49 protein-coding genes, 2 pseudogenes and 1 riboswitch are annotated in these 57333 nt (G+C 69.4%); of the genes and pseudogenes, 35 read left to right on the top strand and 16 right to left on the bottom strand.

The features are described from left to right. Positions 1–43: 43 nt before the first annotated feature. A complete protein-coding gene (locus Q0D75_RS11335; protein ID WP_291053332.1) occupies positions 44–1234 on the bottom strand; it encodes a class I SAM-dependent methyltransferase in 1191 nt (396 codons plus the stop codon). Between the two features lie 145 nt (positions 1235–1379). Between Q0D75_RS11335 and groES the strand changes: the two genes are divergently transcribed. From groES to Q0D75_RS11315, 4 genes are all read left to right on the top strand, one after another. Further along, positions 1380–1676: a co-chaperone GroES gene (gene groES, locus Q0D75_RS11330; RefSeq protein WP_066041091.1), complete on the top strand. Its 297-nt coding sequence runs from the start codon at positions 1380–1382 to the stop codon at positions 1674–1676. An 87-nt stretch (positions 1677–1763) separates the two neighbouring features. Next, positions 1764–2744 (top strand): EamA family transporter RarD, encoded by a 981-nt coding sequence (gene rarD, locus Q0D75_RS11325; protein ID WP_291053328.1) that lies wholly within the window; start codon positions 1764–1766, stop codon positions 2742–2744. Positions 2745–2764: 20 nt separating this feature from the next. After that, positions 2765–3577 carry an ABC transporter substrate-binding protein gene (locus Q0D75_RS11320; protein WP_291053325.1) on the top strand — a complete coding sequence of 271 codons (813 nt, stop codon included), beginning with the start codon at positions 2765–2767 and terminating at the stop codon, positions 3575–3577. A 127-nt stretch (positions 3578–3704) separates the two neighbouring features. Further along, positions 3705–5063 carry an ABC transporter substrate-binding protein gene (locus Q0D75_RS11315; protein ID WP_291053323.1) on the top strand — a complete coding sequence of 453 codons (1359 nt, stop codon included), beginning with the start codon at positions 3705–3707 and terminating at the stop codon, positions 5061–5063. 66 nt (positions 5064–5129) lie between these two features. On the opposite strand, the gene Q0D75_RS11310 is transcribed toward Q0D75_RS11315, so the two are convergent. The 5 genes from Q0D75_RS11310 to Q0D75_RS11290 all read right to left on the bottom strand — a co-directional run bounded on the left by Q0D75_RS11310 (position 5130) and on the right by Q0D75_RS11290 (position 9780). Beyond that, entirely contained in the window at positions 5130–5606 is a 477-nt protein-coding gene (locus Q0D75_RS11310; RefSeq protein ID WP_291053321.1) for a hypothetical protein, read from the bottom strand. A 68-nt stretch (positions 5607–5674) separates the two neighbouring features. Continuing rightward, a complete protein-coding gene (locus tag Q0D75_RS11305; protein ID WP_291053320.1) occupies positions 5675–6499 on the bottom strand; it encodes an ABC transporter ATP-binding protein in 825 nt (274 codons plus the stop codon). Next, positions 6496–7497, bottom strand: a complete 1002-nt coding sequence (locus Q0D75_RS11300) for an ABC transporter ATP-binding protein (protein WP_291053317.1) — start codon at positions 7495–7497, stop codon at positions 6496–6498. The genes Q0D75_RS11305 and Q0D75_RS11300 overlap by 4 nt, the downstream gene beginning before the upstream one ends. After that, the gene (locus Q0D75_RS11295) at positions 7490–8467 is read right to left on the bottom strand and encodes a branched-chain amino acid ABC transporter permease (RefSeq protein WP_291053314.1); all 978 of its coding nucleotides are present in this window, start codon (positions 8465–8467) and stop codon (positions 7490–7492) included. The genes Q0D75_RS11300 and Q0D75_RS11295 overlap by 8 nt, the downstream gene beginning before the upstream one ends. A gap of 14 nt (positions 8468–8481) precedes the next feature. Then, the gene (locus Q0D75_RS11290; protein WP_291053311.1) at positions 8482–9780 is read right to left on the bottom strand and encodes a branched-chain amino acid ABC transporter permease; all 1299 of its coding nucleotides are present in this window, start codon (positions 9778–9780) and stop codon (positions 8482–8484) included. Positions 9781–10028: 248 nt separating this feature from the next. Here Q0D75_RS11290 and guaB point away from each other — a divergent pair, with 248 nt between their 5' ends. Further along, entirely contained in the window at positions 10029–11531 is a 1503-nt protein-coding gene (gene guaB, locus Q0D75_RS11285) for an IMP dehydrogenase (RefSeq protein ID WP_291053308.1), read from the top strand. Here the strand turns inward: guaB and Q0D75_RS11280 are convergent. Together Q0D75_RS11280 and Q0D75_RS11275 are read right to left on the bottom strand one after the other, a co-directional pair. Next, a complete protein-coding gene (locus Q0D75_RS11280) occupies positions 11528–12133 on the bottom strand; it encodes a helix-turn-helix domain-containing protein (protein ID WP_291053305.1) in 606 nt (201 codons plus the stop codon). The two genes, guaB and Q0D75_RS11280, sit on opposite strands and share 4 nt — an antisense overlap. Before the next feature lie 171 nt (positions 12134–12304). Continuing rightward, positions 12305–12649: a hypothetical protein gene (locus tag Q0D75_RS11275; RefSeq protein ID WP_291053302.1), complete on the bottom strand. Its 345-nt coding sequence runs from the start codon at positions 12647–12649 to the stop codon at positions 12305–12307. Between the two features lie 66 nt (positions 12650–12715). Here Q0D75_RS11275 and Q0D75_RS11270 point away from each other — a divergent pair, with 66 nt between their 5' ends. From Q0D75_RS11270 to guaA, 7 genes are all read left to right on the top strand, one after another. After that, positions 12716–13834, top strand: coding sequence for a GuaB3 family IMP dehydrogenase-related protein (locus tag Q0D75_RS11270; RefSeq protein WP_291053299.1), 1119 nt, complete (start codon positions 12716–12718; stop codon positions 13832–13834). A gap of 55 nt (positions 13835–13889) precedes the next feature. Beyond that, positions 13890–15623: a glycerol-3-phosphate dehydrogenase/oxidase gene (locus Q0D75_RS11265; RefSeq protein ID WP_291053296.1), complete on the top strand. Its 1734-nt coding sequence runs from the start codon at positions 13890–13892 to the stop codon at positions 15621–15623. Positions 15624–15752: 129 nt separating this feature from the next. Then, positions 15753–16286: a TrkA C-terminal domain-containing protein gene (locus tag Q0D75_RS11260; protein ID WP_291053293.1), complete on the top strand. Its 534-nt coding sequence runs from the start codon at positions 15753–15755 to the stop codon at positions 16284–16286. A gap of 9 nt (positions 16287–16295) precedes the next feature. Continuing rightward, the gene (locus tag Q0D75_RS11255; protein ID WP_291053290.1) at positions 16296–17783 is read left to right on the top strand and encodes a cation:proton antiporter; all 1488 of its coding nucleotides are present in this window, start codon (positions 16296–16298) and stop codon (positions 17781–17783) included. Next, positions 17780–18655 carry an SURF1 family cytochrome oxidase biogenesis protein gene (locus tag Q0D75_RS11250; RefSeq protein WP_291053288.1) on the top strand — a complete coding sequence of 292 codons (876 nt, stop codon included), beginning with the start codon at positions 17780–17782 and terminating at the stop codon, positions 18653–18655. The genes Q0D75_RS11255 and Q0D75_RS11250 overlap by 4 nt, the downstream gene beginning before the upstream one ends. Positions 18656–18659: 4 nt before the next feature. Beyond that, complete coding sequence (locus Q0D75_RS11245) at positions 18660–19109, top strand: DUF3817 domain-containing protein (RefSeq protein WP_291053285.1); 450 nt, start codon at positions 18660–18662, stop codon at positions 19107–19109. A 58-nt stretch (positions 19110–19167) separates the two neighbouring features. After that, positions 19168–20739, top strand: a complete 1572-nt coding sequence (guaA, locus tag Q0D75_RS11240; protein ID WP_291053338.1) for a glutamine-hydrolyzing GMP synthase — start codon at positions 19168–19170, stop codon at positions 20737–20739. Between the two features lie 93 nt (positions 20740–20832). Here guaA and Q0D75_RS11235 read toward each other — a convergent pair whose 3' ends face one another. After that, a complete protein-coding gene (locus tag Q0D75_RS11235) occupies positions 20833–21651 on the bottom strand; it encodes a Bax inhibitor-1/YccA family protein (protein ID WP_291053282.1) in 819 nt (272 codons plus the stop codon). Positions 21652–21738: 87 nt separating this feature from the next. Between Q0D75_RS11235 and Q0D75_RS11230 the strand changes: the two genes are divergently transcribed. Both Q0D75_RS11230 and Q0D75_RS11225 read left to right on the top strand, forming a co-directional pair. Next, entirely contained in the window at positions 21739–22791 is a 1053-nt protein-coding gene (locus Q0D75_RS11230) for a glycerophosphodiester phosphodiesterase family protein (RefSeq protein ID WP_291053279.1), read from the top strand. A gap of 12 nt (positions 22792–22803) precedes the next feature. Continuing rightward, positions 22804–25242: a UvrD-helicase domain-containing protein gene (locus Q0D75_RS11225; protein WP_291053276.1), complete on the top strand. Its 2439-nt coding sequence runs from the start codon at positions 22804–22806 to the stop codon at positions 25240–25242. An 80-nt stretch (positions 25243–25322) separates the two neighbouring features. Here Q0D75_RS11225 and Q0D75_RS11220 read toward each other — a convergent pair whose 3' ends face one another. Continuing rightward, a complete protein-coding gene (locus Q0D75_RS11220) occupies positions 25323–27326 on the bottom strand; it encodes a hypothetical protein (protein WP_291053273.1) in 2004 nt (667 codons plus the stop codon). Positions 27327–27553: 227 nt separating this feature from the next. Between Q0D75_RS11220 and sucC the strand changes: the two genes are divergently transcribed. The 9 genes from sucC to Q0D75_RS11175 all read left to right on the top strand — a co-directional run bounded on the left by sucC (position 27554) and on the right by Q0D75_RS11175 (position 39144). After that, positions 27554–28723, top strand: coding sequence for an ADP-forming succinate--CoA ligase subunit beta (sucC, locus tag Q0D75_RS11215; RefSeq protein WP_291053270.1), 1170 nt, complete (start codon positions 27554–27556; stop codon positions 28721–28723). A 16-nt stretch (positions 28724–28739) separates the two neighbouring features. Then, positions 28740–29627, top strand: coding sequence for a succinate--CoA ligase subunit alpha (sucD, locus tag Q0D75_RS11210; RefSeq protein WP_291053267.1), 888 nt, complete (start codon positions 28740–28742; stop codon positions 29625–29627). A 253-nt stretch (positions 29628–29880) separates the two neighbouring features. Continuing rightward, a complete protein-coding gene (locus Q0D75_RS11205) occupies positions 29881–30402 on the top strand; it encodes a hypothetical protein (RefSeq protein ID WP_291053265.1) in 522 nt (173 codons plus the stop codon). A gap of 95 nt (positions 30403–30497) precedes the next feature. After that, positions 30498–31787 carry a DUF6350 family protein gene (locus Q0D75_RS11200; protein WP_291053262.1) on the top strand — a complete coding sequence of 430 codons (1290 nt, stop codon included), beginning with the start codon at positions 30498–30500 and terminating at the stop codon, positions 31785–31787. 2 nt (positions 31788–31789) lie between these two features. Continuing rightward, complete coding sequence (gene purN / locus Q0D75_RS11195; protein ID WP_291053261.1) at positions 31790–32383, top strand: phosphoribosylglycinamide formyltransferase; 594 nt, start codon at positions 31790–31792, stop codon at positions 32381–32383. After that, on the top strand, positions 32380–34047 hold the full coding sequence (gene purH, locus Q0D75_RS11190) for a bifunctional phosphoribosylaminoimidazolecarboxamide formyltransferase/IMP cyclohydrolase (RefSeq protein WP_291053258.1): 1668 nt from the start codon (positions 32380–32382) through the stop codon (positions 34045–34047). The genes purN and purH overlap by 4 nt, the downstream gene beginning before the upstream one ends. A gap of 69 nt (positions 34048–34116) precedes the next feature. Next, positions 34117–35298, top strand: coding sequence for a dimethylargininase (gene ddaH / locus Q0D75_RS11185; protein WP_291053255.1), 1182 nt, complete (start codon positions 34117–34119; stop codon positions 35296–35298). A 184-nt stretch (positions 35299–35482) separates the two neighbouring features. Continuing rightward, positions 35483–37309, top strand: coding sequence for an ABC transporter ATP-binding protein (locus tag Q0D75_RS11180; RefSeq protein WP_291053252.1), 1827 nt, complete (start codon positions 35483–35485; stop codon positions 37307–37309). Further along, the gene (locus tag Q0D75_RS11175; protein WP_291053250.1) at positions 37306–39144 is read left to right on the top strand and encodes an ABC transporter ATP-binding protein; all 1839 of its coding nucleotides are present in this window, start codon (positions 37306–37308) and stop codon (positions 39142–39144) included. The genes Q0D75_RS11180 and Q0D75_RS11175 overlap by 4 nt, the downstream gene beginning before the upstream one ends. Before the next feature lie 30 nt (positions 39145–39174). Here the strand turns inward: Q0D75_RS11175 and Q0D75_RS11170 are convergent, their stop codons facing one another. The 3 genes from Q0D75_RS11170 to Q0D75_RS11160 are packed head-to-tail and all read right to left on the bottom strand — an operon-like array spanning position 39175 to position 40408. Then, positions 39175–39588: a hypothetical protein gene (locus Q0D75_RS11170; RefSeq protein WP_291053247.1), complete on the bottom strand. Its 414-nt coding sequence runs from the start codon at positions 39586–39588 to the stop codon at positions 39175–39177. Further along, a complete protein-coding gene (locus Q0D75_RS11165) occupies positions 39585–39959 on the bottom strand; it encodes an MGMT family protein (protein ID WP_291053244.1) in 375 nt (124 codons plus the stop codon). Before Q0D75_RS11165 ends, Q0D75_RS11170 begins: the two co-directional genes overlap by 4 nt. Then, the gene (locus Q0D75_RS11160) at positions 39956–40408 is read right to left on the bottom strand and encodes a GNAT family N-acetyltransferase (protein WP_291053242.1); all 453 of its coding nucleotides are present in this window, start codon (positions 40406–40408) and stop codon (positions 39956–39958) included. Before Q0D75_RS11160 ends, Q0D75_RS11165 begins: the two co-directional genes overlap by 4 nt. 148 nt (positions 40409–40556) lie before the next feature. Here Q0D75_RS11160 and Q0D75_RS11155 point away from each other — a divergent pair, with 148 nt between their 5' ends. Beyond that, positions 40557–41774 (top strand): NADP-dependent isocitrate dehydrogenase, encoded by a 1218-nt coding sequence (locus Q0D75_RS11155; RefSeq protein WP_291053239.1) that lies wholly within the window; start codon positions 40557–40559, stop codon positions 41772–41774. A 99-nt stretch (positions 41775–41873) separates the two neighbouring features. Here the strand turns inward: Q0D75_RS11155 and nagA are convergent, their stop codons facing one another. Then, positions 41874–43070, bottom strand: a complete 1197-nt coding sequence (gene nagA / locus Q0D75_RS11150) for an N-acetylglucosamine-6-phosphate deacetylase (protein ID WP_291053236.1) — start codon at positions 43068–43070, stop codon at positions 41874–41876. Between the two features lie 36 nt (positions 43071–43106). Then, the gene (locus tag Q0D75_RS11145) at positions 43107–43460 is read right to left on the bottom strand and encodes a YrdB family protein (RefSeq protein ID WP_291053233.1); all 354 of its coding nucleotides are present in this window, start codon (positions 43458–43460) and stop codon (positions 43107–43109) included. Positions 43461–43587: 127 nt separating this feature from the next. Between Q0D75_RS11145 and Q0D75_RS11140 the strand changes: the two genes are divergently transcribed. From Q0D75_RS11140 to Q0D75_RS11100, 9 genes and pseudogenes are all read left to right on the top strand, one after another. Further along, positions 43588–44718, top strand: coding sequence for an ROK family transcriptional regulator (locus Q0D75_RS11140; protein ID WP_291053231.1), 1131 nt, complete (start codon positions 43588–43590; stop codon positions 44716–44718). Positions 44719–44810: 92 nt separating this feature from the next. Then, positions 44811–46094: an extracellular solute-binding protein gene (locus Q0D75_RS11135; protein ID WP_291053229.1), complete on the top strand. Its 1284-nt coding sequence runs from the start codon at positions 44811–44813 to the stop codon at positions 46092–46094. 114 nt (positions 46095–46208) lie between these two features. Continuing rightward, a complete protein-coding gene (locus tag Q0D75_RS11130) occupies positions 46209–47198 on the top strand; it encodes a sugar ABC transporter permease (RefSeq protein WP_291053226.1) in 990 nt (329 codons plus the stop codon). Further along, positions 47195–48070: a carbohydrate ABC transporter permease gene (locus Q0D75_RS11125; RefSeq protein ID WP_366513438.1), complete on the top strand. Its 876-nt coding sequence runs from the start codon at positions 47195–47197 to the stop codon at positions 48068–48070. Before Q0D75_RS11130 ends, Q0D75_RS11125 begins: the two co-directional genes overlap by 4 nt. Next, positions 48067–49545 (top strand): beta-N-acetylhexosaminidase, encoded by a 1479-nt coding sequence (gene nagZ, locus Q0D75_RS11120; protein ID WP_291053224.1) that lies wholly within the window; start codon positions 48067–48069, stop codon positions 49543–49545. The genes Q0D75_RS11125 and nagZ overlap by 4 nt, the downstream gene beginning before the upstream one ends. Continuing rightward, positions 49542–50534 carry an ROK family protein gene (locus Q0D75_RS11115; protein ID WP_291053221.1) on the top strand — a complete coding sequence of 331 codons (993 nt, stop codon included), beginning with the start codon at positions 49542–49544 and terminating at the stop codon, positions 50532–50534. Before nagZ ends, Q0D75_RS11115 begins: the two co-directional genes overlap by 4 nt. Beyond that, positions 50527–51315, top strand: coding sequence for a glucosamine-6-phosphate deaminase (locus Q0D75_RS11110; RefSeq protein WP_291053218.1), 789 nt, complete (start codon positions 50527–50529; stop codon positions 51313–51315). Before Q0D75_RS11115 ends, Q0D75_RS11110 begins: the two co-directional genes overlap by 8 nt. Before the next feature lie 146 nt (positions 51316–51461). Beyond that, entirely contained in the window at positions 51462–54035 is a 2574-nt protein-coding gene (locus Q0D75_RS11105) for a helix-turn-helix transcriptional regulator (RefSeq protein ID WP_291053215.1), read from the top strand. Positions 54036–54071: 36 nt separating this feature from the next. Then, a pseudogene (locus tag Q0D75_RS11100) lies at positions 54072–54272 on the top strand (glucosamine-6-phosphate deaminase); the annotation flags it as partial. A 68-nt stretch (positions 54273–54340) separates the two neighbouring features. Here Q0D75_RS11100 and purU read toward each other — a convergent pair. Next, complete coding sequence (purU, locus tag Q0D75_RS11095; RefSeq protein WP_291053212.1) at positions 54341–55198, bottom strand: formyltetrahydrofolate deformylase; 858 nt, start codon at positions 55196–55198, stop codon at positions 54341–54343. Positions 55199–55489: 291 nt separating this feature from the next. On the opposite strand from purU, the gene Q0D75_RS11090 reads away from it, so the two are divergent. Both Q0D75_RS11090 and Q0D75_RS11085 read left to right on the top strand, forming a co-directional pair. Continuing rightward, positions 55490–56689: an MFS transporter gene (locus Q0D75_RS11090; RefSeq protein WP_291053210.1), complete on the top strand. Its 1200-nt coding sequence runs from the start codon at positions 55490–55492 to the stop codon at positions 56687–56689. A 53-nt stretch (positions 56690–56742) separates the two neighbouring features. Next, positions 56743–56826: riboswitch (ZMP/ZTP riboswitch) on the top strand. A 43-nt stretch (positions 56827–56869) separates the two neighbouring features. Beyond that, positions 56870–57333, top strand: a pseudogene (locus Q0D75_RS11085) (serine hydroxymethyltransferase); the annotation flags it as partial.

Here is a 57333-nt window from a genome sequence, read left to right as displayed (position 1 = left end):
ACCGAGAGCGCGGCGCTCCCTCCTCGGAGGGGCGCCGCGTTCGTCATTCCCGCACGCGGTCGACCAGGAGGGCCTCGTGCGCGCCGGCGACGCGGGTGAGGATGAGCGTCGCCGACTCGGGGCCCTTGAGGCCGAGCCGGGTGCGCAGCGCGGCCGGATCCACGTCGATGCCGCGCTTCTTGATCTCGAGCGTGCCGATCCGGCGCTCGCGCAGGGCCTTCTTGAGGGCCGCCTCGCCGGCGGGCAGGCGCTCGCGAACCCGGAACGCGGCGGCGAAGGGCGAGTCGACGCGCTCGTCGCCGGTGAGGTACGCGATGCCGGCCGACAGCATCCCAGCGTTCAGCCGCCCGGCCAGGTCGCCGATCAGGCGAGAACGGATGACGGCGCCGTCGGGCTCGTAGACGTACGCGCCGAGCTCGCGCACCTCGGCATCGGCACTGTCGGCGCCGGCCGTCAGCTCATCGGTGCCGCTCGCGTGCAGCACCAAGGCCGAACGACGGATGCCGGGCCGGGCGAGTGACCCCGACCACAGGCCCATCTCGACCAGCTGGCCGTCGACCGAGACCCACTGGGCCTCCATCGAGGCCGGGATCAGCGAGCGATCGAAGCCCGGGCCCAGTTTGATGCCCGTGGGCAGGCGTTCGGCGAGACCGAACGCGAACCCGATCGAGGGCGAGTAGTCGGCGGCATCCGTGAGCCGGCTGGTCTCGCCGGTTCCGGAGGTGCGGCGGGCCGGATCGAGGTAGACGCCGTCGAACCCGTCGAGGTCGAACGACTCGGCATCCGCCAGGCGCACGTCGGCGCCCTCGAAGCCGGCCAGGTTGTAGGCGGCGACGGCGGCGGTCACCTCGTCGCGCTCGACGCCGACCACGGGGATGCCCAGGGCGGCCAGCGAGAGGGCGTCGGCACCGATGCCGCAGCCCAGGTCGGCCACCTTGGTGACGCCGGCGTCGCGGAAGCGGCCGGCGTGCAGCGCCGAGACGCGCAGACGGGTGGCCTGCTCGAGGCCGGCCTGGGTGTAGAGCAGACGGTCGGCGAAGCCGCCGAACTTGGCCTTCGCCTTCTCGCGCAGGCGCGACTGGGTGAGAACGGCGGCGACCAGCTCGGGGGAGTGGCCGGCCTTTCTGAGGGCGCTGACCTGGCCCACCGCATCCTTCGCCGAATAGGGCGGGAGCGAGTCGAGCAGGCGTAGGCCCTCGGCGGTGAACAGGAGCGTGAGCTCGGCGGAGTCCATCCGGCAACCGTAGCAAGCACGGGGTGCGTCATTGTCTGGCACTCACGTTGCGCGAGTGCCAGCGCTGCCTCTAAACTCGACTTAGCACTCTCGGAGTGAGGGTGCTAACCAGACGTTTTTGTAACTGAGAAAGAAGAGGTCAACCGTGTCGGTCTCCATCAAGCCGCTCGAGGATCGCATCGTCATCAAGCAGGTCGAAGCCGAGCAGACCACGGCTTCCGGTCTGGTCATCCCTGACACCGCGAAAGAGAAGCCTCAGGAAGGCGAAGTCGTCGCCGTCGGCCCCGGCCGCATCGACGACAACGGCAACCGCGTTCCGCTCGACGTCGCCGTCGGCGACAAGGTCATCTACTCCAAGTACGGCGGAACCGAGGTCAAGTACGCCGGTGAGGACTTCCTGGTCCTCTCCGCGCGCGACGTGCTCGCCGTCGTCGTCCGCTGAGTCCAGCGTTCGATTCAGAACCCGGGTGGCTTCGGCCATCCGGGTTCTGTGCGTTTCCGGGGCGCCGCCCGCGAGTAGAGTGACGCGGTGCCCCCGCGATCCCCGAACCGACTCGACATCGGGGGATCCGAAGCCGAGCGCCGCCGATCGGGGCTGATCCGGGCTCTCGGCGCCTACGTGCTCTGGGGCCTGTTCCCGCTCTACTTCTTGCTGATGCGGCCGGCCGGAGCCTTCGAGGTGATCGGCTGGCGCATCCTGTTCTCGCTGGTGTTCTGCGCCGTACTGCTCACGGTGACCCGCGGGTGGAAGCCCTTTCTGGCCATCGCCCGTCAGCCTCGGCTGCTGCTGGTCATGGGCCTCGCCGGGGCGCTGATCTACGTCAACTGGTCGGTGTACATCATCGCCACCCTCTCCGACCATGTGGTGGAGAGTTCGCTCGGGTACTTCATCAACCCGCTGGTGACGGTGCTGCTCGGTGTGGTGGTGCTGCGCGAGCGCCTGCGCTGGATGCAGTGGCTGGCCATCGCGGTGAGTGCCGTCGCCGTGCTCGTGCTGGCCGTCGGCTACGGAGCGGTGCCGTGGATCGCGCTGATCCTGGCCGGCACGTTCGGCGCCTACGGGCTGGTGAAGAAGAAGGTCGGGCCGCGGGTGGACGCGGTCAGCGGACTGACGCTGGAGACCGCCTGGCTCGCACCGGTCGCGACCGTGCAGCTGATCGTCGTGGCGCTGGGGCCGGGGCTCGTGTTCGGCACCCTCGGCGCCGGGCACGCCCTCATCCTGGCCTCGTCGGGCATCGCCACCGTGGTGCCCTTGCTGCTGTTCGCGTCGGCGGCCCGGCGCCTTCCGCTGGTGTACCTCGGGCTCGTGCAGTACATCGCGCCGCTGCTGATGTTCCTGGCCGGAGTGCTGGTGCTGCACGAGCCGATGCCGCCGGAGCGGCTCGCCGGGTTCGTGATCGTATGGGCCGCGCTGGTCATCCTGGTGATCGACGGCGTGCGGGCCTCGCGTCGCACGCGGGACGCGGGTGCGGCGGAGGCGTCGAGCGGCCCGGAGATCGACCCGGTCTAGGGCGATACAGTGATCGGAGTATGACTACCCCGTTCGCCCCGGGCCCGCCCCGCCCGGCATCCGCTGCAGCCGACCGGTTCGCCGTGCCGCGCGGTGTGATCGCCGGTGCACTCGGAATCGCATCGCTGCTGGTGCTGAGCGGATGCTTCGCCGGCGGCTCCGACGCCGCGAACGACTCTGCTGCGCCCGCGCCGATCGCGACCATGGCGCAGCCCATGCCGAGCGGCGACGGCACCCTCGTGATCGGGGCCGTGGTGCCGCTGACGGGCGCGGAGGGCTCGTTCGGCGCGGCCGAGCTCGCCGGAGTGCAGCTCGCCGCGCGCGACATCGGCGAGGCGGGTGGTTTCGGCGGCGGGAGCGTGCTCGTGCTGCACGCGGATGCCGGCGACACGAGCACGACGCAGACGGCCGACGGGGTCGCGGCACTGATCGGGCGGGGCGCCGATGCTCTGGTGGGGCCGAGCCGACCCGGCCTGCAGGCGCCGTTCGCGGACGCCGCGGTCGCCGCCGGGCTGCCGGGCCTGAGCGCGGTCGGGGAGCCGGTCGCTGTCGACGAGTCGTTCGCCGCCCGGCTGCGCTCGGCCGATCCCACCCTCTCCGACACCCGGTTCGGGGCGGAGAGCTACGACGCCGCTGTGATGATCGCCTTGGCGGCGACGATGGCGGGCGACGACGGCCCGGCCTCCATCGCCCAGTTCCTCCCCGCCGTGACCTCGGGCAGCGTGGCCTGCTCGAGCTACGGCGCCTGCCTGGATGCGCTCGGCGCACAGACCGGCATCCGCTACTCCGGCGTCTCCGGAACCCTCGGGATCGCGCAGGTCACCGGGAGGTAACGATTCGGCCGTGTTACACGGCTGTAACACCGATGTATTGTCTGGGCACCCAATGCCGCATAACGTGAATCCACGGTCGATTCCACGAATCCGCCGAGAATCTGCACACAATCACATAAGGAGCACCATGAGCGTATTTGCGAAGGCCAAGGTCTCGCGCTCGAAGCCCCTCTCCATCGTTGCGGGCGTTGCCGCGTTCAGTGCCGGCGCTCTGCTGCTGGCATCGTGCGCATCGTCGCCGAGCACCGACGGCGGAGAGACCACGGCGGCAGCAGCCATCTGTGGCCCGGATGCGGCCACCGCAGCGGCCGACATCACCGCTGAGGCACCGGCCGCGAAGATCGACCGTGCCACCAGCCTCAAGCTCGGCTCGATCCTGCCGACCACCGGCAGCCTGGCCTTCCTCGGCCCGCCCGAGATCGCGGGTGTCGACCTCGCCGTCGACGAGATCAACGCGTCGACCGCCGGCGTGCTCGGCGGCAACGTCGAGGTCATCCACCGCGACTCCGGTGACACCACGACCGACATCGCGACCCAGTCGGCGACCGACCTGCTCAGCCAGGGCGTCTCCGGCATCGTCGGTGCCGCCTCGTCGGGTGTCTCGTTCACCTTCATCGACCAGGTGACCGGTGCCCAGGTCGTCCAGATCTCGCCGGCGAACACCTCGCCCGACTTCTCGACCTACGCCGACGGCGGGTACTACTTCCGTACCGCTCCCTCCGACGTGCTGCAGGGCCGCGTGCTCGGCAACCTGATGGTCAACGACGGCAACACCAACATCGGCATCATCTACCTCAACGACGCTTACGGATCCGGTCTCGAAGAGAACGTCTCCAAGGCCGTCGAGGCCGCCGGTGGAACCGTCGTCGCCGCTGAGGCCTTCAACGAGGGCGACAGCCAGTTCTCGTCGCAGATCGACGCGGTCGTGGCCGAAGACCCCGACGCCATCGCGGTGATCGCCTTCGACCAGACCAAGGTCATCATCCCCGAGCTCGTCGGAACCAAGGGCTTCGACGGCAGCAAGGTCTACTTCGTGGACGGCAACCTGTCGAACTACGACGAGGACTTCGACGCCGGAACCCTGAACTGCGCCAAGGGCACGCTCCCCGGCGTTCTCGCCGACGACGCGTTCAAGGCCAAGCTGCTCGGTGTGAACCCCGACCTGAACGACTTCAGCTACGCCGCTGAGTCGTACGACGCGGTCAACCTGATGGCCCTCGCGGCCATCGCGGGTGGCTCGGCGACCGGTCCGGTCATCCAGGCCAACATGCAGGCCGTCTCGGAGGGGGGCACCAAGTGCACCACCTTCTCCGAGTGCGCCGACCTGCTGGCGGCGGGCACCGACATCGACTATGACGGCGTCTCCGGACCCATCACCTTCGATGACAACGGCGACCCGACCGAGGCCTACATCGGTATCTACCAGTACGGCCAGGACAACACCTACGCGCCGCTGAACGTCGAGTTCGGTTCGCTCGCGGAGTAGTCCTCCCGAACAGCGGAAGGCCCGGCCCCTCTTCGGAGGGTGCCGGGCCTTTCTGCGTCTGCGGTGCTAGAGCCGGGAGGCGTGGCCGACGAGCAGGGCGATGCGATCCCAGGTGGCGGCGTGATCGAAGGCGAAGGGCTCGAGGGTGTGCACGAGGACTGAGCCTCCACCCGCCTCGACGTGGGCCGTGGGCTCGGCGGCCGGGGCCGGGCGGCGCGCCCAGCCCGGGGGAGCGGATGCGGCATCCGGAACCGGCCCCAGGATGAGGTAGCCGGTCAGCACCCGCGACCAGGGACACGAATAGCGGGTGCGGCATGCGAAGTTGCCGATCTCGAGGCGACGGCCGTCGTGGCCGCCCCGGAACCGCCGCAGCGTGCGACCTCGGTGGCCGACCCCGAACAGCCCGGCCGCCGCAGGCGGGCCCGGGGCGCCACGGTCGTAGACGAACCCGTTCCGTGCCGCAAATGCCCGCAGACGGGCTTCACGGGGGCCGGAGAGGGTGAGGGGTGCGATGTCGGGGGAGAACGCCAGAAGGGTGGTCACCTCGCGAGACTATGTCCGCGGAGGCGACCACCCTTCTGAGCAGTTGCTACCTATTTCGGCGGGAGAACCTAGTGGCCCTGGTCGGCCGCCAGGGTGCCGAGGTAGAGCTCGATGACCTTCGGGTCTTTCATCAGCTCGCGGCCGGTGCCCGTGTAGGCGTCGCGGCCCTGGTCGAGCACATACGCGCGGTCGCAGATCTGCAGGCAGCGGCGGGCGTTCTGCTCCACCATGATCACCGAGACGCCGGCTCGGTTGATCTGGTGCACCCGCATGAAGGTCTCGTCCTGGCGAACCGGCGAGAGGCCCGCCGAGGGCTCGTCGAGCAGCAGCACCGAGGGCTCCATCATGAGCGCACGGCCCATCGCCACCATCTGGCGCTCACCGCCCGAGAGCGAGCCGGCGCGCTGCTTGCGGCGCTTGCCGAGCTCCGGGAACAGCGTGGTGACGAAGTCGAATCGCTCGGCGAAGATCGACGGCTTCTGGAACAGGCCCATCTCGAGGTTCTCCTCGATCGTCAGGCTCGGGAACACGTTGTTGTTCTGCGGAACCATGCCGACACCCTTGGTGACCAGCTTGTTCGCGCGGAGACCCGTGATGTCCTCGCCCTTCAGGATGACCCGGCCGCTTCGGATCTTGATCTGGCCGAAGATCGCCTTCAGCACCGTCGACTTGCCGGCGCCGTTCGGGCCGATGATGCCGATCAGCTCGCCCGGGTAGGCCTCGATCGTGCAGCCGTTCAGGATGTTGACGCCGGGCAGGTAGCCGCCGACCAGGTTCTCGGTCTTCAGCACCGCCCCGCCGCGGTCGGTGGGGGCGAGCGTGTGTGCACTCGAACCCTCCTCGGCCAGCGTATTGGTCTCGGCGTTCATCTCGTTGGGGTCGATGCTGCTCATCGCTGCTCCTCCTCGCGGCTGGCGGGCGTGACGGGCTCGGCATAGCCGGCCGCCTCGTGCTCGGCCTCGATCTCCGGATGTGCCTCGCGCGCCTTGCGCTCGGCCTCCAGCACCGGGTTGGGCCCGTCCTCCATCAGATCGCCGAGGTCTTCGTCGTGGTGGGCGCCCAGGTAGGCGTCGATCACGGCGGGATCCTTCATGACGGTCTCCGGCGGCCCCTCGGCCACCACGCGGCCCTCGGCCATCACGATCACCCAGTCGGAGATGTGCATGACCATGTGCATGTCGTGTTCGACGAACAGCACCGAGGTGCCGTCGTCCTTGAGGTTCTTGATGTGCCCGAGCAGCGACTGCGTGAGCGCGGGGTTCACGCCCGCCATCGGCTCGTCGAGCATGATCAGCTCGGGGTTCGACATCAGCGCGCGCGCCATCTCGAGCAGCTTGCGCTGGCCTCCCGAGAGCGAGGCCGCGTAGTCCTCGCGCTTGGCGTCGAGCTTGAATCGGGCGAGCAGGTCGTCGGCGCGTGCCGTGTTCTCTTCCTCCTGCTTGCGCCAGAGCGGCTTGACCAGCGAGCTGAACAGGCCCTCGCCGCGCTGCCCGGTGGCACCGAGCAGCATGTTCTGCAGCACGGAGAGGCGGCCCAGCGACTTGGTGAGCTGGAAGGTGCGCACCATGCCGGCCCGCGCCACCTTGAACGCCGGAACGCCGGCGAGCGACTTGCCGTCGAACTCCCACGTTCCGGTGTTCGGCTTGTCGAAGCCGGTGAGCAGGTTGAACATGGTGGTCTTGCCGGCGCCGTTCGGGCCGATCAGGGCCGTGATCTTGCCGCGCGGAATCTCCAGGTGCGCCACGTCGACGGCCTTGAGGCCACCGAACTGACGGGTGACGCTGTCGGCGATGACGATCGGATCGGTCTTGGCGCATCCGGGGCCGACCTCGCCTTTGACGAGCGGATGGGTCTGCGGGACGGCGGTCTGGGAAGAGGGGAGGTTAGACACTGAAGGACAGCTCCTTCTTGTTTCCGAAGATGCCTTGCGGCCTGAAGATGACCAGGAGCATCAGCGCGACACCGACGAGGATGAAGCGGATCTGCCCGGCCTGGGTGGTGGAGATGAAGGTCAGCGCCCCCGACTCGATGGCGCCGTACAGGATGCCCTGGGTGAGCGAGAGCACGACCCAGAAGATCATCGAGCCGACGATGGGCCCGAAGATCGTGGCCGCGCCGCCCAGCAGCATGATCGTCCAGATGAAGAAGGTGAGGCCGGTGGTGTAGTTCGCCGGCTGCACCGCCCTCGGCAGGATGAATACGATGCCGGCCACGGAGCCCATGACACCACCGATGACGAGCGCCTGCATCTTGTAGGAGTAGACGTTCTTGCCGAGGCTGCGCACGGCATCCTCGTCTTCCCGGATTCCCTTGACCACACGGCCCCAGGGGCTGCGCATCAAGAGGAACACCAGCACGCTGGCGAGGATGACGAGCGCCCAGCCGACGATCCGCACCCACCAGTCGTACTCGTTGTAGGTGAACGGACCGAAGCCGTAGGTGCCCTGCGGGATCGGGTTGATCGCCGCGAAGGTGCCCTTGAAGCCGGAAAGGCCGTTGGCCGCACCCGTGAAGTCGGTCAGCCCCGTCGTGGTGACGATGTACCGCACCACCTCGGCGGAGGCGATGGTGACGATCGCCAGATAGTCGGCCCGCAGTCGCAGTGTCGGGATGCCCAGGATGAACGCGAAGATCACCGAGCAGATGATGGCGCTGAGCACGGCGACGATGATCGGCGCCCCGGCCAGCGTCGGGATCGCGAACGCGTACGCACCGATCAGGAGGAAGGCCGCCTGGCCGAAGTTCAGCAGGCCGGTGTAGCCGAAGTGCACGCCCAGGCCGATGGCCGCGAGGGCGTAGGCCGCGGTGGTCGGTGAGATGATCTCGCCGACGGCGTTTCCGAAGATGTTTCCCCAGTCCATGAGTCTCTCCTCCCTTAACCGATTCGTTCTTTGCGGCCGAGGATGCCCTGGGGCCGTACGAGCAGCACCACGATCAGCACCACGAGGGCTGCCGCGTACTTGAGGTCGGCGGGGATGAACAGCGTCGAGAGTTCGACGAAGAGTCCCACCACGATCGAGCCGACGAGCGCGCCGTAGGCCGATCCGAGTCCGCCGAGGGTGACGGCCGCGAACATCAGCAGCAGCACCTGGAAGCCCATGTCCCACGACACCTGGCGGTACAGCGCCAGCATCACGCCGGCGAGGGCGGCCAGGGCGCCGGCGAGAACCCAGACGATGCGGATGATGCGGTCGACGTCGATTCCGGATGCGGCCGCCAGCGACGGGTTGTCGCTCACCGCCCGGGTCGCCTTGCCGATGCGGGTGCGGGTGAGGAACAGGCCCACCAGCAGCAGCGCCACGATGGAGATCACCATGCTGATGATGGAGCCGGTGGTGATGCGCACGGGGCCCAGCACCACGACATCCGACAGCCCGACGCTCATCGTCTTGGTGTCGCCGCCGATGTTGAAGAGGTAGAGGTAGCGAACTGCGATGGCCAGACCGATCGACACGATCATCGCCTGGACGAGCTTCACCCCCTTTCGCCTCAAGGGTCTCCAGAGCAACCAGTCGTTGAGGTAGCCGAAGACGCCGCCGAGCACGAGCGCGATGACCATCGCCACGAAGATGTTGAGGCCGAGCAGCACCGCGAACACCCAGGCGACGATGGCGCCGAAGGTCACCATCTCGCCGTGCGCGAAGTTGTTGAGACCGGTGGTGCCGAAGATCAGCGTGATGCCGATGGCCGCCAGGGCGATCAGCAGGCCGAAGTTGAGGCCGGCCGCGAGGCGCTGCAGGAACTGCTCGAAGAAGCCCGTCGTCTGCCGGGTGTCCGCACCCAAGGGGAACGAGCGGGTGATCGTGTTCACCTGCCACTCGTCGGCGGCCACCGTGGCGGTCGACTTGTCGGCGTCGCGCAGGGCCACCCCCTCGGGGAGCGTGTCGACGTCGAGGGTGACGGTGTACTCGCCCTTCTCGGGCACGACGACCGACCAGCGGCCGGTGTCGTCGGTGGTGGCGACCTCGCTGAAGCCGCCGCCCTCCACCGTGATCTCGGCGCCGGTGACGAGGGTGTCGCCGTCGCGCAGGATGCCGGTGATCGTGTACGTGTTGGTGAAATCACCCGATTGTGTCGGGGCGGGAGTGGGCACCGGGGTGGTGGCCGCGTTCGCGGTCAGCGCCCCTGATCCGAGCACGACACCCAGACACAGCGCTAGGGCTGTGAGGATCATCGTGACGAGTCGGACTCCTGGTCCGATGCGGATTCCTGCGATCAAGTCAGCACCTCCTGGTGGGAGAAACCCGGGTGCAGCGGGCTTCTCCGTGGCTATGGTCGTAGCGACTTTGCTAGACCATACAGTCGAAATGTGTCCACGGTGTTTCGAGTGGACACCTCTTTCGGCTGTCGTCATTTCTACACGGAATACCGCGCAGTTCCTAACGGTTACGATTGACCTAGGCGTTGGGCGTGAGGAGATGTATGGACCAGGCGGATCCGTTCGGTTTTGTGGGGCTGACCTATGACGACGTGATGCTCCTGCCGGGGCACACCGACGTCATCCCGAGCGAGGCCGACACCACGTCCCGCCTCACCAAGCGGATCGATGTGGCCACTCCGCTGCTCTCCGCCGCGATGGACACCGTCACCGAATCGCGGATGGCCGTAGCCATGGCGCGCCAGGGCGGCCTGGGCATCCTGCACCGCAACCTCTCCATCTCCGACCAGGCCGAGCAGGTCGACCGGGTGAAGCGCAGCGAGTCGGGCATGGTGACCGATCCGGTGACCACGACTCCGGATGCGACCGTGGCCGAGGTCGACGCCCTGTGCGGCGTGTACCGCGTCTCGGGACTGCCCGTGGTCGACGGCCAGGGCGTGCTCGTGGGCATCATCACGAACCGCGACATGCGCTTCGTCTCCCAGTTCGAGAAGTCGACCACGCTCGTGCGCGACGTCATGACGAAGATGCCCCTCATCACCGCGCGGGTGGGCGTCGACCCGGATGACGCGGTCGCCATCTTCGCGCAGCACAAGATCGAGAAGCTGCCGATCGTCGACGACGCCGGGCGCCTCTCCGGCCTCATCACCGTCAAGGACTTCGACAAGAGCGAGAAGTACCCGAACGCCACCAAGGATTCCGCGGGCCGCCTGCGCGTCGGAGCCGCCATCGGCTTCTTCGGCGACGCCTGGCAGCGCGCCACCAACCTGCTCGACGCGGGCGTCGACGTGATCGTCGTCGACACCGCGAACGGCGACAGCGCGGGCGTGCTCGACATCATCCGCCGGCTCAAGAGCGACCCGGCCTTCGCCGACGTCGACGTGATCGGCGGCAACGTGGCCACCCGCTCGGGCGCCCAGGCGCTCGTCGAAGCCGGTGCCGACGCCATCAAGGTGGGCGTGGGCCCCGGCTCCATCTGCACCACCCGCGTGGTGGCCGGTGTGGGCGTGCCCCAGGTCACCGCCGTGTACGAAGCCTCGCTGGCCGCGCGCGAGGCGGGTGTTCCCGTGATCGCCGACGGCGGCCTGCAGTACTCGGGCGACATCGCGAAGGCCCTCGTGGCCGGTGCCGACACCGTGATGCTCGGCTCGCTGCTCGCGGGCTGCGACGAGAGCCCCGGCGACCTGGTGTTCATCAACGGCAAGCAGTTCAAGAACTACCGCGGCATGGGCTCGCTCGGAGCGCTGCAGACCCGCGGCGAGAAGACCTCGTACTCGAAGGACCGCTACTTCCAATCGGACGTGCCGTCGGACGACAAGCTGATCGCCGAGGGCATCGAGGGCCAGGTGCCCTACCGCGGCCCGCTCGGCAGCGTGGCCTACCAGCTGGCCGGCGGCCTCCGCCAGTCGATGTTCTACGTGGGAGCGCGCACCATCCCCGAGCTCAAGGCGAAGGGCCGCTTCGTGCGGATCACCGCCGCCGGGCTCAAGGAGTCGCACCCGCACGACGTGCAGATGGTCGTCGAGGCCCCCAACTACCGCCGCTAGAGTGCGGGCAGCTGGGCGTCGATGACGGATCTCAGCAGCGCTTCCACCGAGAGCCGACGGTCGTAGGCCGACCAGCGCCGGAGGAAGCGGTGCAGGCCGGGTCCCTCGTCCGAGGGATCGGGCGGAGGCAGCTCGACGTCTTCGGCGTCGTCGCCACCGGGCGGGAAGGCGACCACCTGCCCCACGACCACGGCCAGCACCACGCGGAAGAAGCGGAACGCGGCCTCATCCGGAACACCCGCATCCACCGCGGCCTGCACGAGCTGCTCGGAGACCCAGATGCCCTCCTGGGCGTCGGTGCGGCCGACGCTGATCAGCGGGATGGCCCAGGGGTTCGCGCGCAGGAACGCGTGGAACGACAGCGCTACCGCAAGGGCGCGCTCACGCGGGTCGGCGGGGAGCTCGGGGCGCTCGAGCCGGCCCGACACCTCGTGCAGCACGGCGTGCAGCAGCCGCTCGCGGTTGCCCACGTGGTGGTAGAGCGCCATCGGCGTGACCCCGAGCCGCTCGGCGAGCCGCCGCATCGAGAACGCCTCGGCCCCCTCGTCGGCGATCATCGCCGTGCTCGCCGCGACGATCTGCTCCCGCGTGATCTTGGACATGCGGCCTCCTCCCCGCCGAACCTACCGCCCGCGCCCTCCGATCAGCCTGCCGAGACGCGAATCCAGGTACTGGCGGGCGAAGTGCGGTTCACTCCAGCGATTGTGAGCCCGACCTCCGCCATAGTGCACGAGGTGGCGCTCAGACTCGCTGGAGTGAACCATGCCCACCCTTCAGGCGGGGAAGATCTCGATCACTCCCGGAATGAACCAGACGATGAGGGCCGCAGAGTTGAGCCAGATGGCGACCGCAGGAATCCAGATGTGCCGGGGCTGCGCTCGCGCCATCGCGACTGACCCCGACGCAATGCCAGCGATCGTCAGCGCAGCGATCATGGATTGCCCTGCGGGAAGCATCGAAAAAGGGCCCCAGCTCAGGATTGCGCCGGAATCGTCCGGTACGGACGCCGCGAGCAGAAGCGTGATCACGCCGATCACGACGGGCGCCGCGTAGGCGGCCACGATGAGGCGAGCGACCGGACGCGTCCCGGTGGTGGGGGGAGGAGGTGAAGTGAGCATAGCTCATACTAGGTCATGGCTGTCGGATCCGGGCGGGATCGCGCCCGCCCGATAGGATGAGGCGTGATGGAAATTGAAATCGGCCGGGCCAAGCGTGGGCGCCGCGTCTACTCCTTCGACGACATCGCGGTCGTGCCCTCGCGGCGCACCCGCGACCCGCAAGACGTGTCGGTGAACTGGTCGATCGACGCCTACCAGTTCGACATCCCGGTGCTCGCCGCCCCGATGGACTCCGTCGTCTCGCCGCAGACCGCCATCATGATCGGGCAGCTCGGCGGCCTGGGCGTGCTCGACCTCGAGGGGCTGTGGACGCGTTACGAGGACCCCGAGCCGCTGCTGGCCGAGATCCGCGACCTGCCGGAGGGCCAGGCGACCGAGCGGATGCAGCAGATCTACTCCGAGCCGATCAAGCCCGAGCTGGTCACCGCCCGCCTGGCCGAGATCCGGGCATCCGGAGTCACCGTCGCCGGAGCGCTCTCGCCCCAGCGCACCCAGGAGCTGTACGAGACCGTGGTCGCCGCCGGCGTCGACCTGTTCGTCATCCGCGGCACCACCGTCTCGGCCGAGCACGTGTCGAAGACCGTCGAACCGCTGAACCTCAAGAAGTTCATCTACGAGCTCGACGTTCCCGTGATCGTGGGCGGCGCCGCCACCTACACCGCGGCCCTGCACCTCATGCGCACGGGCGCCGCCGGTGTGCTCGTGGGCTTCGGCGGGGGAGCCGCCTCCACCACCCGCGCCACCCTCGGCATCCACGCCCCGATGGCCACCGCCGTCGCCGACGTGGCCGGCGCCCGCCGCGACTACATGGACGAGTCCGGCGGCCGCTACGTGCACGTCATCGCCGACGGCGGCCTCGGCACCTCCGGCGACATCGTGAAGGCCATCTCGGTCGGCGCCGACGCCGTCATGCTCGGCACCGCGCTCGCCCGGGCGACGGATGCTCCCGGCGGCGGCTACCACTGGGGCCCCGAGGCGCACCACTCGCAGCTGCCCCGCGGCAACCGCGTGCACGTGGGCCAGGTCGCCCCGCTCGAGCAGATCCTCTACGGCCCCTCGCCCGTCGCCGACGGCACCGCCAACTTGATCGGCGCCCTGCGCCGCTCGATGGCGACCACCGGCTACTCCGACCTCAAGGAGTTCCAGCGGATCGAAGTCGTGGTCGCCCCCTACCGGGTCGACTAGAGCATGACTAGCGTGGAGAGGGCACGCAGCTAGCTCACCAACGAAGGAGAGTCTCATGGCCACCAGCCCCACCTCGGTTTCGCATCCGACCAAGATCGGTCCGGAAGAGCGCGCGGCCGCCATCGAGACGCTCAAGACCAAAGAGCTCGACATCCTCGTGGTCGGCGGCGGCATCGTCGGCACCGGCAGCGCTCTGGATGCGGCGACCCGGGGCCTGCGCGTCGGCATGGTGGAGGCGCGGGACTGGGCCTCCGGCACCTCGAGCCGCTCGTCGAAGCTCGTGCACGGCGGCATCCGGTACCTCGAGCAGCTCGACTTCCGGCTGGTGCGCGAAGCGCTCACCGAGCGCGGCCTGCTGCTGCAGCGCATCGCGCCGCACCTGGTGAAGCCCGTACGGTTCCTCTACCCGCTGAACAAGCGCGTGTTCGAGCGCGTCTACATCGGCGCCGGGATGCTGCTGTACGACATCTTCAGCTACTCGGGGGGCCGCCCTCCCGGGGTCCCGCATCACCGCCACCTGTCGCGCAAGCAGGTTCAGCAGCTCATGCCGAGCCTGGCCAAAGACGCCCTGATCGGCGGGATCACCTACTACGACGCCCAGGTCGACGACGCCCGTTACGTGGCGAGCCTCGCCCGCACCGCCGCCTCCTACGGCGCGCACGTCGCCAGCCGGGTGCAGGTCGAGGGCTTCCTCAAGGTCGGCCAGCGGGTCGTCGGCGTGAAAGCGCACGACCTCGAGACCGGTGAGAAGTTCGAGATCAAGGCGAAGCAGGTCGTGAACGCGACCGGTGTGTGGACCGACGACACCCAGGCCATGGTGGGCGAGCGCGGGCAGTTCAAGGTGCGCGCCTCCAAGGGCATCCACCTCGTCGTGCCGCGCGATCGGTTCCAGGGCAAGTCGGGTCTCATCCTGCGCACCGAGAAGAGCGTGCTCTTCGTCATCCCGTGGGGTCGCCACTGGCTGATCGGCACCACCGACACCGACTGGCACCTCGACAAGGCGCATCCGGCCGCCACCGCCGCCGACATCGACTACTTGCTCGCGCACGTGAACAAGGTGCTCGCGGTTCCGCTCACGCGCGAAGACGTCGAGGGCGTGTACGCGGGCCTGCGGCCGCTACTGGCCGGCGAGAGCGAGCAGACCTCGAAGCTCTCGCGCGAGCACCTGGTGGCGCACTCGGTTCCCGGCCTCGTGGTGATCGCGGGCGGCAAGTGGACGACCTATCGCATCATGGCGAAGGATGCCATCGACGCCGCCGTCTCGGCGCTCGACGGCAAGATCTCGCCCTCGGTGACCCAGGACATCGGGCTGCTCGGCGCCGAGGGCTACCAGGCCGCCTGGAACAAGCGCTCGAAGATCGCGCGCAAGTTCGGTGTGCACACCGTGCGCATCGAGCACCTGCTGAACCGCTACGGAACGCTGACGGATGAGCTGCTCGACCTCATCCTCGCCGACCCGACGCTCGCCGAGCCGCTGCCGGGTGCCGACGACTACATCGGCGCCGAGGTGGTCTACGCGGCCTCGCACGAGAGCGCGCTGCACCTGGACGACGTACTCGCCCGGCGCACCCGCATCTCGATCGAGGCCTGGGACCGCGGCGTCTCGGCCGCTCCCGTCGCCGCCGCCCTGATGGGCGGAGTGCTCGGCTGGGACCAGGAGACCATCGACCACGAGGTCGCGGTCTATCTCGAGCGCGTCACCGCGGAACGTGCGAGCCAGGAGCAGCCCGACGACGAGTCGGCCGAGCGCATCCGCCTCGAGGCCCCTGACATCGTCCCGACCAACTGACCTCGCACGCTCAGCGCGAACAGGGCCCCCGCTCCGGCGGGGGCTCTCCTGCGCTCGGCTAAACTGATGACACCGCCATTCGGATCGAGCCCATCCGAAGCATCGCGGTGACAGCTGGAGGAGACGGCCATGGTCGACGTGCGGCGCGTGAAGCTTCCCGGAGTCGGGGTACTGCACACCTTCTACACCTCCGACGGCGGCAAGGTGGGCGTGATCGCGCACCGCTCGGGCCACAGCGACCTCATCACCTTCGCCGACGACGAAGACGGTTCGGATGCCACGAAGGTCTCGCTCCGGCTCTCCGAAGACGAGGCCCACACGCTCGCCGAGCTGCTCGGCGGCACCCAGATCACCGAGTCGCTGACGGCGCTCGACCAGATTCCCGGGCTCTCGATCGACTGGTTCACGGTCGACTACGAAGACCACATCGCCGGCCAGCCCCTCGGCTCGCCCGCCGAGCGCGGCATCGCCGGCCTCACGGTCGTGGCCGTGGTGCGCGGCGACTCCGCGAACCCGGCCCCGGCGCCCGACTTCAAGGTCTTCCCCGGTGACACCCTCGTGGTGGCCGGTTCGCCGGAGAAGGTCGCCAAGGCCTTCACCTTCTTCCGCACCGGCGAGATGAAGGCGAAAGCAGGAGCCCTCGACGGTCCGCCCGGAAGCTGAGCCGGCCGTATGCACCTAGGGCCCGACCTCCTCATCCTCGGAATCCTCTTCGTCCTGGCCTACGTGCTGGGGCGACTGGGCAAGTCCATCGGCCTCCCGGCCATCCCGATCTACATGGTCGTGGGGCTCTTGGCGAGCCCGCACTTCGGCTGGTTCCCGCTCTCTTACGAGCACACCGACTACATCGAGCTGATCGCGGTCTTCGGGCTGATCCTGCTGCTGTTCAACCTCGGTCTCGAGTTCGATCAGGACGAGTTCTTCTCCAATGCGGGCAAGCTCGTCATCTCCGGTGGCTCGTACATCGCCATCAACATGCTGGTGGGGCTCGCCTTCGGCTTCATGGTGGGCTGGGGAACCCGTGAGACGCTGATCATCGCGGGCATCACGGCCACCTCCTCGAGTGCGATCGTGACGAAGCTGCTGATCGAGCTGAACCGGCTGGCCAATCGCGAGACGCCGATGATCCTGGGCGTCACCGTGGTCGAAGACCTCTTCATCGCCATCTACCTCGCGATCGTCTCGGTGGTGCTCTCGGGCGAGACCGAGGTGTGGCCGGTGATCGGCAAACTCGGCATCTCGTTCCTGTTCCTGGTGCTGATGTTCGCGGTGGCGCGCTGGGGCGGGAAGTTCGTCTCGCGGCTGTTCCGCACGAAGGACACCGAGCTGTTCACCATCCTGTTCTTCGGGCTGGCGATCATGTTCGGCGGGCTCGGCGAGATCCTCGGGGTGACGGATGCGATCGGCGCGTTCCTGATCGGTCTCGTGCTGGGCGCCACCCGCTACCGCAACCGGATCGAGCAGATCGCGATCCCGCTGCGCGACGTGTTCGGCGCCTTCTTCTTCTTGAACTTCGGGCTGGGCCTGGATCCCTCGAAGTTCCCCGAGGTGATCGGGCCCGTGGCGATCGCCGTGGCGATGACCATCGGGTTGAACATCGTCGCGGGGCAGTTCGTGGCGAGGCTAAACGGGCTCGGGCCGCAGGCGGGCATCAACACGACCGCCATCCTGCAGAACCGGGGCGAGTTCGCGCTCATCCTCGCCACGCTCGCGCTGGCGGCGGGGCTGGATTCGCGCATCCAGCCGTTCGCCGGGCTGTACGTGCTGATCATGGCCATCATCGGGCCGGTGCTCGCCGTCAACTCCGAGCGGATCGGCGCGGTCGTGCTCGGCACGAAACGCAAGAAGGCGGCGGCGCTGGCGGCTGCGGCGGCGTCGTCGGGTGCATCGGGCGGCGTGGTCGGCCGGGGCGGTTCCGACGGCGACCTGTCGGCCGACGAGGCGATCGCGCTCATGGAGGCGGCGGACGGTGACGGGGACGGCGAGCAGCGCGGTGGCCGAACCGGATCCGACCGCGACACCGCCGCAGACGCATCCGGAACCTCCGCGACCCCCGTTCGGTCGGAAGCCGACCGCCTGATCGAGCAGGCGATGCAGCAGTCCGACGGCTATGACGAATACGACGAATACGACACCAAGGCAAGGGACAGCGAGTATTGAGTTCGCCCGCCGGCAGCATCACCGTCTTCAGCGTCATGCGACGCCCCCGCTGGATCGGCGTGCTCGTGCTCGCCCTCGTCGTGGCGGGTATCTTCGCCGCGCTCGGGCAGTGGCAACTGGGCCGCGCCGTGAGCAACGGTGCCGACATCTACTCCGAGACCGAGACCGTGCGCCCGCTCGCCGACGTCACGACCCCGCAGACGCCGGTGCTCGAGTCTCAGGCCGCTCAGCGGGTCACCGTGTCGGGGCATTTCGTGGCCTCGGGCTACGGCATCCTCGCCGACCGGCTCGATGAGGGAACGCCCGGATACTGGGTGATCGGGCAGTTCGAGGTCGACGAGCCGGCCGACACGTACCTCGCCGTGGCCCTGGGCTGGACGGCCGACGGGGAGGCGGCGAGGGCGAGCGCTCTAGCCTTGTCGGAGGGCGCCGGTGCGGTCTCCGAAGAGGTCACCGGCCGGTACCTGCCCACCGAGGCGCCGGCCGCCAGCGATATCGAGAAGCCGATCACCACACCCTCGACGCTCGACGGCCAGCCGCTGGAGACCTCGATGGCCGTGGCCTCGCTGATCAACCGCTGGAGCGAGTTCGACGGGGCGGCGGATGTGTACGGCGGCTACCTGGTGCTGCAGGATGCTCCGCCCGGCCTCACCGCGATCGCCTCGCCCGAGCCCGACCGCTCGGTGCAGCTGAACTGGCTGAACATCTTCTACGCCGCCGAATGGGTGGTGTTCGCGGGCTTCGCGATCTACTTCTGGTACCGGCTCGTGCGCGACGCCTGGGAGCGCGAGCTCGAGGAGGCCGCCGAGGCGTCCGAGGCGTCCGGGGCCTCCGGGGCCGCCGACAGCGCTCCGGATGCGCGGGTATCCTAGATCCATGGCCCTGCAACCCAAACCGAAGGACTTCCCGCGCATCCGCGGAGCGCTGAAGTTCTACCAGGTCGCCTCCGTGATCACGGGCGTGATGCTGCTGCTGCTCTGCGTGGAGATGCTGCTGAAGTACACCCCCATCGGCGTCGAGCTCGAGCTCGGCGGGCCGCGCGGCCTGCTGGCCTTCGTGCCCGAGGGAACCACCGTCGCCGTCAACCTGAGCACGGGCATCCTGATCGCCCACGGCTGGTTCTACGTGGTGTACCTGTTCTCCGACTTCCGGCTGTGGAGCCTCATGCGCTGGCCGTTCCTGCGGTTCGTTCTGATCGCCCTCGGAGGCGTCATCCCGTTCCTCTCCTTCTTCCTCGAAGCGCGGATCGCGCGCGAGGTCAAGGCCTACCTCGCCCAGCGTGAGGCCGGCGCCGCAACCCCCGAACCCGTGGAGGCATCCCATTAGCGGATCAGAGTCCCCTGCCGAGGCGCAGAGCCCTGCCGAGACAGCACCGGCGAACGAGCTGACCCGGCCCGTTCTGGTCGTCGACTTCGGCGCGCAGTACGCGCAGCTGATCGCCCGGCGCGTGCGCGAGGCCAGCGTGTACTCCGAGATCGTGCCGCACTCGATCACCGCCGCCGAGGTGGCCGCGAAGAACCCGGTGGGCATCGTGCTGTCGGGCGGCCCGTCGAGCGTGTACGAAGAGGGCGCTCCGGCGCTCGACCCTGAGATCCTCGAACTCGGCGTTCCCGTGATGGGCATCTGCTACGGCTTCCAGGTGATGGCCAAGGCCCTCGGCGGCGAGGTCGCGAAGACCGGCGCCCGTGAGTACGGCTCCACCGACGTGGCTCTGGATGCCGCCACCGCACCGTCGTCGACGCTGCTCGGCGAGCAGCCCGCGGCGCAGACCGTGTGGATGAGCCACGGCGACTCGGTGGTGCAGGCGCCCGAGGGCTTCGAGGTGCTCGCCAGCACCTCGTCGACCCCGGTGGCCGCGTTCGCCGACTCGTCGCGCGGGCTCTATGGCGTGCAGTGGCACCCCGAGGTGAAGCACTCGCCGTTCGGCCAGAACGTGATCGAGAACTTCTTGCACCGCGCGGCCGGCATCCCGGCCGAGTGGAACCCGGGCAACGTGATCGCCGACCAGGTGGCCGCCATCCGCGCCCAGGTCGGCAGCGGCCGGGTCATCTGCGCGCTCTCCGGCGGGGTCGACTCGGCCGTGGCCGGCGCCCTCGTGCACGAGGCCGTTGGAGACCAGCTGGTGTGCGTGTTCGTCGACCACGGTCTGCTGCGCGAAGGCGAGCGCCGCCAGGTGGAAGAGGACTATGTGGCCTCCACCGGCGTGCGCCTGGTCACCATCGATGCACGCGAGCAGTTCCTGAACGCTCTCGCCGGCGTCAGCGACCCCGAGCAGAAGCGCAAGATCATCGGGCGCGAGTTCATCCGCACCTTCGAGCAGGCCCAGGCCGATCTGCTGGCCGAGGCGGAGGCCGACGGCGATCCGATCCGCTTCCTGGTGCAGGGCACCCTGTACCCCGACGTCGTGGAATCCGGCGGCGGCAGCGGCACCGCGAACATCAAGAGCCACCACAACGTGGGCGGTCTGCCCGAAGACCTGCAGTTCGAACTCGTCGAGCCGCTGCGGGCCCTGTTCAAGGACGAGGTACGGGCCATCGGCCGCGAGCTCGGACTGCCCGAGGTGATCGTGGGGCGCCAGCCGTTCCCCGGCCCCGGTCTCGGCATCCGGATCGTCGGCGAGGTCACCTTCGAGCGCCTCGAGCTGCTGCGCCAGGCCGACGCCATCGTGCGCGCCGAGCTGAGCGCCGCCGGGCTCGACGCCGAGATCTGGCAGTGCCCCGTGGTGCTGCTCGCCGACGTGCGCTCGGTAGGCGTGCAGGGCGACGGGCGCACCTACGGGCACCCCATCGTGCTGCGCCCCGTCTCCAGCGAAGACGCGATGACCGCCGACTGGACGCGCGTGCCGTACGACGTGCTGGCGCGCATCTCGAACCGCATCACGAACGAGGTCTCCGGCGTCAACCGGGTCGTGCTCGACGTGACGTCGAAGCCGCCGGGAACGATCGAGTGGGAGTGATGCTCCGCTGCTGATCGGCGGCAACGAAGAAGGCCCCGTCCATTCGGACGGGGCCTTCTTCGTTGCGCTGCACGGGCCCTCGCGGGCCCGGCGCTAGTTGCGGAAGATCGCGATGATGCGCAGCAGCTCGAGGTAGAGCCAGACCAGCGTGAGCACGAGGCCGAAGGCGCCCGACCACTCGTACTTGCGGGGTGCACCGGCCTTGACGCCGCGCTGGATGGAGTCGAAGTCGAGCACCAGCGAGTAGGCGGCCAGCAGCACGGCCAGCAGGCCGATGATGATGCCGATCGGGAAGCCGCCGATCGTGGCGCCGCGCAGGCCCCACGGGTCGGTGACGGCGCCGGTGACCATCAGGATGAAGTTGAGCAGCGAGAAGACGCCGTAGCCGACCATCGCGATCAGGAAGATCTTCGTCGCGCGCTTGGAGGCACGGATCTTGCCGCTCGCGAAGAGCGCCAGCGTGACGCCGAACACCGCGAAGGTGGCGAGCACGGCCTGCAGCACGATGCCCGACCAGCGCGCCTCGAAGATGCCCGAGATCGCGCCGACCGCGAGGCCCTCGAAGGCCGCGTAGAGCAGGATCAGCGGAACGGAGGGCTCCCGCTTGAACGCGTTCACCAGGCCCAGGATGAGGCCGCCCACCACGCCGCCGATCATCAGGCCGAGGCCGAGCACCGTGGGGGTGGGGAACATGGCGATGAAGCCGATGGCCGCCGTGGCCAGCAGCACCACGAACATGCCGGCCGTCTTCAGGATGACGCCGTCGTAGCTCATCCGCTGCGTGTCGGAGGTGGTGGCGGAGGGCTGCTCGTACATCGACTGCAGACCCTCGGCGGAGATGTTCTGCACCTCTTTGCCGTTGAAGACGGGGTTGCGGGAGAACGCCGGATTGCTGGAAGACGGGGTGGCCATGTCAGTCTCTCTGTCTTGGATGGTGGACTCGGAAAGGTGATCGAGTCTTCCCAGGGTAGTGCACCCACCTCGGCGTAGCCTCGGAATGTGAGACGACTTGCGGATGCCCGCCCCCTCGTGATCGGACACCGCGGAGCCAGCGGCTACCGCCCGGAACATACCGCCTCGGCGTACGAGCTCGCCTTCGCCCTGGGAGCGGATGCGGTCGAGCCCGACATCGTGCTCTCCCGCGACGGCGTGGCGGTGGTGCGGCACGAGAACGAGATCTCCGGCACCACGGATGTCGCGTCGCGGCCCGAGTTCGCCGCGCGCCGCACCACGAAGCGCATCGACGGCGCCTCGCTCACCGGCTGGTTCACCGAGGACTTCACCTGGGCCGAGCTGCAGACCCTCCGCGCCGTGGAGAGGCTGCCGGCCGTCCGGCCCTCGAGCGCGAGCTTCGACGGGCGCTTCGGACTGCTGCGGCTGGCCGACGTGCTGCGGATCGCGGACGAGGCGTCGTCAGCCTCTTTCTCCTCCTCGACCCCGGCGGCCGGGAAGAAGGTGGTCGTCGAGCTCAAGCACGCGACCTATTTCGAGTCGATCGGGATGCCGTTGGCCGAACTCGTGGCCGGCGAGCTGGCTTCATCCGGCTGGTCGGATCGAGGAGGGCGGCTGGTGATCGAGTCGTTCGAGAAGACGCCGTTGCTCGCTCTGAGGGGCACGGGCCTCCCCGCGCACTACACGTATCTGGTCGAGGGCTCGGGGAGCGCATTCGATGCCGTCGCGCGGCACGGCTCGAAGGCTCCGACGTACGCCGAGGAGCTCACGGACGAGGGGTTGCGTGCTCTGGCCGGCCTCGTCGACGGCATCAGCGTGGACAAGGCGATGATCCTCCCGCGCGATGCCGCCGGAGCGGCGCACCGGGCATCCGACCTGGTCGATCGGGCTCACGCCGCCGGGTTGGACGTGTTCACCTGGACACTGCGGGCCGAGAACCGTTTTCTGCCGAAGAACTACCGCATCGGCAAGGCTGCGGGCGCGTTCGGGCGCTGGGAGGACGAGTTCCGGGCCATCCTCGCGAGCGGGGTGGACGGCGTGTTCGCCGACCAGCCCGATCTGGCCCTGGCCGCATGCGGCAGCGTCGGTGGTGCGCCGTAAACTTGCCTCAGCATGAGCGAAACCACCGAATCGACACCCAGCGTCCGTCCCATCGTGGTCGGCGGCCCCGGCTCCGGCACCGGCACCGGCCCTGACGGTGTCGAAGACGAACTGCTCGACGGGCTGAACCCGGAGCAGCGCGAAGCCGTGGTCTACCGCGGGCCGGCACTGCTCATCGTGGCCGGTGCCGGCAGTGGGAAGACGCGCGTGCTCACCCACCGCATCGCGAGCCTGATCAAGGGCGGCGAGGCCTGGCCGAGCCAGATCCTCGCCATCACGTTCACGAACAAGGCCGCCGCCGAGATGCGCGAGCGCGTCGGGGCCCTGCTCGGGGGCGTGGCCGAGGGGATGTGGATCTCGACCTTCCACTCCGCGTGCGTGCGCATCCTGCGCCGCGAGGCCGAGAACTTCGGGTTCACCAAGAGCTTCACGATCTACGACTCGGCCGATTCGCGGGCTCTGATCAAACGCATCATCAAAGACCTGCAGGCCGACACCTTCGGCTTCACCGTCTCCTCGGTGCAGGGCAAGATCTCCAAGCTCAAGAACGAGCTCTCGGATGCCGACAGCTACGCCCGGCAGGCGAACTTCTCCGACCCGCAGGATGCGATCTTCGTCGAGATGTTCCGCGCGTACACGCGGGCGCTCCGCGACGCGAACGCCTTCGACTTCGACGATCTGATCAGCCAGACGGTGTTCTTGTTCCGGGCCTTCCCGCAGGTGGCGGAGAAGTACCAGCGCCGGTTCCGGCACATCCTCGTGGACGAGTACCAAGACACCAACCACGCCCAGTACGCCCTCATCCGCGAGCTCACCCGCCCGCCCCAGTCGAACGAGCTCTCCGGCATGGCCGCGTTCGCCGGCGGAGGGGCCTCGCTCACCGTGGTGGGCGACTCCGACCAGTCGATCTACGCCTTCCGCGGCGCCGACATCCGCAACATCGTGGAGTTCGAGCGCGACTTCCCGGGCGCCACGGTGGTGCTGCTCGAGCAGAACTACCGCTCCACGCAGAACATCCTCTCCGCGGCCAACGCGGTCATCTCGAACAACTTCGACCGCAAAGACAAGAAGCTCTGGACGGCCGTGGGCGACGGCGAGAAGATCATCGGCTTCACGGGCTACTCGGGGCACGACGAGGCGCAGTTCGTGGCCGACCAGATCCAGAAGCTGCACGAGGAGGGCATGGCGTACAACCAGATCGCCGTGTTCTACCGCACCAACTCGCAGACCAGAGCGCTGGAAGAGATCTTCATCCGCTCGGCGCTGCCGTACCGGGTGCTGGGCGGCACGAAGTTCTACGAGCGCGCCGAGATCAAAGACGTGATGGCCTACCTCACCGCGGTGGCGAACCCGTTCGACGGGCTGGCGCTGCGGCGCATCCTGAACACCCCCAAGCGCGGCATCGGGCCGGCCACCGAGACCGCGCTCGCCTCGTTCGCCGAGCGCGAGGAGGTCAGCTACCGCGAGTCGATGCGCCGGGCGACCGAGCTCTCGCTCGGCCCCAAGGTGACCGGCGCCATCCTGCAGCTCGCGGCTCTGCTCGACGAGGCGACCGAGCTGCTCGATCCGGAGCGCACCGGGGGAGAAGCCCCGGTGAGCGAGGTGCTGACGCTGCTGATGGAGAAGAGCGGGTACGTGACTGCGCTGCGGGCCAGCCGCGATCCGCAAGACGAGGCCCGCGCCGAGAACGTGGAAGAGCTTCTGGCCGTCACCAAGGAGTTCAACCGCAACAATCCCGACGGCACGTTGATCGACTTCCTCACAGAGGTCTCGCTGGTGGCCGCGGTCGACGACCTCGACGACACCAGCGGCACGGTCTCGCTGATGACGCTGCACACGGCCAAGGGCCTGGAGTACGACGCCGTGTTCCTGACCGGGGTGGAAGAAGACCTGCTGCCGCACCGGATGTCGGCGGGCGAACCCGGTGGGCCGGCCGAGGAGCGCCGGTTGTTCTACGTGGGCATCACCCGCGCGCGCAAGAGGCTGTACATCTCGCTCGCGATGACCCGGGCGCAGTTCGGCGAGACCGCCGTGGCGATGCCGAGCCGGTATCTGCAGGAGATTCCCGCCGAGCTGATGGACTGGATCCAGTCGCCCGGGATGGCGACCTCGCGCGGTGGCTCGGAGCCGCGTGCGCTCAACGCCTCGCGCGGCGGCTCGTACGGCGGCCGATCCGGAGGCGGTTCGCGCTGGAACAGCGACTCGAACTTCGGCCTGCCCCCTGCACCGCCCCGCCCCAAGACCGAGTGGGCGAACCGGGTCACCGGGCAGGTGCGCGACAACGGCGACCTCGAGCTGCAGCCCGGTGACCGCATCAAGCACGTCGACTTCGGCGAGGGGCGGGTGAACCAGGTCACAGGCGAAGGCTCGAAGCGGGTGGCCCACGTGCAGTTCGACGCCGCCGGGCCCAAGAAGCTGCTGATCAAGATCGCCCCGATCGAGAAGGTCTGACCGACCCGGTCGACTTGCGAGTTCGGGCTCTATTCCTGCGGAAATAGAGCCCGAACTCGCAAACCGGCGAGCTGTCATCCTCAGCGCCAGCGTCTGGCGGTGAGACCGAGGCCGGCGAGCCCGGCGATGACCCCCAGCACCGACCACGCGGTGGCGAGGGCCGATGGGCCGATGCTGCGGCCGGTGCTCGCCAGAGCGGCGACCGGAGCCGGCGTGCTGCCGGCGGGCGGCGAGGGCGGCATCGGCGAGGCCGTAGGGGTCGGCGGCGTGCTCGTCGGGGGCGCCGGCGGCGGGGGAGTCGACGTCGGCGGCGTCGGCGCGGTGAGGGACACCGACTCCGCGTCGTGCACCACCGCGTCGGAGAACGGCGGGATCAGCGCGAGTGCCACGAGCGAGGCGCCGGCTTCCGGCTCCGCCACTGTTCCGGCCTCGCCGTGGTCGTCAGCCGCCGAACCGGCGGCGACCTTCGGCACGGTGGGGCCGCTGCCCCGGGAGGAGTACACGAAGTAGTAGTGGCCCGGTTCGCGCACGGGGACACAGTCGCTGTGATGGATGCCGTCGTGGTCGACGAGCGTGCTCACCCGGCCGGCGACCGGGAAGCTCTCCCAGCCCGACGGGATGCTCTCGGGAGTGGGGGCCTCCGGCAGCGGGCCGAGCAGAGTGGAGACGACGGTGATGCCGGGCGCCCCGGTGGGGAAGCCGCTGACCGACAGCGAGTCGGACACGCAGCCCGCAGCACTCAGATCGTGTGCGGAGGCGACGGTCTCGATGCGCGGAGCAGCCGGTACGACGGTCGTCTCCGAGGCCACGCCGAACGCGGAGCGCCAGCCCTGGAGCCGCCCTCCGCCCCGGTCGGTCGGAGTGCGCACCGGATCGATCAAGTCGGTCCAGACGTAGTACCCGGCCGCCGGGACGACGCACGGGTTCGACCGGTAGTCGCCCGGCCCGCCCTCGACCGTCAGCTCCACCCGGCACACCTCGGGGGCGCCATCCGGCACCTCGGCGCTCTCGCCGGGCCGCACGACGAACGGGCCGTACAGCACGCTCTGGATGACGACGGGGATCGGATCCATCGAGCCGTCACGCGCGCGGTAGACGCCCCACTGTGCGCCGGTCGGCGAGGAGGGGTGCACCTCGAGGTGCAGATCGTCCGTCAGCGTCGACCCGGGTTCGGCGACCTGGGCGCTCGTGTTCGTCTGCACCCGGGGCCGGAACGGCAGCGCGCTCGGCCCGGACGCGGTCGCCGAGGCCCGCACCTCCATCTCGTACGGCTGGGAGACGAGCAGGTTCTGGCTTCCGCCCGTGTTGCGGCCCAGCCGGAAGTCGTCTCCGTAGGGCAGATTCGGGTAACCGACCTCGACGGTGACCGACTCGGTGGCCCCCTTCTGGTCGGCTGTGAAGTACGCCGTCGCGCCGTTCGCGACCTTGGCACTGCGGCTCCCGTTGGCGAAGGTGGCGCCGTGCAGCGTCATCGTGCCGGGGTACGAGTAGATCGGCAGCACGACCGGGCCGGACAGGTAGTCGACCGTGAGGTCGGGACGCGCGCTGCCGGAGGCGCCGTCGAGCGTGAGCGCGATCGCCACCGAGGCTCCGCGCGAGGCGCCGTTCGTGCCGTTCGCCAACGCGAGCATGTGATTCGCGGCCCCCAGCACCAGATCGGCATCGGCGTTGGCCCGCTGCGCGAAGTACGCCTGGTCGTGACCGGCCAGCCCCGTCACCGTCCAGGTGGCCAGCTGCCCCGCGGCGGCCGTGAGCGGATCGCCGGGGGAGCCCCAGTGGCGGGAGAGATAGGCGAGGCGCGCGGAGTCGTCGGCGGAGAACCATCCGCTCTCCGAGCCGTCGGCGTAGTCGATGCCGGCACCGGTAGGCGGCGGCTTCTCGACATCGATGCAGTAGCCCGAGCGGCCGTCGTCGAGCGCGTAGTCCCCGATCCACGAGGTGTGGTCTTTCGCCCAGAACACCCCCTGGCCGTGGGCGACGGCCTGAACGGCGAAGGCGGGAAGGGCGGTGCCGAGAGCGGCGGCGGGCAGCGCCAGGAGCGCGGCGGCGGTGGCGGCGAGGAGCACGAGGAATGGTCGTTTCATGCCCTCAGCGTCGGCGAAAGGCGCGCCGCTCGGCGCGTCGAGGGCGGATCTGTGGATGGATCCGGCCGGAGCCCCGCCTGTGGACGACGAGCGGCCCTCCGCCACGGGGGTAGAGTGCTAGATGGTGTCCGGAGCGATGGAGGGGACACTCCTTTTGTCGCGCCGTCAGTCACGCCCTGCGAAATCCCCTGCAGGACGACGAGTTGAAAGCGGATTGGAAGACCAGCGTGGATCTATTCGAGTACCAGGCCCGAGACCTCTTTGAAAGCTACGGGGTTCCCGTGCTTCCGGGCATCATCGCCGATACCCCCGACGAGGTGAAAGCAGCGGCCGAGAAGCTCGGCGGCGTCACCGTGGTGAAGGCCCAGGTCAAGGTCGGAGGCCGCGGCAAAGCCGGCGGCGTGAAGGTCGCAAAGAACCCGGAGGCCGCCTACGAGGCCGCCCAGTCCATCCTCGGCCTCGACATCAAGGGCCACGTCGTCAAGCGCGTCATGGTCGCCGGCGGCGCCCGGATCGCCGAGGAGTTCTACTTCTCGGTGCTGCTGGACCGCGCCAACCGCTCCTACCTCTCGCTCACCAGCTACGAGGGCGGCATGGAGATCGAGCAGCTCGCCGTCGAGCGCCCCGAGGCCCTCGCCCGCATCGAGGTCGACCCGATCAAGGGCATCGACCTCGAGACCGCGAAGCAGATCGCCGTGGACGCGAAGTTCCCGGCCGAGCTGGTCGACAAGGTCGCTCCCGTGTTCGTGAAGCTGTGGGAGGTCTACAAGGGCGAGGACGCGACCCTGGTCGAGGTCAACCCGCTCGTGCTCACCGAGGAGGGCGAGATCGTCGCCCTCGACGGCAAGGTGTCGCTCGACGAGAACGCCGGCTTCCGCCACCCGAACCACGAGGCGCTCGAAGATGCCGAAGCGGCCGACCCGCTCGAGGCCAAGGCCAAGAAGAACGACCTCAACTACGTGAAGCTCGACGGCGAGGTCGGCATCATCGGCAACGGTGCCGGGCTCGTGATGTCGACGCTCGACGTGGTCTCCTACGCCGGTGAGAAGCACGACGGTGTGAAGCCGGCCAACTTCCTCGACATCGGCGGCGGAGCATCCGCTCAGGTGATGGCCAACGGCCTCGACGTCATCCTCGGCGACCCACAGGTGAAGTCGGTCTTCGTCAACGTCTTCGGCGGCATCACCGCCTGCGACGCCGTGGCGAACGGCATCGTCGGCGCCCTCGAGGTGCTCGGCGACACCGCCACCAAGCCGCTGGTCGTGCGGCTGGACGGCAACAAGGTCGAGGAGGGGCGCGCCATCCTGGAGAAGGCCGCCCACCCGCTCGTGACCCTGGCCCTGACGATGGACGACGGCGCCGACAAGGCCGCCGAGCTCGCCGCCGCGGCGAAGTAAGTAGAGGACGAGAGACATGTCGATTTTTCTGAACAAGGACTCCAAGGTCATCGTCCAGGGCATCACCGGCGGTGAGGGCACCAAGCACACCGGCCTGATGCTCGCCGCGGGTACCCAGGTCGTCGGCGGCGTCAACGCCCGCAAGGCCGGCACCACCGTCACACATGGCGACGTCGAGCTGCCCGTCTTCGGCACGGTCGCCGAGGCCATCGAGAAGACCGGCGCCGACGTGTCGATCGCCTTCGTGCCCCCCGCCTTCTCGAAGGACGCGATCATCGAGGCCATCGACGCCGAGATCCCGCTGCTGGTCGTCATCACCGAGGGCATCCCCGTGCAGGACTCGGCCGAGGCCTGGGCCTACGCCAAGGCCAAGGGCAACAAGACCCGCATCATCGGCCCGAACTGCCCCGGCATCATCACGCCCGGTGAGTCGCTGGTGGGCATCACGCCCAACAACATCACCGGCAAGGGCCCGATCGGCCTCGTGTCGAAGTCGGGCACCCTGACCTACCAGATGATGTACGAGCTGCGTGACCTCGGCTTCTCGACGGCCATCGGCATCGGCGGCGACCCGATCGTGGGCACCACCCACATCGACGCGCTCGCCGCGTTCGAGGCCGACCCCGAGACGAAGGCGATCGTGATGATCGGCGAGATCGGCGGCGACGCCGAAGAGCGCGCGGCCGAGTTCATCAAGGCTAACGTCACCAAGCCGGTCGTCGGCTACGTCGCCGGCTTCACCGCTCCCGAGGGCAAGACGATGGGCCACGCCGGCGCCATCGTCTCCGGCTCGGCCGGTACCGCTCAGGCCAAGAAGGAGGCCCTCGAGGCCGCTGGCGTGCGCGTCGGCAAGACCCCGAGCGAGACCGCAGCGCTGCTGCGCGAGGTCTACGCCGCGCTGTGATTGTTGCTGGGAGCGCCGGGCTACGCTCGGCGCGCCCAGGTCGCGCCGGTCCCTGCCCGGCGCGACGCGACATGTGAGCGCGCGGTCGGAGGACGCGGCCTGCGGTCGCATCCTCCGACCACACGCTCACCTCGGGTCGTCGAGTACGGCCCGTTGGCTATGGATCACGGATCCCATTGGCTTTGGATTACTGGCTTTGGATTGCGGATGATGTGCGTGCGGTGCGACTGCGCTCTGCTGCCAGAATGGTGGGGTGACGACGGACACCAGGAGTGAGGCTTCGCAGGGGCTGTATCGGCGGCTGCGGCATGAGCTGGTGACACCCGAGTCGATCTACGGGACGTTGATCACGAGCGCCCTGATCGTGATCGTGGAAGACGGCGAGAGCGACTTCGACCTGCTCGCCACCGTCGCGGCCACCAGCTTCGTGTTCTGGATCGCCCACGTGTTCGCCTTCACCGTGGCCAACCACGGGAAGCGCGACGGCCGCGACATCCCGATCGGCGAGGCGCTCGCGAACGCGGTGCGGCACTCCGCGGGGCTGCTGCTCGCCGCCGTCCTGCCCATCAGCATGCTCGCGCTCGGCGCGCTCGGCCTCGTCTCCGAGGCCCTCGCCTACTACCTCGCCCTGCTGATCGGCGTGGTGCTGCTGTTCGTGCTCGGCCTGCTCGCCTTCGCCGAGCGCGGCGCACGCTGGTACTCGTGCCTGTTCGCCGGTTTCGTGACCGCATTGCTCGGTGTCGCCGTGATCCTGCTGAAGGCCGCCTTCCACTGAGGCCGCGCACGGGCGCGGCGATACTCCCGGCCGCATCCGGATGCCCTGCGTGCCGCCAGGATCGTCGCTGCGGCGGAGGGTAGGCTCGGCCGAGCATGAATCGCCCAGTCACCGCTCTGCTCGCCGCGCTCGACGCGGTCATCGTCGTCGCGATCGGTGTCGGCATCCCGCTCGTTCCGCTCACCATCCTCTGGGCCACGCAGTTCGGCCTGGCCATCGACTGGCTCGCCTTCTGGCGCGCCTCGGCCGACCTCTGGCTGCTCGGCAACGGAGTCGACCTGCTGCTGACGGTCGATCCGGATCTCGCGCTCCGACTCGCGCTGGAGGGCGCGGGCGTGCCGTTCGAAGTGGGCATCGCACCGCTCGGACTCGCCCTGATCACCGTGCTGCTCGGGGTGCGTGCCGGCCGCCGGCTGACGGCGACAACGTATCCCGTCACCGCCGCCGTGGTCGGCACCTTCGCCATGGGAGTGCTCTCGCTGCTGGTGTGCCTGAGCGCGCGCGAGGAGGCTGCGCTGCCCTCGGTGCTGCAGAGCATCCTGTTCCCGGCGGGCGTGTACGCCCTCGGGATGGCGGTCGGTGCGGCCTGGACGGCCCGGCGTGCCCCGGCGCTCGAACTCGGGCCCTCCTCGGGCATCCGCCGCCGCTGGCGGGCCCGCCTGGATCAGATCGACGAGGGCGATCGCGGTCTCGTGGCCCTGGTGCTGCGCGCCGGGGCACTGGCCGCGGCCGGCGTGATCGCGCTCTCCGCGATGGCCATGGCGCTCATCCTGGTGGTCAACTTCTCGTCGATCGTGTCACTCTACGAGAGCCTGCAGGCGGGCCTCGTGGGAGGGATCTCGCTCACCGTCGCCCAGCTCGCCCTGCTGCCGAACATGATCGTCTGGACGGCGTCGTGGTTCGTCGGCCCCGGCTTCGCGATCGGCGCCGGCTCGGCGGTCTCCCCGCTCGGCACGCAACTCGGCCTCGTGCCCGCGCTGCCCGTGCTCGGAGCGCTGCCGCAGGGCACGCCGGCGCTCGGCTTCGTGGGACTGCTGGTGCCGGTGGTCGTGGGCTTCGCCACGGCGGCGGTGCTTCGGCCGGTGTTCCTCAGGCATGTCCGCGGGCGAGAGGGGCAGGGGCGGATCGTACGGATGGTGCTCGTGGCCGCCGGTGCCGGAGCGGTGGGGGCGAGCATCCTGGCCCTGCTGGCGCTCTGGTCGGGAGGGGCGGCGGGCCCCGGGCGTCTGGCCGAGGTGGGTCCGGATGCGGGATGGGTGTGGCTGTGGGCGTTCGTGGAGTTCTCGATCCCGATGCTGCTGGGGCTGGTGGCGGGCGCGACATCCCGGGCGGGAGCCGGCGCGACCGGCGGATCGGAGCCGTTCCGCGCGCCGGATACACTGTGACGGTGCTTTCCCTCCTCGTGCTGATCTCCGGGGGAGGCTCGAATCTGCGGGCGCTCCTGGAAGCCTCCCGCGACGGCGCGTATCCCGCGCGGATCATCGCGGTCGGCTCCGACACCGACGCCCCGGGCCTGGCCCACGCCGAGGAGTTCGAGATCCCCTCCTTCACCGTCGTGCCGAGCGCGTTCGCCTCGCGGGACGAGTGGGGGCGCGAGCTTCTCGAGCAGATCGAGCGCTGGTCGCCCGACCTCGTGGTGTGCGCCGGATTCATGCGCATCCTGCCGCCCGTCGTCGTGTCGGCGCTCACGCCCCGACTCATCAACACGCATCCGGCCCTGCTGCCCGCGTTCCCGGGAGCGCACGCGGTGCGCGACGCCCTGGCCGCGGGTGTCGACACCACCGGAGTCACCGTGCACGTGATCGACGAAGGCGTCGACACCGGGCCGGTCATCGTGCAACAAGCGGTGCCGGTGCTTCCCGGAGACACCGAGCACGCCCTGCACGAACGCATCAAGGTCGTCGAACGCGAGCTGCTGGTCGCAGCGGTGCTCGACATCGCCCACGGAGAAGTCGATCTCGAGGAGATAGCAGCACGATGAGTGGCCCCCAGCACGACCCGAACCTGTACACGCACCGCGACGTGGTGCCCCTCACCCGGGCGCTGATCTCGGTCAGCGACAAGACCGGGCTGGTCGAGCTCGTGCAGGCGCTCTCCGCCGCCGGCGTCGAGATCGTGTCGACCGGCTCGACCGCCAAGACCATCGCCGAGGCGGGCGTCGCCGTCACCGAGGTCTCCTCCGTCACCGGATTCCCCGAGTCGCTCGACGGGCGCGTCAAGACGCTTCACCCGGGCGTGCACGCCGGCATCCTGGCCGATCTGCGCCTGGAGTCGCACAAGCACCAGCTCGAGGAGCTGGGCATCCGCCCCTTCGACCTCGTGGTGGTGAACCTCTACCCGTTCCGCGAGACGGTCGCCTCGGGCGCGGCTCCGGATGCCGTGATCGAGCAGATCGACATCGGCGGGCCGGCGCTCGTGCGGGCCTCGGCGAAGAACTTCGCGAACGTGGCGATCGTGGTATCGCCCTCGCGCTACTCCGACGTGGTGGCGGCGCTCGGCGCAGGCGGGACCGGACTCGAGGTGCGGCGCGGGCTCGCCGCCGAGGCCTTCGCGCACACCGCCTCGTACGACACCGCCGTCGCCGGCTGGTTCGCCGAGCAGCTGGGCGGGAGCGGCTCTGCGCTCGCGGCCGCCGAGGCTACCGAGGCTCCGGTGGCGGGCACGTCGACGGATGCCGAGGCCGGTTTCCCCGACGAGCTCACCGTCACGGTCGCCAAGTCCGCATCCCTGCGCTACGGCGAGAACTCGCACCAGCAGGCGGCCATCTACGCCGCCGCCGGCGGCCACGGCATCGCCCAGTCGGTGCAGCTGCACGGCAAGGAGATGTCGTACAACAACTACGTCGACGCGGATGCGGCCGTGCGCGCCGCCTACGACTTCGCCGAGCCGGCCGTCGCCATCATCAAGCACGCCAACCCCTGCGGCATCGCCGTGGCGGATGCGGGGCTCTCCGACGCGCTGGCGATCGCGAACGCGCACGCCAAGGCGCACGCCTGCGACCCGCTCTCGGCCTTCGGCGGCGTCATCGCCGCGAACCGCACGGTGACGCTCGCGATGGCCGAGACGGTGAAGGACATCTTCACCGAGGTGCTGATCGCCCCCGCGTTCGAGGGCGAGGCGCTCGAACTGCTGAAGACGAAGAAGAACCTGCGTCTCCTCACCCTGCCCGAGGGCTACGGCCGCGAGGGCGTCGAGCTCCGTCAGATCAGCGGCGGCTTCCTGGCGCAGACCCCCGACGGGTTCGCCGACCTCGACCCGTCGACCTGGCAGCTGGTCTCGGGCGAGGCCGCCGACGAGGCCACCTTCGCCGACCTCGTGTTCGCCTGGAAGGCGTGCCGCTCGGTGAAGTCGAACGCCATCCTCCTGGCCTCGGGCGGAGCATCCGTCGGTGTGGGGATGGGACAGGTGAACCGGGTGGACTCGTGCCACCTCGCCGTGAACCGGGCGGGGGAGCGGGCTGCGGGCTCGGCTGCCGCGTCGGATGCGTTCTTCCCGTTCGCCGACGGGCTGGAGGTGCTGCTGGCCGCGGGCGTGCGCGCCGTGGTGCAGCCCGGTGGGTCGGTGCGGGACGCCGAGGTGATCGAGGCCGCGCAGGCGGCCGGCGCCACGATGTACTTCACCGGCGAGCGTCACTTCTTCCACTAGACACCCGCAACTCCCGCTCAGGTGCCATCCTCTAAGGTCGTCACTATGTCCCAATTCCGGCTTCGGTCTGTGACCGCATCGGCGGCCGCTGCGGCCGCCATCGCCGTGATCGCCCTCGCGGCGGCCGACCTGGCGTACTTCGTGGCCAACGCCCAGAACGCCCAGGTGTTCACGGTGTACAGCGTGTACTTCCTGAACGCGACGCTGCTGCTGTTCCTGTTCTCGGCGATCTTCGGACTGGTGGGGGCCTATCGGCGCTGGTACACGGCGCTGATCGCCGGGCTGGCGTCGGGCGTCGTCGCCACGCTCGTGGGAACCGGGCTCGGGGCTCTGTCGGTCGGTGTGGGCGTCGGCGACATGATCGCGCCGCTGTTCGGCACGCTCGTGGGCAACAACCTCATCTTCGTGCTGGCCGCGGTGCTGGCATCCGTCACCCTGGGCCGTCGCATCCACGGCCGCATCGCCATCACCGAGGAGCAGGAGGTGCTGCGCAAGAAGTACGTGCTCGTGCGCCGGCCCTCCGCGTCGCTCGCCGACGGCATCGTCACCCACATCGACAAGAGCGAGGTCGATCTCGAGCTCGCCAAGGATCAGTGGGAGAGCTACGTGGCGGCGCTCACCGGCGCCGGCTGGGTTCCGGTCGAGATCCCGGTGGCCGACGACCTGCCCGACTCGGTGTTCATCGAAGACTCCGTGGTCATGTTCGGTGCGCTCGCCGTGCTCGGCAATCCGGCGGCAGAGACCCGCGTGGACGAGATCCCCGAGGTCGAAGACGGCGTGACCGCTCTCGGCATCGAGGTCACCCGCATCGAGAAGCCCGGCACCCTCGACGGCGGAGACGTGCTGAAGATCGGCACGACCGTGTACGTGGGCCGGGGCGATCGCACGAACTCCGACGGCATCCGGCAGCTGCGCAAGATCCTCGCCCCGCGCGGCTACTCGGTCGTCGCCGTGCCGGTCACCAAGGCGCTGCATCTGAAGAGCACCGTCACCGCCCTGCCCGACGGCACCGTCATCGGCTACCGGCCGCTCGTGGACGACCCGTTCATCTTCGACCGCTTCCTCGAGATGCCCGAACCCAGCGGCGCCCACGTGCTCGTGCTCGCCGACGACACCGTGCTCGTCGCCGCCTCGGCGCCCGAGTCGGCACGCCTGATCGAAGGCCTCGGCTACCGGGTCATCTCGGTCGACATCTCCGAGTTCGAGAAGCTCGAGGGCTGCGTGACCTGCCTCTCGGTGCGCGTGCGCTGAACCCCTGCTGAGCGCACGGCGAGCTTGCGGACTGCCCGGCACTGCCCTTAGTCTGTAAGGCTGCCGCGACGCCATCCGCCCCGAAACGGGGGTGGTTCGGCATGCCCCGACGACCAGGATCGGGGAATCAGCGCGCAGCGCTGCGTCGTGTCACGAGCACGCGCACAGGTGTGAGGAACAGGAAATGCCAGAAGTGTCGACGCCGGACGTCGCGGAGACCACGACCGCGGGAACCGTGGCGACGCTGTCGCGCCTGCGCCCGTACGCCGCGAAAGCCCTCCCGCGCATCTACCTCGCCATGGTGGTGACGCTGCTGGCCAGCGCCGTGGCCCTCACCATCCCGCAGGTTCTTCGGTGGCTGGTCGACGGCCCGCTGGCCGACGGCGACGTGACCCAGCTCTGGATCGCCTTCGGCATCGTGCTCGGTCTCGGCGTGCTCGAAGCCATCCTGATCGGACTGAGGCGCGCCCTCGTGCTCACTCCGGGCACTCACGTCGAAGCCCGGATGCGCAACGCGCTCTTCGCGCACCTGCAAGACCTGCCGGTCTCCTTCCACGACCGCTGGCCGAGCGGGCAGCTGCTCTCGCGCGCCGTCAGCGACCTCAACCTGATCCGCCGCTGGCTGGCGTTCGGGCTGGTGCTGCTGGTCGTGAATGTGCTGACCCTGATCGGCGGCCTGATCATCATGGTCACCCTGAACTGGGTGCTCGGGCTCATCTTCGCCGCCGCCGCGGTGCCGGTGATCGCCTACGGCTTCTCGTTCGAGCGCAAGTACTCCGACGTCGCCCGCCGCAGTCAAGACCAGGCCGGCGACCTCGCCACCAGCGTGGAGGAGTCGGTGCACGGCATCCGCGTGCTCAAGGCCTTCGGCCGCGGCCGCTACGCCCTCAAGCGCTTCGAGAACCAGGCCGAGCAGCTGCGCGGCACCGAGATCGAGAAGGCCAAGGCCATCGCCGGCATCTGGCTCTACCTCACCCTGATTCCGGACCTGGCCTTCGGCGTGTGCCTCGTGGTGGGCGTGTGGCTCGCCTCCACCGGACAGTCGTCGGTGGGCGAGCTGGTGGCGTTCTTCGCCACCGCCACCGTGCTGCTGTTCCCGATCTGGTCGATGGGGTACTTCTTGGCCATGACACTGGATGCGAAGACCGCGACCCTGCGCTTCTTCGAGGTGATGGACTCCGAGAACACGATCACCGATCCGGCCGCCCCGGTGACGATCGAGGGCGGCGCCGGCGAGCTGGTGTTCGACGACGTGCACTTCCGGTACCAGGATGCGCCCGCCGCCTTCCCCGATCTCATCGACGGCGTGTCACTCACCGTGCGTCCCGGCGAGACGATGGCACTGGTGGGGCTCACCGGATCCGGCAAGTCGACGCTCACGGCCCTCACCACGCGGCTCTACGACGTGACCGGCGGGGCGGTGCGCGTCGACGGCGCCGACATCCGTTCGCTCAGCCGCGCAGATCTGCGCACCCGCATCGCGATGGCCTTCGAGGAGGCCACGCTGTTCAGCACGACGGTGCGCGAGAACGTGCTGCTCGGGCGACCGGATGCCACGGAGGCCGAGCTGCGCGAGGCGCTCGACATCGCCCAGGCCTCGTTCGTCGACGATCTGCCGCAGGGTCTGGACACCAAGGTCGGCGAAGAGGGGATGAGCCTGTCGGGTGGGCAGCGGCAACGTCTGGCACTCGCGCGGGCCATCGCGGCCCGGCCCAGCATCCTGGTGCTCGACGACCCGTTGTCGGCGCTCGACGTCGACACCGAGGCGCTCGTCGAGGCGGCGCTGCGGCGCGTGCTGGCCCGCACCACGGCGCTGATCGTGGCGCACCGGCCCTCGACGGTCGCGCTCGCCGACCGGGTGGCGCTGCTCGAGAACGGGCGGGTGACCGCGGTGGGCACCCACTCCGAGCTGCTCGCCACGAGTGAGCACTACCGCTTCGTCATCTCCAGCCTGGAGGGCGAGCGGGCGCCGCAGATGACCGAACTCGACCAGAAGGGAGCACGCTCATGAGCGACTCCGCCGTGCCCGGCGCCGCCGACCGCGGTGTCGAGGGCGTCGAGGGCGAGGAGCGCGACGACCTCAACAAGGCCGAGAGCGCGCAGATCCGGGCCCGCTCGCTGCGCCTGCTCGGCTCGCTGATCCGCCCGATGCGGGTGAAGCTCGCGCTCAGCATCTTCGTGGTGGTCATCAGCACCATCTCGCAGGTGGCGGGCCCCTCGATCATCGCGTACGGCATCGACACCGGGCTCCCCGCCCTGCTGAACGCCGACTGGATGCCGGTCTCGCTCGCGGGACTGGCCTACCTGCTCGCCGGCATCACGGGCGCGGGCCTGATCGCCTGGTTCACCGTGCTCTCGGCCCAGATCAGCCAGGCCATCCTGTTCGACCTGCGCCGCCGGGTGTTCCTGCACACGCAGCGCCTCAGCCTCGAGTTCCACGAGAGCTACACCTCGGGCCGCATCATCTCGCGCCAGACCAGCGACCTCGACGCCATCCGCGAGCTGCTCGACTCGGGCATCAACCAGCTCGTGCAGGGCGTGCTGTACATGGTGTTCACCGCGGTGGCGCTGTTCCTGCTCGACGTCGAGTCGGGCTTCATCCTGCTCGGCGCCCTGGTGCCGCTGGCCGTGCTCACGCGCTGGTTCCAGCTGCGCTCGCAGCGGTTGTTCCGGCGCACCCGAGTGGCCTCGGCGCGACTGATCGTGAAGTTCGTGGAGTCGATGACCGGCATCCGCGCGGTGAAGGCGTTCCGCACCGAGAAGCGCAACGAAGACGAGTTCGGTGGCCTGGTGGAGGGCCACCGCGAGACCAACGCGCGCGTGATCAAGGTGTTCGGCATCTACGACCCCGGGCTGGTGCTGATCGGCAACGTCGCGGTGGCCGTGGTGCTGCTCGTGGGCGGTTTCCGGGTGATCGACGGGGGAATGGAGATCGGCGTGCTGCTCGCGGCCGTGCTCTACACCCGGCGGTTCTTCGACCCCATGGAAGACATGGCGATGTTCTACAACGGCTACCAGAGCGCCACGGCGGCGCTGGAGAAGATCTCCGGCGTGCTCGAGGAGCGGCCGAGCGTGCCCGACCCGGAGCGCCCCGTCGACCTGTGGGCGGCATCCGGAGCGGTCGCCTTCGAAGCGGTCGACTTCGGCTACGTCGAAGACCGCCCCATCCTGCCGCCGTTCGACCTGCGGATCCCGGCCGGGCAGACCATCGCCCTGGTCGGGTCGACCGGGGCCGGCAAGTCGACGCTCGCGAAGCTGATCTCGCGCTTCTACGACCCGAGCCACGGGCGCATCACGCTCGACGACGTGGATCTGCGGGACCTGCATCCGAAAGACCTGCGTCGCGCCATCGTGATGGTGACCCAGGAGGCGTACCTGTTCTCCGGCACGGTGGCCGACAACATCGCGATCGGCAAGCCCGAGGCGAGTCGCGACGAGATCATCGAGGCGGCTCGGGCGGTCGGGGCGGACGAGTTCATCCGCGGCCTGCCCAACGGCTACGAGACCGACGTGAACAAGCGAGGCGGTCGTGTGTCGGCGGGGCAGCGGCAGCTGATCTCGTTCGCGCGGGCGTTCCTGGCGAACCCGGCCGTGCTCATCCTCGACGAGGCCACGGCCTCGCTCGACATCCCGAGCGAGCGCCTGGTTCAGGATGCGCTGCAGACCCTGTTGGCCGACCGCACGGCGGTCATCATCGCGCACCGGCTGTCGACCGTCTCGATCGCCGACCGGGTGCTCGTGATGGAGCACGGGCGGATCATCGAAGACGGATCGCCGGCCGAGCTGATCGGCGGCACCGGGCGCTTCGCCCAGCTTCACGCCTCGTGGCGGGAATCGCTGGTGTGAGACCGGAGCCCGCTGCGGGAACGGAGCGGGCTACGGCTTCCAGGCGAAGAACTGGGAGCCGTAGAGGAAGGCGATGTGCCAGCCGTCCTGGCAGGTGATCTGATCGGCCGGCGGAAGGGTCTGCGGCCACCAGGTGTCGTCGAGCGGGGCCACGTTGGTGGCGATCGACGCGTCGCAGGCGGTGCCGATGGTCACGGGCGTCGGGACACCGAACTGCATGATGGCGTCGCCGGTGTCGCTGTTCTCCTTGATGCGGATCATCTGCGCATCCGCCGGAACCCAGCTCGGGATCTGGATCGTCGCCGAGGAGGCCTGGGCGTCGGCGATCGTCGGGTACAGCTGCGATTCGACCGGCGGCGTGATGGCGCTCGCGAGGGTGCAACCGGACAGCATCGCGACGGTGCCTGCCGCCGCCAATCCGGCGAGAAGTGCTCGTCTTGTCATCGGCAGGTGTTGGTCCTCTCGTGATGGGCATCCGGGTGCAGCGGCTGCCACCGAGCTACAGCGTAGCTGACTGCATACCCCGGTTCCCGCGAGATGGCTCGGAGCGGGGTGCCCTCGGCCTCGTAGTGCTCGCGCGCCCGCGCCTCGTGGCCGGGGGGCGGGAGGCCGCCTGCGCGCACGACCCGCCACCACGGATGCGCGTGGCCGTACCGGCGCAGGATGCTGCCGACGGCCCGGGCGGCGCGGGTGCCGAGCAGCGCGGCTATGTCGCCGTAGCTCAGCACCTGACCGGGTGGGATGGAGTCGACGATCTCGAGCACGTCGTCGACGAACGAGGGTGTGCCTGGGCCGGCATCCCGGCCCGTCGTCACAGCGTCAGGGCGGCGATCGTCTCGCCGTACTGCGTCTCGCCGACCGGCACGAAGCCGATCCGCTCGAAGAAGGCGGCCGGGCCGTCTTCGCCCGCCTCGAACATGACGGTGATGCGGTCGAAGCCGCGCGTGCGCGCCTCGTCGGCCAGCGCGAGCACCGCGAAGCGGCCCACACCGTGCCCCTGGGCGTCGGCGGCCACGTTGATGCGCCAGATGCAGCCGCGGAACACGTCTTCCTCGGCATCCGGATCGAAGTTGCCCATGATGAAGCCGACCACCTCGTCGTCTTCGAGCACGACCCGTGGCCAGGCGGTGGCGGGGTTCACGTAGGCCTCGGCGATGGAGTGCGAGACCGGCGCGACGTACTGCTCCTGGCCCGGCTTCAGCGTCAGCGTGTTGGCCGCGACGATGTTGGACGCCGACAGCTCTTCGAGCCTCAGTTCACTCATGGACACAGGCTAACGGCTGCGTGGGGGAGGCGCCAGCGAGCCGCCCGTTTCCTGGCGGAACGCTCAGAAAGTATCTCGATGTCGAGATACTTGCCAAAGCGGGTAAACTGAACAGCGGCCCATTTCCGGCGGCTGTTGAGGAGCTGAATTGTCCAAGATCAAGGTTGAAGGCACGGTCGTCGAACTAGACGGCGACGAGATGACTCGAATCATCTGGCAGGCCATCAAAGACACACTCATCCACCCGTACCTCGATGTGAACCTCGAGTACTACGACCTCGGCATCGAGCACCGCGACGCCACCGACGACCAGGTCACCATCGACGCGGCGCACGCCATCCAGAAGCACGGTGTGGGCGTCAAGTGCGCCACCATCACGCCCGACGAGGCGCGTGTGGAAGAGTTCGGCCTGAAGAAGATGTGGAAGTCGCCCAACGGCACCATCCGCAACATCCTGGGCGGCGTCATCTTCCGCGAGCCCATCATCATCTCGAACATCCCCCGCCTGGTGCCGGGCTGGAACAAGCCGATCATCATCGGCCGTCACGCCTTCGGCGACCAGTACCGCGCCACCGACTTCGTGTTCAAGGGCAAGGGCAAGCTCACGGTCGAGTTCACCCCCGAAGACGGCTCCGAGCCGATGAAGTTCGAGGTCTACGACGCTCCGGACGACGGCATCGCGCAGGTGCAGTACAACCAGGACGCCTCGATCCGCGACTTCGCGCGCGCTTCGCTGAACTACGGCCTCTCGCGCAACTACCCGGTGTACCTCTCGACGAAGAACACGATCCTCAAGGCCTACGACGGCCGCTTCAAAGACATCTTCCAGGAGATCTTCGAAGCCGAGTTCAAGGAGCAGTTCGACGCGGCCGGCCTCACCTACGAGCACCGTCTCATTGACGACATGGTCGCTTCGGCCATGAAGTGGGAGGGCGGCTACGTCTGGGCCTGCAAGAACTACGACGGCGACGTGCAGTCCGACACCGTGGCACAGGGCTTCGGCTCGCTGGGCCTGATGACCTCGGTGCTGTCGACTCCGGATGGCGCGGTCGTCGAGGCCGAGGCCGCCCACGGTACGGTCACCCGGCATTATCGCCAGCACCAGGCCGGCAAGCCCACGTCGACCAACCCGATCGCCTCGATCTACGCCTGGACCCGTGGGCTCGCCCACCGCGGCAAGCTCGACGGCAACCAGGCCCTGATCGACTTCTCGCTCACCCTCGAAGACGTGGTCATCAAGACCGTCGAGTCGGGCAAGATGACGAAAGACCTGGCGCTGCTGGTGAGCAAGGACCAGCCGTACCAGACGACCGAGGAGTTCCTCGCGACGCTCGACGAGAACCTCAAGGCGCGCATGGCCGCCTAGGCTCCCGCCCGCCGCACGAAGGCCCCCGCTCCGGTTCGCCGGACGGGGGCCTTCGTCATCTCCGTCGTCGCCACGGCATGTGGGAGGGGGGAGGGCGGGTCAGGCGGGAGTGGGGATGCGGGCGCCGGCGGCGAAGACGTGGCGGGGGCGGCCGTCGGGGGTGAGCAGCACGAGGTCGGCGGCGTGGCCGGGGCGGAGGAGGCCGAGGTCGCCGGCGCGACCGAGCGCGCGCGCGGGGGTGGCCGTCAGCGCCGTGACCGCGGCGACGACGTCGATGCCCGAAGCGGCGGTGGCCTCGCGCAGGGCGGCGTCGAGCGTGAGGGTGGAGCCGGCGATCGTGGCGGTGCCGGCGAGCACGGCGCGGCCGTCCGCCACCTCCACGTCGAGCGTGCCGAGACGGTAGTGGCCGTCACGGGAGCCGGCGGCGGCCATCGCGTCGGTGATCAGCGCGATGCGGCCGGGCGCGGCGCCGAAGGCGAGGCGCACGACATCCGGATGCACGTGCACGCCGTCGACGATCAGCTCGAGCACCACGCGCGGGTCGGCCAGCGCGGCGGCCACCGGGCCGGGTTCGCGATGGCCGAGGCCGGGCATCGCGTTGAAGGCGTGCGTGAGAAGGGTGGCGCCGCGGTCGAAGGCCTCCCGGGCCTGCTCCGCACTGGCCTCGGTGTGCCCGACGGCCACCACCACGCCGGCGGCCACGAAGCGGTCGATGGCGTCGAGGCCCCCGGGGAGTTCGGGCGCGATGGTGACCTGCCGCAGGTGGCCGCGGCCGGCCTCGATCAGCCGCGAGACGGCATCCGGGGTCGGAGCGATCAGGAACGACGGATTGTGCGCACCCTTGCGCGACGGTGCCAGGAACGGCCCCTCGAGGTGGGCGCCCAGGACGAGCGGATCGCCTTCGGCCAGCGAAGCGACCGCGCCGAGGCTCTGCTCGAGTGCCGGCAGCGGATTCGCGACCAGCGAGATCACCGAGCGGGTGGTGCCGTGCGCGCGGTGCACGGCGACGGCCGCCGCGATCTCGGCGGCGCCGTCGTCGAAGGAGTGCCCTCCGCCGCCGTGCGCGTGCAGGTCGATGAAGCCCGGCACCAGGCGGAGCCCCGATCCGTCGACCAGGTCGAGCTGGCCCCGCCCGCCGTGCATGCCGATCTCGGCGGCGAGCGCGCGCCATCCGGAGCCCGTCCCCGTCTCGACGATGCGGTCGTCGGAGGCCAGCAGCCAGGCGTCGTCGACGATGCCGCCGGCGTCGACGGACTGCGCCGAGTGCACGATCACCGAGGTGTGCGCGAGGCTCATCGGACGCCCTTCACGAGCGATCGCTCACAGACAGCCTCACCGGAACTCCCGACGCCCCGCGATCACTCCGCTGATCACCGCGACCAGGCCGAACACCAGCGCGATGACCGGCTGCCCCAGCATCAGCCAGGCGAGCGCCGCCGAACCCATGATCACGATCTCGACCAGCGCCTTGCCGAAGGCGTCGATGTGGAACACGGCCTTCGGCGAGCGGAACAGCGCCCACACCACGATCGCGAACAGCGGCGTGACGATGCCGAACGCGATGTTCCACGGGAAGGGCCAGGCCACGAAGCCCCAGAAGGCGAAGGTGAAGAACGCGAACAGCTCCACCACGAATCGGATGACGTCGTTGACGTCGAAGCGGGTGCGCTGGGTCTCTACGTTCACGTCCTCCATGCTAAAGCGTGCCGGCGGCCTGCCGGTCGGTGAAGCCCGTGTTACGGATGTGTAAAGCCCGCGCGCGAATGCGAGAAGGGTCTTGCGGTGAATATGTTCGTAAGCTTTACTAACAAACATGATCAGCCCCCAGGGACGAGTGCTGAGGCCCAGCGCGAAGGTTCTCCCCGAGCACGCGCGCGGCCACAACCGCTCCCTCGTGCTGCAGACGCTCTACCGTGACGGCCGCCGTTCCCGGGCCGACATCGCCCGCGAGACCGGCCTCACGCGGGTCACGGTGAGCGCCCTCGTGGCCGATCTGATCGCCGACGGGCTGGTCGTCGAGCTGGGCCAGCGCGAGGAGACCCGCCCCGGCAAGCCCGCCACCCTGCTCGATCTCGATCGCAGCGCCTTCGTGATCGTGGGGCTCGACCTCTCCGAGCACACCCTCTTCTCCGGCGCCCTGCTCGACCTCGACGGCGCGATCATCGCCCGCGCCGAGGTCGAACTGGCCGGTTCCACCGGCGCCGACGCCGTGGGGAAGGTCGTCGCCCTGACCGAGCGCCTGATCGCCGAGGCCGCCGCCCCCGTGCTCGGCATCGGCGTCGGCTCGCCCGGTGTCGTCGACCTCGGTGGCGTGGTGCTGAGTGCTCCTAACCTCGGCTGGAACGGGATGGCGCTGCAGAGCATCCTGACCGACCGCTTCGAGGTTCCCGTCGTGGTGGCCAACGACGCGAACGCGGCCGTGCTCGCCGAGCACAGCTTCGGCGGGGCCGACAGCGACGCGATGCTGATCCGGATCGGCCACGGTGTCGGCGCCGGCCTCCTGCTCGGCGGCACGCCGCTGTTCGGCAGCCGCTTCGCCGCCGGCGAGATCGGCCACGTGGTCGTGGGCACCGACGGGGGAGCGGTCTGCGCCTGTGGCAAGCGGGGGTGCCTGGAGACATGGCTCAGCATCCCGAACCTGATCGAGCGGCTCGAGGCCTCGCCGGAGGCCGACGCGGAGGCCGTGCTGCGCGAGGCCGGCGAACGGCTCGGCATCGCGCTCGCCCCGGTGGTGGGCGCCCTCGACCTCGGCGAGGTCATCCTGAGCGGTCCCACCGATCTGCTCGACGGCCCGCTGATGGCGGCCACCGCCGAGACCCTCCGCGCGCGCACCATGGCCGAGTTCCACGGCGCACTGACGCTTCGGATGACCGCGCTCGGGCAGGACATCGTGTTGCGCGGCGCCGCCGTCATGGTGCTCTCCGCCCGACTCGGGGTCTCGTAGACCCCGCCCCAGACGCCAGTGCCCAGCTGGCCGCACCACCCCGCATCACCTGCACCACATCCACATCCATCGCCCTAGGAAAGGTAAACACCATGAGGAAGAAGACACTCGCTGTCACCGCCCTCGGAATCACGGCCGTGCTCGCGCTCGCGGGCTGTGCCGGCGGCTCCGGATCGGGCGGCAGCACCGACGCGGCCGGCGACTCGGCCGACATCCGGGTCTGGCTGAACGGCACCGACACCCCGGATGCGGCGCGCGACTACCTGAAGACCACGTTCGAGGCCGATCACCCGGGCTCCACCCTCACCATCGAGGAGCAGTCCTGGACCGGGCTCGTCGACAAGCTGACCACGAACCTCTCGGGGTCGGACAGCCCCGACGTGGTGGAGGTCGGCAACACACAGGCGGCCGCCTTCACCTCGGCCGGCGCCTTCCTGGACCTGACCGACAAGTACGAGGAGCTGGGCGGCGACGACCTGCTCCCCGGCTTCGTCGACGCCGGATCGTACGACGGCGCGTTCTACGCGGCCCCGTACTACTCCGGCGCCCGCCTGGTGTTCTACAAGAAGGACCTGCTCGCGAACGCCGGCCTGACCGTGCCCACCACGCTCGACCAGTACATCTCGAACGGAGTGGCGCTCGCCGCGGCGAACCCCGGCGTCTCGGGAATCTACTTCCCGGGCCAGGACTGGTACAACGCGCTTCCCTACATCTGGGAGAACGGCGGCGAGATCGCCACGCAGGACGGTGACACCTGGACCTCGAGCTTCTCGAGCCCCGAGTCGATCGCCGGCCTGAAGCAGGTGCAGGAAGTGATGACCAAGGCGAGCGTCGCCGCGAAGGACGGCAACGAGACCGACCCGCAGGTTCCGTTCTGCGAGGGCGTCGTCGCGAACCTGTCCGCACCCAGCTGGGTGAAGGGCTCGATCCTGGCTCCGGCCGACGCGGATGCGCCCGGCTGCCCCGACCAGGAGGCCAACCTCGGCGTGTATGCCCTTCCCGGCATGGACGGCGGAGCGGCCCACGTGTTCGCGGGCGGCTCGAACATCGCCGTCTCGGCGAACTCGGCCCATCCTGACCTCGCCACCGACGCGCTGGAGATCATGCTGAGCGACGACTACCAGTCGATCCTCGGCGAGAACGGCCTCGTGCCCGCCAAGATCTCGCTCGCGAGCACCCTCGGCACCGACGACGTCGCCAAGGCGATCGCCGAGGCCGCGGCCAACTCGAAGCTCACGCCCGCCTCACCCAAGTGGGCCGACGTGGAGGCCTCGGGAGCCCTGCAGGACTTCTTCGTGGCCGTGGGCCAGGGCGGCGACGTCGAGCAGCTCGCGAAAGCGCTCGACGAGAAGATCGACGGCATCCTCAACTCGTAGGGCGCCCGACAAGAAATGACGGTGGCCGTGCGCAAACACGGCCACCGTCAGCCCAGATGCCCATCGCCCTAGGAAGGTGGTGAGCACACCTCGATCGTAGTGGGAGGACCTCGCATGACCTCGTCGGTGATGCTGGTGCGCGAGCACGAGTCCGGAGGCGTTCAAGAGCTTCCGCTCTCGCCTCGCGGCAAGAAGAAGCGCGGCCCCTCGCGCGCCAAGGCGGGCCGCTTCACACCCGGCGTTCTGCTGCTGCCGGCGCTGGTGATCCTCGCCGTGGTGATCGGCTGGCCGCTGATCCAGCTGTTCGTCATGTCGTTCCAGGAGTTCGGCCGCGCGCAGGTGTTCGGCGCCGACGCCCCGTTCGTGGGCTTCGACAACTACAGCCGCGTTCTCGGCGACCCGCAGTTCTGGTCCGTGCTGGTGCGCAGCATCCTGTTCTGCCTGGCGAACGTGATCACCGCGATGGTGCTCGGCACCCTCGTGGCGCTGCTCATGCACCGGGTGAACACGTTCTTCAAGGTGCTCGTGAGCGTGGGCCTGCTGCTGGCCTGGGCGATGCCCGCGCTCACCGCCACGATCGTCTGGGGCTGGATGTTCGACACCCAGTACGGCGTGGTGAACTACCTGCTCGAGGCGGTGAGCGGGCAGGACTTCACGAACCACTCCTGGCTGATCGACCCGTTCTCGTTCTTCGTGGTGGCCACCATCATCGTCACCTGGGGTGCCGTGCCGTTCGTGGCGTTCACGATCTTCGCGGGCCTCACACAGGTGCCCGACGAGGTGCTCGAGGCCTCGCAGCTCGACGGCGCCGGGGCCTGGCAGCGCTTCCGGCTGATCATCTTCCCGTACCTGCGCTCGATCTTCGTGGTCGTCATCATCCTGCAGGTGATCTGGGATCTGCGCGTGTTCACGCAGATCTTCGCCCTGCAGGGGATCGGCGGCATCAAGGAGCAGACCTCAACGCTCGGCGTGTACATCTATCAGACCTCGCTCGGCAAGGGCGATTACGGCACGGGCGGCGCGATCGCCGTGATCATGGTGATCATGATGGTCGCGATCTCGATCTTCTACGTGCGCCGCAGCCTCAAGGAGGAGGAATCGTGAGCGCCATCGCCACGCCCCACCGCCGGGTCTCGACCCGCAAACGCACCACCGGCATCCTGCTGGGCGTCGCATCCGTCGTCGTGTTCCTGTTCTCGGTGTTCCCCGTCTACTGGATGGTGAACACCTCCCTGCAGCCGAACAACGAGATCCGCGGCAGCGTGCCCAACTTCATTCCGAAGAGCATCACGATGGCCAACTACGAGACCGTCATCTTCGATCCGGGTCGCGCACCCTTCCTGCCCGCGCTCGGCAACTCGCTGATGGTGACCGTGTCGACCGTGATCATCGCGCTGGTGTTCGCGTTCCTCGCCTCCCTCGCCGTCACGCGCTACCGCTTCAAGAGCCGCAAGACGTTCATCTTCGCCATCCTGATCATCCAGATGATCCCGGCCGAGGCGATGATCGTGTCGACCTACCGCGTGCTCGACGGCTGGGGGCTGCTCAACACGATCGCGGGGCTGACTCTGGTCTACGTGGCCACCGTGCTGCCGTTCACCATCTGGACGCTGCGCGGCTTCGTGAACGGCGTGCCCGTCGAGCTCGAGGAGTCGGCGATGATCGACGGATGCTCGCGCACCGGGGCCTTCTGGCGCATCACGTTCCCGCTGCTCGCGCCCGGCCTCGTGGCCACCGGCGTGTTCGGCTTCATCCAGGCCTGGAACGAGTTCCTGCTCGCCCTCGTCGTCAACTCGCGGCCCGAGATGATGACGCTGCCGGTGTGGCTGCGGACGTTCCAGCAGGTCACCGGCACCACGAACTGGGCCGCCATCATGGCGGGCTCCACGCTGATGGCCATCCCGGTGATCGTGTTCTTCCTGATCGTGCAGGGGCGGATGACCTCCGGCCTCGTGAGCGGGGCGGTGAAGGGATGAGCCGGCGCGACATCCTCGGCACCCTGCTGCCCGGATTCGAGGGGACGGTCTTGCCCGCGTGGGTGGACGGGCTGCTTCGCGAGGGGCTCGGCGGCGTGTGCCTGTTCGGCGAGAACGTGGTCGACACCACGCAGCTGCGCGAGCTGACCGACGCCATCCGGGCCGCGAATCCGGATGCCGTGATCGCCATCGACGAGGAGGGCGGCGACGTCACCCGCCTCTATTACGACCGCGGGGCGCCGTTCCCGGGCAACGCGGTGCTCGGGCGGATCGACGACGTCGCCGCCACACGTGCGGTGGGGGCCGCGGTCGGTGCCGAGTTGCGCGCCGTGGGCGTGAACCTCGACCTGGCTCCGGATGTCGACATCAACTCGAACCCGCTGAACCCCGTGATCGGCGTGCGCAGTTTCGGCGCCGCGCCCGGGCTCGTGTCGCGGCACGGCGCCGCCTGGACGGCAGGGCTCCAGTCGCAGGGCGTCGCCGCCAACCTCAAGCACTTCCCGGGGCACGGCGACACCGCCGAGGACTCCCACCTCGCGCTGCCGAGCGTCGACGTGCCGCTGGAGGTGCTGCGTGCGCGCGAGCTGCAGCCGTTCGCCGCGGCGATCGAGGCGGGCGCACTCACCGTGATGACCAGCCATGTGCTGCTGCCACAGGTCGACCCCGTGCAGCCCGCCACCTTCTCGCCGGCCGTCCTGCAGGGGCTGTTGCGCGGGGAGCTCGGCTTCCGGGGCGTCATCGTGAGCGACGCGCTGGACATGGTGGGGGCGAGCGGAACGATCGGCATCCCGACCGCGGCCGTGCGTGCGCTCGCCGCGGGGTGCGACCTGTTGTGCATCGGCACGAAGAACACGGCGGCGCAGCTCGAGGAGATCCACGACCGCATCGCGGAGGCGCTGGGGTCGGGCGAGCTGCCGGTCGAACGGCTGGCCGACGCGACCGTGCGGTTGCGCAGGCTCGCCGAGGTGCTGCGCGGGTGGGACGACTCGCGGGCGGTCGGCTCGGAGACCGTTCCGGCTCCGGTTCCGGTTCCGGATGCGGCCGGCGTGGCCGCCTCGTTCGCCATGGAGCCGGCCGCCGCACTCGCGCTGAGCGGCCCGGGCTGGGTGCTCGTGCGGGTGGACACGGAGCCGAACAACGCGATCGGCGAGGTTCCGTGGGATCCCTCTCCGGCGCTCGCCGCGGCCGGCGTCGATCTGCCGGTGTTCCCTGTCTCCACGGCCGGGCCGATCGAGCGGATCGATCATATTCCTCCAGCGGCATCCGTTCTGGTGGTCGGGCGGGACAACCAGCGCCGACCCGTGGTCGTGCACCTGATCGACGCGTTGCGCGCCCGCCACGAGCGGGTGGTCACGGTGGATCTCGGCTGGCCGGGCGACGACCCGCGCTATTCGGGGATCGCGACCTACGGCGCATCGGCTCTGGTCGCCGACGCGCTCGCCGCCGCCCTGGCTGAAAGGACCGTGCGCGCATGAGGCTGGGACTGGACATCGGCGGCACCAAGACGGATGCGGTGGCGGTCGACTCCGACGGCACCGTCGTCGAGCGCGTGCGGCTGGCCACGGGTTTCGGGGCGGATGCCGTGATCGCCACGGCGCTGGAGGGCATCCGGCGCATCGCCGACATCACGGGTGTGAGGCCGGCGGAGTTCGAGTCGATCGGCGTGGGCATCCCCGGCCAGGTCGATCCGCACCGCGGGCATGTCTCGCACGCGGTGAACCTCGGCTTCGAGGAGCTCGACGTGGGCGGCCGGCTGTCCGAAGCACTGGCCGCCGAGGCCTCGGATGCCGGGGCGCACGGCTTCGCGGGCGTGGCATCCGTTCGCCGGGTCGAGGTGGAGAACGACGTGACGGCCGCCGCGCTCGGCGCCTACCACCTGATGACGGCGCAGCCGGGGCGCACCGCGCGCTCGATGGCGTATCTCAACCTCGGGACCGGCCTCGCGGCGGGGCTCGTGATCGACGGCGCGCTCTGGCGGGGTGCCCGCGGCACGGCCGGGGAGATCGGGCACATCCCGGTGGATCCGCAGGGCGTGCTCTGCGCGTGCGGTCAGCGCGGCTGCCTCGAAACCGTGGCCTCGGGCTCGGCGATCGCCCGGCAGTGGCCCACGGAGGATCCGATCCCGGTGCGGGCGCTGCTGGCGGCGGCCGAGGCCGGCGACGCGACGGCGGCCGCCATCCGTTCGCTCCTGGTCGAGAACGTGGCCGCCGCCGTGCGGGTACTCGTGCTGACCGTCGACGTGGAGATCGTGATGATCGGCGGCGGGCTCAGCAACCTGGGCGAGTGGCTGCTCGACGCCGTGCGGCGGGTTCTGGCATCCTGGGCGCAGGAGTCGCCCTTCCTGGCCTCGCTCGGACTGCCGGACCGCCTGCAGATCGTACCGGCCGGCTTCCCGGCCGCGGCGGTCGGCGCCGCCCTGGTGGGTGCCCCCCGACAGACAGTGGAGATCGTAGGACATGGCTGAAGTCATCGTGGTGGGCGGTCGCGCCGCCGCCGGAGCGCTCGTCGCCGAGGCGATCGAGCGGCTCGTGGCACAGAAACCGGATGCCGTGCTCGGCCTCGCGACGGGCGACACGCCCCTGCCGGTGTACCGGGCGCTGGCCGAGCGGGTGCGCGGGGGGCTCGACCTCTCGGCGGTGCGCGGCTTCGCGCTGGACGAGTACGTGGGCATCCCGGTGGGGCATCCGCAGAGCTATCACTCGGTGATCGCCGCCGAGGTGGTGCGACCGCTGGGGCTGAATCCGGCCGCCGTGCACGTGCCCGACGGCCGTCAACTCGGCATCGAGACGGCGGGGGAGCGGTACGAAGACGCGATCCTGGCCTCCGGAGGGATCGACCTGCAGATCCTGGGCATCGGCACCGACGGCCACATCGGCTTCAACGAGCCCGGTTCCTCGTTCGCCTCGGTGACGCGGGTCAAGACCCTCACCCGGCAGACCCGGGAGGACAACGCGCGCTTCTTCGACTCGGTCGACGAGGTGCCGGTGCACAGCATCACGCAGGGCCTCGGCACCATCCTGCGGGCGAAGCGCCTCGTGCTGCTGGCCTTCGGCGCCGGCAAGGCGCGCGCGGTGGCGGCTGCCCTGGAGGGCCCGCTCACGGCGAGCGTGCCGGCCTCGGCGATCCAGCTGCACCCGCGGGCCACCGTCGTGATCGACGAGGCCGCCGCCGGCGCCCTCACCGAGCTCGACTACTACCGCGACGCCTTCGCCCAGAAGCCCACCTGGGACCCCGTCATCCTCTGACCGGCGCCGCGAGGACGATGACAGGATCTGCGCGCCCCGGAGACTGACGGAGCGGAGTCCGATTCGTGTAGCTTTCCGGTCTCCGGCGGGGTATACATGGTTCACCCGGGGCGGGCGTGTGTCGCTGGGGGTTCTCGACGAAGGGGATGGGTGCCGGACGTGGCGGCGGGCAAACGGCGGTGAGTGGTTCGGCGAACGACCGCAGCGCCGAGATCGAGAGTGCCCGGGCGGCGCTCATGGTCGGGACGGGGATCGTCGTCATCGGTGAACCCGGTGCCGGGCGCACCCACTTTCTGCGTGCCGTACTCGCCGGGCTCGATCAGGACATCCGCGCCCGGATCTGGGTGGGTGAGGATGCGGAGCGACTGGACGAGGAGCAGGCCGGCCGTCTGGTGCGGGCTGTCACCTCGGGGACCACGCTACCCGTGGTCACGGCCAGCTTGCGGAAACCGCTCCCCGCCGCGCTCGACCGACTCTGCCGGGATGGAACAGTGCGGCGGATAGAGTTACCTCCGCTGTCCGGCACAGCTCTCCTCGAAGCGGTACGCACCTTCCTCGGCGGGGCTCTGGACCCCGCCACGGTGCCGGCATTCGTGCCTCGCCGGGCGGGCGGCGATCTTGTGGTACTGCAAGAAGCCGTCCGGGAGGCCCGTACCAAGGGGGTCCTCGTCGAGACGGAGGCGGGTTGGTGTCTCACCGACGCGATCCCACCGAGCGACGCCTTCCGGCGCCTCGTCCACGCCCGCATCGCGGCGCTCGCCACGATGAGTCCCCGCACGACGCTCATCCTGGACCTGGTCTGCCTCGCTCCCGAGCTCAGTCCATCGCGGGTCGTCGGAGTGATCGAGGAGTTGCGGCACGCGGGCCCAGATCACGACCCGGAGGACGACGGGATCGAGCGCATCAGCGAGGAGCTCGAACGACTCGACGAGGAGGGGATCGTCGACGTGCTCGGGCCCACGGGAAGGCGTCGACTGCGGATCCACGATCCGGTCATCGAGCTCGTGCTGCCGCAGACCATCGGGGTGTTGCGGAGGGAGCGTCTCGTGCGGGCCATCGTCGAGGTGCTCAGCCGGGTGCCGCTGGCGGAGCTCGCGGGCGGTGAGCTCGTGGCGCTGGCCCGCTACAGTCTGCTGCTCGGGCATGCTGTCGACGGCTCGGCACTCACCAGGGCCGCGGCGGCCGCTTTACAGCTCTCGCGCAGCGAACTCTCCCTTCAGCTCGCTTCGGCCGCGGTGAAGCACGGCGGAGGGTTCGATGCGGAGATGACTCTTGCAGCCGCCGAACTGCAGGTCGGCCGTTCCGCACAGGCGCTGGAGCGATTGGAACGGCTCGAGCGGCACGGGGATGCGCACGGACACCGGGGAAGGGCGCTGTCCGATCTGGTGCGGGTCGCGCACGAGCGCATCGAGACGCCGGGTCGCTCCTGGGATCTCCCGACGAATTCACCCGCTGTTGCAGACTCGATCGACCTGGCCTCCATCCTGCGCATCGACTCCACCCGCGAGGCGCTGGAGCGGCACCCGCAGGATGAGGACCTGCCCGACGTGACCGCTGAGATGTTCGAGGGCGAACGGCTCGCAGAGGCCGCCTGGGACGAGGTGCTGTGCGGACGGATTGCCCATGCTCACGAGCTCCTGGACGCCGGCGAGGCAGTTCTCGCCCCCGTGGGGGCGGACATGTCCCGCCTGCAGATGCGTCGTGCCCTCGCAGCTGGACTAGGCGGACGCATCGAGGAGAACATCGAACCGATCCGCCGCCAGCGGGATGCCATGGCTGCGCTCGGCCAAGCGGCGCCCCAAGCGGTCGGCGACTGGCTGCTCGGCGAGTTCCTGCAGGTGGCCGGCCGCGCCCATGAAGCGATCCGGGAGTTCCGTTCCGCGTTGGCGATCCTGGAGCCGATGGGGATCGATCAGGCGGCCTTGATGATCCGAGCCAGGCTCCCCGGGTCGCTCGTTCTGATCGGCGAGCTCGAGGCGGCGTCCGAGGCCCTGCAGCCCGTGCTCGACGCTCCGGACGACGGCTACTACGTGGCCGGTGCGGCACTTCAAGGGCTCGGCTGGCTGGAGGCCGGCCGCGGCAGGATGCCAGAGGCCGTCGACGCTTTCGTGAGGGCCGCCGAGGCTCACGACCGTGCCGGCCATGCCCTCCTCAGCGTGGTGGCGTTGTCCATAGCGGCCCGAGCCGGTGGCGCGCGGGAGGTGATCGACCGCATCGAGGCTCTCGCCGGCGAAGTCGAGGGCGACTACTGCGGCGTCCAGATCCGGCATACGCGGGCCCTGGCGCGGGCCGAGGCGAGCACGGGAGAGGACGCGGGAATCCTGGCTGTGGAGTTCGACGAGGCCGGTAACGCGGCGGTCGTCACCGGACTGCACCTCTTGGCAGCAGAGGCCTTCTCGCACGCCTTCACCCAGTATTCGCGGGTCGGCGACGACCGGGCGGCGGCGGCCTCGTCCCGGCGTGTGGCGGAACAAATGGCGGTCTGCGGGCTCGCCACCTCCCCGTTCCTGCGGGAGCGGGTCGGCGCGATCCTCTCTCGGCGGGAGCGCCAGATCGCCTCCCTCGCCTCGGCGGGAACCAGCAACCGGGAGATCGCAGCGGAGCTCGTGCTCTCGATCCGCACGGTAGAGACCCACCTGCAGCGGATCTACCAGAAGCTGGGCATCCGAAGCCGTGCGGAGCTACCCGCCGCGTCTGCCTCGTGGGCCACACCTCGGTAGAATTGCGCCAAGCCAGAATGAGCGTTGAACCCGGCCGAGCCCGGTTCCTCGTTCGCCTCGGTGACGCGGGTCAAGACCCTCACCCGGCAGACCCGGGAGGACAACGCGCGCTTCTTCGACTCGGTCGACGAGGTGCCGGTGCACTGCATCACGCAGGGCCTCGGCACCATCCTGCGGGCGAAGCGCCTCGTGCTGCTGGCCTTCGGCGCCGGCAAGGCGCGCGCGGTGGCGGCGGCTACTACCGCGACGCCTTCGCCCAGAAGCCCACCTGGGACCCCGTCATCCTCTGACCGTCCGGTCGACGGCTACCGGAAGATGATGGTGCGGGCGCCGTCGAGGAGCACGCGGTCTTCGGCGAACCACTTCACCGCCGTGGTGAGGGTGCGGCTCTCCTCGTCTTGACCGATGGCGACGAGCTCGGCGGGCGTGCGGGTGTGGTCGACGCGCACCACGTTCTGCTCGATGATCGGGCCCTCGTCGAGGTCGCTCGTGACGAAGTGGGCGGTGGCGCCGATCAGCTTCACGCCGCGGGCGTGCGCCTGCTTGTAGGGGTTCGCTCCCTTGAAACCGGGCAGGAAGGAGTGGTGGATGTTGATCAGGCGGCCGGCGAGGCGCTCGCAGAGCTCAGGGGAGATGATCTGCATGTAGCGCGCCAGCACGACCAGCTCGATGTCGTGCTCCTCGACGGCGCGGACGACGCGGTCTTCGAAGGCCGCCTTGGAGGCGGCATCCGTCACCGGGAGCGACTCGAACGGCACGTCGTAGAACTGCGCGAGGTCGCGCAGCGTGCCGTGGTTGGAGAGCACCAGCGGCACCTCCACGGGCAGCTGCCCGGCGCGCTGGCGGAACAGCAGGTCGTTCAGGCAGTGCGCGGCCGTGGAGGCCAGCACGAGGGTGCGCAGCGGGCGGCCCACCACATCGACCTTCCACTGCATGTCGTAACGGGCGGCGACCGGGGCGAGGGCGGCCTCGAAGACCTCGCGACCGGCATCCGCCTCCACCTGCAGGCGCATGAAGAAGCGGCCGGTGTCGGCTGACGAGAACTGCTGGCTCTCGGTGATGTTGCCGCCGGACTCGACCACCGCGCCGCTGACCGCGTGCACGATTCCGGGCAGGTCGGCGCAGACGAAGGTGAGTACCCAGTGATTACGCGGCAACGTCATTCGCTTCTCCTCTTGCAGGCGGATGCCCCTTTGCTAGAATAGCCAGTGGTCGCGCGGTCATCGTTCGGCCACGGGCATGTACGAAGTCGTCGCCGGGCCAGTCACGTCGTGAATCGACGGGGAGGCATCAGCCGAGTAGGCGGTGCAGGGGAGCCGGCGCTTCAGGTCGTCAGGATCGGCACTCGAGCCTCCTCTGTCCGCCGAATTTCGAGTTGTCTTCGAATGGACGCGAACCTCGTGACCACACTCAATCAATCCACAGCCCTGTCCGAGACGGGATCGGTCCCCGTCGTGAAACGCTTCCCCTGGGGTGGGCTCATCGTGCTCGCCACCGCCGTGTTCCTCTCGGTGACCGCCGAGATGATCCCCACCGGCCTGCTGCCGGAGATGAGCAGCGGCCTCGGCGTCTCCGAGTCGCAGGTCGGCCTGCTGATCAGCTTCTTCGCCTTCGCCGTGGTGCTCACCAGCGTGCCGCTGACGTTCCTGTTCCGCCGGGTGCCGAGGCACCTGCTGCTGATGATGGTGCTCGTCGTGATCGCGATCTCGAGCATCGTGGGCGGCCTCGCGCCGAACTTCGAGGTGCTGGTGGTGGCCCGCGTGCTGGGCGGCATGGCCCACGGTGTGTTCTGGGGCGTTGTGGGCGCCTACTCCGCGCACCTCGTGCCGAAGGAGCAGATCGGCCGCGCCGTCGCCATCACCACCGGCGGCGGAACCCTCGCCTTCGTGCTGGGCGTGCCGCTGGCCACGACCGTGGGCCACGCATTCGGATGGCGCGCGCCGTTCATCGGCATCGGCGTGCTGGCGCTGCTCGGCGCCGTCTTCATCCTCCTGCTGCTGCCCCGGGTCGACCATCGCAAGCACCTCGAGGTGTCGACGAACACGGCGGCGATCCGTGCCGAACGACGTCGCGGGCCGCTGGACCCGACCATTCCCGTGGTGGCGCTGATCTGCATCCTGGTCGCCGTCGTCATGATCGGCAACTACTCCTTCTACACCTACATCGCGCCGTTCCTGATCGGCGAGATGGGGGTTCCCGAGGGTCAGATCGGGCTGCTGCTCCTCGTCTACGGCGCCGCCGGCGCAATCGGCGTTCTGACCGCGGGCGCGGTCTTCGGCAAGCGGCCGGCCCGCGGTCTGATGGTGGCGCTCGGGGTGACCGGAGCATCCGTTCTGGCGCTCGCACTGTTCGCGGGCAACCCCGTGATCGCCATCGCGGCCTTCTTCGTGTGGGGAGTGGCGTTCGGCGTCATCCCCACCCTGCTGCCCACGCAGCTGATGCACGAGGCCTCACCGGCCATCCGCGACACCTCGAGCGCCTTCTATTCCACGGCGTTCAACGCGGGCATCGGCCTGGGCGCGCTGGTCGGCGGCTTCTTCCTCGACGCCTTCGGGCTCACCTCGCTGCCGTGGATATACCTGAGCGCCCTCGCCGTCGGCATCGTGCTGCTCGCGGTGACCCCGGCGCTCACCCGCCGGGCGCAGCGGGTCTGACCGGGCTCGGCGGCCCGATCGGGCTCGCCGGGCACAGCCCTCCTGAGGTAGGCTGACCCCGTCGCAACTGGCGTTCAGATGGTTCACCATCGGGAAGCGACGGACAAGGGATTCGGCCGCGCGCCTGGGTCGATACGGATCCCGACACACGTAGTCCGTCACGCCGAAAAGGAGCCCGTCATGTCCGACACCTTCAATGCGCCGCTGAGCGAGGTCGATCCCGAGATCGCCGAAGTGCTGAAGCTCGAGCTCGGCCGTCAGCGCGGCACCCTCGAGATGATCGCCTCGGAGAACTTCGTGCCCCGCGCGGTGCTCGAGTCGCAGGGCTCGGTGCTCACCAACAAGTACGCCGAGGGCTACCCGGGCCGCCGCTACTACGGCGGCTGCGAGTTCGTCGACGTGGCCGAGCAGCTGGCCATCGACCGCGCCAAGTCGCTGTTCGGCGCCGAATACGCGAACGTGCAGCCGCACTCCGGTGCCACGGCCAACGCGGCCGTGCTGAGCGCCATCGCCACCCCCGGCGACACCATCCTGGGCCTCGAGCTCGCGCACGGCGGGCACCTCACCCACGGTATGAAGCTCAACTTCTCGGGCAAGCTCTACAACGCCGTGTCCTACGGCGTCGACCCCGAGACCTTCCTCGT

This window comes from Herbiconiux sp. (genome assembly GCF_023264855.1).
In the GTDB taxonomy this organism is placed as follows: domain Bacteria; phylum Actinomycetota; class Actinomycetes; order Actinomycetales; family Microbacteriaceae; genus Herbiconiux.
Note: the sequence above shows the minus strand (reverse complement) of the source record. Positions and strands in the feature narration are given on the sequence as shown.

Coding starts and splice junctions, on each gene's coding strand:
- Q0D75_RS11335 (WP_291053332.1), bottom strand. CDS start 1,234: ATGGACTCCGCCGAGCTCACGCTCCTGTTCACCGCCGAGGGCCTACGC.
- Q0D75_RS11320 (WP_291053325.1), top strand. CDS start 2,765: ATGACTACCCCGTTCGCCCCGGGCCCGCCCCGCCCGGCATCCGCTGCA.
- Q0D75_RS11315 (WP_291053323.1), top strand. CDS start 3,705: ATGAGCGTATTTGCGAAGGCCAAGGTCTCGCGCTCGAAGCCCCTCTCC.
- Q0D75_RS11305 (WP_291053320.1), bottom strand. CDS start 6,499: ATGAGCAGCATCGACCCCAACGAGATGAACGCCGAGACCAATACGCTG.
- Q0D75_RS11295 (WP_291053314.1), bottom strand. CDS start 8,467: ATGGACTGGGGAAACATCTTCGGAAACGCCGTCGGCGAGATCATCTCA.
- Q0D75_RS11290 (WP_291053311.1), bottom strand. CDS start 9,780: ATGATCCTCACAGCCCTAGCGCTGTGTCTGGGTGTCGTGCTCGGATCA.
- guaB (WP_291053308.1), top strand. CDS start 10,029: ATGGACCAGGCGGATCCGTTCGGTTTTGTGGGGCTGACCTATGACGAC.
- Q0D75_RS11280 (WP_291053305.1), bottom strand. CDS start 12,133: ATGTCCAAGATCACGCGGGAGCAGATCGTCGCGGCGAGCACGGCGATG.
- Q0D75_RS11275 (WP_291053302.1), bottom strand. CDS start 12,649: ATGCTCACTTCACCTCCTCCCCCCACCACCGGGACGCGTCCGGTCGCT.
- Q0D75_RS11270 (WP_291053299.1), top strand. CDS start 12,716: ATGGAAATTGAAATCGGCCGGGCCAAGCGTGGGCGCCGCGTCTACTCC.
- Q0D75_RS11265 (WP_291053296.1), top strand. CDS start 13,890: ATGGCCACCAGCCCCACCTCGGTTTCGCATCCGACCAAGATCGGTCCG.
- Q0D75_RS11260 (WP_291053293.1), top strand. CDS start 15,753: ATGGTCGACGTGCGGCGCGTGAAGCTTCCCGGAGTCGGGGTACTGCAC.
- Q0D75_RS11255 (WP_291053290.1), top strand. CDS start 16,296: ATGCACCTAGGGCCCGACCTCCTCATCCTCGGAATCCTCTTCGTCCTG.
- Q0D75_RS11245 (WP_291053285.1), top strand. CDS start 18,660: ATGGCCCTGCAACCCAAACCGAAGGACTTCCCGCGCATCCGCGGAGCG.
- Q0D75_RS11235 (WP_291053282.1), bottom strand. CDS start 21,651: ATGGCCACCCCGTCTTCCAGCAATCCGGCGTTCTCCCGCAACCCCGTC.
- Q0D75_RS11225 (WP_291053276.1), top strand. CDS start 22,804: ATGAGCGAAACCACCGAATCGACACCCAGCGTCCGTCCCATCGTGGTC.
- Q0D75_RS11220 (WP_291053273.1), bottom strand. CDS start 27,326: ATGAAACGACCATTCCTCGTGCTCCTCGCCGCCACCGCCGCCGCGCTC.
- sucD (WP_291053267.1), top strand. CDS start 28,740: ATGTCGATTTTTCTGAACAAGGACTCCAAGGTCATCGTCCAGGGCATC.
- Q0D75_RS11200 (WP_291053262.1), top strand. CDS start 30,498: ATGAATCGCCCAGTCACCGCTCTGCTCGCCGCGCTCGACGCGGTCATC.
- purH (WP_291053258.1), top strand. CDS start 32,380: ATGAGTGGCCCCCAGCACGACCCGAACCTGTACACGCACCGCGACGTG.
- Q0D75_RS11180 (WP_291053252.1), top strand. CDS start 35,483: ATGCCAGAAGTGTCGACGCCGGACGTCGCGGAGACCACGACCGCGGGA.
- Q0D75_RS11175 (WP_291053250.1), top strand. CDS start 37,306: ATGAGCGACTCCGCCGTGCCCGGCGCCGCCGACCGCGGTGTCGAGGGC.
- Q0D75_RS11170 (WP_291053247.1), bottom strand. CDS start 39,588: ATGACAAGACGAGCACTTCTCGCCGGATTGGCGGCGGCAGGCACCGTC.
- Q0D75_RS11160 (WP_291053242.1), bottom strand. CDS start 40,408: ATGAGTGAACTGAGGCTCGAAGAGCTGTCGGCGTCCAACATCGTCGCG.
- nagA (WP_291053236.1), bottom strand. CDS start 43,070: ATGAGCCTCGCGCACACCTCGGTGATCGTGCACTCGGCGCAGTCCGTC.
- Q0D75_RS11140 (WP_291053231.1), top strand. CDS start 43,588: ATGATCAGCCCCCAGGGACGAGTGCTGAGGCCCAGCGCGAAGGTTCTC.
- Q0D75_RS11135 (WP_291053229.1), top strand. CDS start 44,811: ATGAGGAAGAAGACACTCGCTGTCACCGCCCTCGGAATCACGGCCGTG.
- Q0D75_RS11130 (WP_291053226.1), top strand. CDS start 46,209: ATGACCTCGTCGGTGATGCTGGTGCGCGAGCACGAGTCCGGAGGCGTT.
- nagZ (WP_291053224.1), top strand. CDS start 48,067: ATGAGCCGGCGCGACATCCTCGGCACCCTGCTGCCCGGATTCGAGGGG.
- Q0D75_RS11115 (WP_291053221.1), top strand. CDS start 49,542: ATGAGGCTGGGACTGGACATCGGCGGCACCAAGACGGATGCGGTGGCG.
- Q0D75_RS11110 (WP_291053218.1), top strand. CDS start 50,527: ATGGCTGAAGTCATCGTGGTGGGCGGTCGCGCCGCCGCCGGAGCGCTC.
- Q0D75_RS11105 (WP_291053215.1), top strand. CDS start 51,462: ATGGGTGCCGGACGTGGCGGCGGGCAAACGGCGGTGAGTGGTTCGGCG.
- purU (WP_291053212.1), bottom strand. CDS start 55,198: ATGACGTTGCCGCGTAATCACTGGGTACTCACCTTCGTCTGCGCCGAC.